We start from the raw sequence: 57,671 nt of genomic DNA on the forward strand, positions 1-57,671 counted from the left end.
GTGCTGACCGCGTTCATCTCGCCGTTCCGCGCCGAGCGCGAGATGGTCCGCAAGATGCTGCCCGAGGGCGAGTTCGTGGAGATCCACGTCGACACCCCGCTCGCCGTTGCGGAAAGCCGCGACGTCAAGGGCCTCTACAAGAAGGCGCGGGCCGGCGAGCTCAAGAACTTCACCGGGATCGACAGCCCCTACGAGCCGCCAGAAGCACCAGAGATCCGCGTCAACACTGCAGAGATGACGGCGGAAGAGGCCGCGGAGTTCATCATCCGCCAACTCATGCCGCTGAAGTGACCAAATGCCGCCGCTTCTTTCACCTACGAGCCGTCACCCCGAACTTGTTTCAGGGTCGAGCGTGGGTCCACTGAGGTGGTGTCGTGCAAAAGCACGCCGGCAGGTCACGCGCGCCTTCGACGGGCGACCGACACTGTCGGCGGGATGCTGAAACAAGGTCAGCATGACGAAGCTGAAATGGCGGTGTCCGGTTCGGATACGCCAAGTATATTCGAGGGGAACACCGCATGAGCATGACCGACGCCGAACTCGCCGCGCACTTGGCCGAGGTGGCCGGCCGCCTGCTGATCGAGGTACGCGAGAGCGGCATGCTCAGCCTCAAGAACCTCGGGGCGGCGGGGGATGCGACCGCCAACCAGTTCCTCGTCCACGCCCTGCGCGAGCAGCGCCCCGATGACGGGCTCCTTTCCGAAGAGGAGAAAGACAACGCCGAACGGCTGTCGAAGTCGCGGGTGTGGATCGTTGATCCGGTCGACGGCACGCGGGAGTACGGGGAGGCCAGGACCGACTGGGCGGTTCACGTCGCGCTGGCGGTGGACGGCGTGGCCACGCTGGGCGCGGTCGCGTTGCCGGGGCTGGGTGAAGTCATCCGTTCGGACAGGCCGATTGCAGTGCCCGATGCGCCGCACAAGCTGCGGATGCTGGTCAGCCGTACCCGTCCGGCCGCCGAAGCGGTCGCGGTGGCCGAGGCGATCGGCGCGGAGTTGATCGGGATGGGCTCCGCCGGGGCCAAGGCGATGGCGGTGGTGCGCGGGGAAGCCGACATCTACCTTCACACCGGCGGCCAGTACGAGTGGGACAACTGTGCCCCCGTCGCGGTCGCGCAGGCGCATGGCCTGCACTGCTCGCGCGTGGATGGCTCCCCGCTGATTTACAACAACGCCAATACCTACATGCCCGACCTGCTGATCTGCCGGAAGGACCACGCTGCCGAGGTGCTGGCGGAGGTCGCCAAGCTGGGCGCCTAGCGTCCGTCGCCGATCAGCGAGAACGGGGCCCAGGCGTTCGGGTGGGCCCAGCTCTGCTGCACCGCCTGGCCTTTCTCGTCGGTCACCAGCCCGTCGTGGCTGCGGTTCATGCGGATTTCGCGCATGGCCCGCTGCAGCGCTTCGGCGCGGGTCAGGTCGGGGTTGTCCCGCCGCGCCTCCACCGTGCGGACGGTGAGCCTCGCCGCGACATCGTCGCGCACTGGCCAGTGCGAGACCAGCAGCCCCCGCGCACCGGCCTCGAAGAAGCTTCGAGCGAGGCCCGACAGCCCGGGTGAACCCTGCCCGTCTGGCGCGGCGGTGTTGCAGGCCGACAGGATCACCCAGTCCGCGCCGATCTTGAGCCCGGCGATTTCGGGCGCGGTGAGCAGTCCGTCATCGATCGCAGTGCCCACGTCCGGCGGGGTCAGCACCAGCCCCGGCTGGCGCGCTCCGAATGACTGCCCGGCCGTCAGCGCGTGGGTGGCGAAGGCGAGGATGGCAGGCGAGCGCAGGTCCGCCTGCTTGACGCGGGCTTCGGTCGCCGCCGGGCCGAGCGCCAGTGCGCCGTCTCCGGCCGACAAGGCGCTTGCGATGCTGGTCAGCTCCTCGCCGGTGCCAGGCAGGGCGGCGAGCTTGCGCAGCTTTTCGACATCCACCACCGCTGTGCCGTTACCGCTATAGACCGCGCCGACTTCGCTCACGGCAGGCCCGCCGCGTGCGCCGCGGGGCGCTGGTGGGCCGGTCAATTCGGGGGCGCCGAAGCCCATGAACGCGTCATCCTTCGGGCCGGCCGCGACCCGCCCGTACTTCCGCAGCAAGGCCAGCGACTGGATCGACGGAATCTGCACCAGCGCGAACCTGTCAGCCAGCCAGGCGGTCTTGCGCAGGGCCTCGGGGTCGTCGTCATCGCCGGTTGGCGGTGCGGCGACGAGCACCGACAGGGGCAGGGACGTGAATGGACCCCCGGCGGCGACGAACAGCTTTGAGCGGCCCTGCAGTCGCTCCGCGAACGGCTCGACCAGTTTCTGGTACAGCGCGTAGGCGGTCGCGCGGTCGAAGCCGTTACGCCCGCCGCGTACGTCCTTGCTCCAGAGCGCCTGTTCGTCGGTGGTGGCCGGGACGTCGCCGCCGAGGAACCAGCGCAGGCGCTTCACCGTCGCTGCCGCTTCGACCAGCGTCAGCGGCGCCTCCTGCCAGTCGAGGGCATCGGCGGTGACCAGCATGACCTGGGTGCCGTAATTGCCCGGAGCGACCATCAGGATCGCTTCATCGGGGCCAAGCAGCTTCTGCGCCTCGGCCAGCGGCACGGGCAGGGAGGAAGTCAGGTCGGTAAACTGGGGTGCTTCCCGCGCCAGCTTCGCGTCGAGCTCGCTGATCCGGTTGAGGCGTGCGTCGAGGCCGCCCGGCGCGTACCCGTCGAGCTTCAGCGCGCTGTCGCCCATCCCGTTCGTCCCGATCGAGACATTGGCGCTGGGCAGCAGGGCCTGCGCCAGCTGTTCGCGCTCATCGAGCAGCGGAAGCAGGTCGGGGCGGTCGCGGGCGATGATCGCGCGGCCGGTCTGCGCGGCGATGGTCAGGTCGACCACGTCCATGATCGCGCGCTGCACGTGGAGGAACGCGTCGGCGTCCTGCACGGCGCCGGGCGTCTCGCTCCGCGCCCGCCATTCGAGCGCAGCGATATCGCCGAAGTACTGCGGCGCTTCCTTGACCGCATCGCGCTTGTACTGGTTGTCGAGCGCGCTGCCGTTGCCGAGCGCCCAGAGCCTTTCGAGTTCGCCTGACAGTTTTCGCGCATCGTCGAGACCTGCCGAGCGCCGCGCCGGATCGACGATGCCGAAGACCACGCCCGACCAGTTGACGAGTTGCTCGAGGATGTTGGGGCCGCCGGAGTTGACCTGCGGGATCATCTTCAGGCGTTCGAACCAGTAGCCCGCGCGTTCGGTGTTGCCTGCCTTGAGTGCCATCTGCGCGGTTGCGGCAAACAGGGTTCGGGCGCTCAGCAACAGGGTTGCGGTCTGGGGATCGGAGCGCATTTCGGCCTGGAGCTGCGCGGTATCTGCAAGCGCGGGCCGGATCTGCTCGAACAGGTAATCGAACAGCTTGAGCGACGGGTTCTCCTCGAGCAAGGCGAGAGCACCCTTGTAATCGCCCTCTTCGCCAAGGATGCCGACACGAACCCCGTTGAGGACGCCGTCGGGAAGGCCGGTGATCATGTCGGCGCGCGGATCGCCGGTCTTGTTGCGGTCCGGGGTGGCGGCGCGGTCCTTGCGGTTCTCCTCCAGGCCGAGGTCGATAGCCTTCTGTGCGGCGGCCTTGTCGCCCTTGGCCAGCATGAGGCGAGCGTAGAACGAAATCAGCGTGCTGCGCTCCACTGCAATGGCATCGGTGTAGCGCTGCTGCTGTTCCGGGTCTCCCGAGCCGCTGACCAGCCCCTTCTCGTCATAGACGTTGCTGTAGGGATTGAGGGTATCGAGCATCTTCCCGGCATTGTCGGTGTCACCCGATGCGAGGTAGAGTTCGAAGAGCATCTTGCGCAGGCCGACCTGCGCGCCGGGCTTCGCGAATTTTTCGGACTGGACCATCTGCAGCACCAGTGCCTGCAGCTTTTCCGTCCGTCCGGTGAACGCGTAGAACTGGATCAGTTCCTCGAAGATCTTCTCGCCGCCAAACGGGGGAAGTAGAGCGTCGGTGGTCAGGTACTTTCCGACCAGCTTCTGATAGCTCCGGTCGGCGCCGGCAAAGTCGCCGGCCGCACGCTGGGCCTGCGCGAGCGGGAGCAGCAGGTCGTAGCGGTCTTCGGTGGGATAACCCATCCGTTCCGCTTCGGCATCGGCCCACGCGCCGAAGCGCGCAGCGGACCTGGCGTCGCCCACCGCGAGGCACTGGTTCATGTACGCGGCGAAGCTCATGCCCGCCTTGTTCGTGATCGAATGATAGAAGATCCGCCGCGGGTCCTGCGGGCTGAGATAGCCGGAGTTGAAGTGGAAGTAGTTGGTCGCTTGCGGCGCGACGGAGACCGTGACTGGTGGCAGAAGCTCGTTGTCACCGCTCGTGACGGTCTTGACCGGCTCCGGCTCGTCCCACCGCCCGCACAGGCGCATCGCCTTCGGGATGTCGTAGAGCGGGAGGTCGTACCACATGTGGACCCCGTCGAAGATCCCCATGGCCATGCGATAGTAGCGCTCTTCCGGCTTGTAGCGTTTGCCGGCGAGTACGAGCAGCCGTTCGGATTTGTCCTGCGCGGACTTTTCCTTTCGCGCCTTGTATTCGGTCACGATCGCGTGGGGGAGGCGAAAGAACTCGGCGTCGGCCTTCTTGCCACGCTTTTCGAGCAGCGCGGCATATTCGTGCATGGCCAGCATCGCGCTTTCGCACGGCTCCGCGCGGTCCATGCGGTCGTCGCCCTCGTAGGCGGGGCCGAAGCCGCACTCCATTTCCTGGCGATAGATCGCCTCGGCATCGGTATCGCGCCCGGCAGCGATCATCTTGCGGGCGATGGCGAGTTCGATGTTGTCGCCGAGTTCCGGATCGCGCTCGCCGCGCGCGGCGGCGGCACGGAATTTCGCGACTTCGGCGTCGGCGGCGCGGCCCTGTTCAGCGTAGCTCGCGGAGGTCTTGTCCCATGCGTCCGCTGCCCGCGGCGATGTCTTGCCGAAGCGGGCTTCGGCCAGTTGCGCCTGGCGTTCGAGGTTCGAGGGGATTTCCGCAGCGCGGCCCAGTTCGCTCAGGATGCTGTTCTGGTCGAGCAGGATTTCGCGGTAGATTTCCTGTTCGGACAGGCAGGAATACCGGCAGGTCTTGGCAAGACGGGCGACGGCCTCTGAATAATCTGCGAGCGCAGCGGTGACGGCATCGTCGTTCTCCGCCCCATTGTAAGCGTCGCGGAGCCGGTCCGGCATCGTCAAATAAAGATCACGCGCCTCGGTCGTCTTGCCGGCCGCGACGTAGGCTTCGTACAGCACGTCCTTCTGCCGCTCGACGTCATAGTCCATGTCGAGATCGGGCAAGTCGGTCTTATCGGCAGTGTAGGGGTGGCGAGCCAGCGACGAGACCGCGCCGGACCGGCTGACAAACTCCGACGCGCGCGGGGCCAGCTCCGCGAGCCGTCCAGCGTCCGTGTAGGCATCCCGCGCGAGTTCGAGCAGTTCGGCGCGCAGTGCGTTGTCGTCGAGTGCGCCGTTCAGGCTGTCCAACCGCGGCTCGAGATCGGCGATGGCCTTGTCCGGCTGTCCCTGATCCACTCGAAGCGCGTTGAGGTCGATCACATTGCGCAGCAGGGTCGAGTCGTATTTTTGCCAGCCGAGCAGGTCATCCTTGCCCAGCACCGTCTCGCGCCGCGCCACCACGTCCTCGTAGAGCGAAAGGGCTAGCGCGGACTTCTTTTGAAACAGATAGCAAGCTGCGAGATTGCCCAGTGCCGTCAGCGTCGTCGGATCGTTGCGACCGAGGACCTTTTCGCCGACCGCGACCGCCTCCTTCAGTGCCGTTTCCGCTTCTGCATAGCGCTCCAGTTCGATGAGGATGGCGCCGTGCGAGTTGAGTGCACCCGGCAGCTTGGCGGCGAGCGCCTTGTCGGCGCGCAGGGCGGCAAGGCGGGCGAGCGACTTGGTCAGCGCCGCCTCGTAATCGCCGCTGCGGTAGAGCGCACTGATTTCCGCGCCGGTGTCGGCCGCCGCGCTGGGTGCCGGTTCGGCGGCCAAGGCCGGTGAAGTAACCGCAAACGCAGGCAGCGCTGTGGACAGCAGCAAGGCCAAGGCATGGCGCATCCGGCAAGTCATTGATTCCACCCCCAGACCTATGACGTGTCATGGGATGGAGCGGTTGGCGAGCGGATGCAAGAGCAACCGGTACCGCGATGGTCGCCGCGCGGTGTCGGCGTTGGGGCGACGGCGGAGTGCCAACGTAGGATAGGTGTTAAAACTATCGTAAGATAGTATCTCTTAGTCGAGTGCGGCAACGACCGGGAAGGCGCGCTGGGCGCGTCGGCCTCGGCAGGAACCGGTGCTGTCATGCTGCAATTTCTTTTGGTCCTCGCCCGCCGCCTGATGTCCAGCAGGAGCGGCAATGCGACTCTCCTGATGGCGCTCGGCATGCCGGTGCTGGTCGGCGGGTCCGGTCTCGCGGTCGATACCGCCATGTGGTACATGTGGAAGCGCGAGCTGCAGTTCGCAACCGACCAGGCCGCGCTCGCCGGGGCCTGGGCGCGGACGCAGAACGCGACCAAGGATAACTACGCGACCCGCGCCCGCCAGGAATTCGCCTCCGCGCTCCAGACCACCGACGACTTCGTTTCCGGGCCGCTCGACGTCCAGCTCGCCAACTATGCGGGCGGCTCGAACAATTCGGTGCGGACCGAGGCGACACTGAGCAAGGAGCTGCCGTTCTCCGGCTTCCTCACCGGACACGGCGCCACGATCACCGTCTATTCGCAGGCGGCCTTCACCCAGGGCGCGAGCTTCACTAGCTGCATCGTTGCGCTCGACGAGGACGATAGCGGCGCGGTGACCATCGGCGGCAGTTCGGTACTGACGGCCAGGTGCGGCATTGCCTCCCTGTCGACCTCTGCGCAGTCGATCGTCGTCAACGGCAATCCCCAGATAGATGCCGGATACGTGCTCGCGCGTGGGGGTATCGATGACTGGTTCAATGTCTATACCGACGATGAAGTCCATGAATACATGACAGGGCTGTATGATCCCTTCGCGACCTTGTCGCCGCCCACAAACACTACGCCACAGACCTACGCTTGCACCGGGGGAACCACCACGTACAGCGCCTCCGTGACCAACCGCACGCTGGTTCAGGACATCAAGTATTCCGGTTCGAAGTCCAACCAGATCAACACCGTAGTCTCGACCACGACGGTCAGCGACACGGGCAGCATCACGTCGACGGAAGCGGCGGACAAGAACACCAAGACCGGTACGCCGAACGGATACCCCGCGACCTCGACGGTGACCGGTTCGGTCACCTCGACGACTACCGGCTCCGGTAAGAGTGCTGTCACGACCTATTTCCGCACCGACCGGGTGACCACGACCTACAAGACCATAAACTCGGTTGGCTCCACCACCTCGGCCGTCATCGCGGCTGCCCAGCCGGGTACCTACAAGGGCGGCATCAAGGTCAGTTGCACGACCAACTTCGCGACCGGCATCTACGTCATCGACGGGGGCGGGATCGATATCGATGGCCAGTACTCCGTGGTCGGAAACGGCGTGATGTTCGTCCTCAAGAACGGCGCGTACATCAAGATCAACGGCGGCTCGAGCGTCAACCTCACCGCGATGCTGGCTTCTGATCTGGTCGCGAAGGGCATCAGCAACACTGAAGCCAACAAGCTTGCCGGGATGCTGGTGTTCGAGGACCGCGGCTCAACCGGCACGCTCAAGAACAACATCAACGGCAATTCTTCCACTGTCCTCAACGGCACGATCTACCTGCCCAAGAGCGGAGTGGATTTCACCGGGACGGCGAGCGTCACCAGCCAGTGCCTGATGATCGCGGCCAACACGGTGAAGATCAGCGGCAACGCCAACATGAGCACGTTCTGTCCATCCGGGATGACCGAGGACACCGTCGTCGCGACCGAGATCAGCAAGGTCAAGCTGGTCGCGTGACACGAGACCTTCGGCGCGTCGCCCCGCGGTGTGGTGCGGCACTGGACTTTTCGGCAAATCATTGATATAACACGATCATTGCCAGCCAGTTTCGCCTGTGCCGGGAGGAGAATTGCGCTTTGACAGCGTCTATCCGGCGCTCGGATCGGTGATCCGCTCGGAGCTGGCGATCGCGCTCGGCGCGAGAGCGAACGAGGAGGGGTGTCTGGAAGTCGACCGGCACCAGCGCACGTCGATCCCGGGGCTCTACGCCGCGGGCGACGTCACCAAGGGTCTCGACCACATCAGCCACGCCATGGGCGAGGCGGGCGTGGCGGCAGTCACCATCCGCAACGATCTGGCGGACGCCATGCCGCTGCGCCGCTGAAGCGTCAGAGGCACGCCTCGAGATAGGCCTGGTCGAAACCGAACTGCCGCGCCTTTTCCAGGGTGTAGGGGCGCAGGCCTGACGGGCGGAACTCGCCGATGATCTTGCCGTCCTCGGTCTCGTCCAGGTATTCGAACTTGAACAGCTCCTGGGTAACGATAACTTCGCCCTCCATCCCGATGACCTCGGTGATGTTGGTGGTGCGGCGCGAACCGTCGCGCAGGCGCTTGACCTGGACGATGAGATCGACCGATTCCGCGATCTGGCGGCTGATCGCCTCCTTCGGGATCTTGATGTCGCCCATCAGGATCATGTTTTCCATACGGCCGAGGCACTCGCGCGGGGAGTTCGCGTGGAGCGTGCACATCGAGCCGTCGTGACCGGTGTTCATCGCGGCGAGAAGGTCGAAGCACTCCGCGCCGCGAATTTCGCCCAGAATGATCCGGTCGGGACGCATACGCAGGGCGTTCTTGACGAGGTCGCCGATGGTGATCGCGCCTTGCCCCTCGAGGTTCGGCGGGCGCGTTTCCAGCGGCAGCCAGTGCGGCTGCTGGAGGCGGAGTTCCGCCGCGTCTTCGATGGTCAGCACGCGCTCGCCCGGGTCGATCATTTTCGACAGGGCGTTGAGCATGGTCGTCTTGCCCGAACCGGTACCGCCCGAGATGACCACGTTCATCCGGCATGCGCCGGCGATCTTCAGCGCGGTCGCCATCTTGTCGCTCATCGAACCGAAGTCGCGGAGCATGTCGATGGTGATCGGCTTTTCGGAAAACTTACGAATCGAGATCGCGGTGCCGCGCAGGGACAGCGGCGGGACGATCACGTTGACACGGCTGCCGTCCTTGAGGCGGGCGTCGGCCAGCGGCGTGGTTTGGTCGACGCGGCGGCCGACCTGGTTGACGATGCGCTGGGCGATCTGGAACAGGTGGCTCTCGTCGCGGAACCGGATCGGCGCGAGCTGGAGCTTGCCCTTCTTTTCGATGTAGGTCTGGTCGGGCCCGTTGACCATGATGTCCGACACGTCGGGGTCGTTGAGCAATTCTTCGAGCGGCCCGAAACCGAGCAGCTCGTCGATCAGCACCTTTTCCAGCGCGAACTGTTCGCGGCGGTTGAGGGTGACCTTGAGCTCCGCCAGCACCTCCATGATGATCGGGCGGAATTCCTCGGACAGCTCGTCCTTGGTCAGCGTGGCGGCGGCTTCCGGATCGACGCGTTCGAGCAGGCGCGGCAGCACCTGTTCCTTGATCTTGTGGACCGAGGCCTCGAACCCTTCCTGGGTGTACTGCCCTTCGACAACGCCGTTGGCGCGATCGGCAAGCCGGGTGAGGGCGTCGTTCTTTTGCGCCTGGACGTCGCTGACAACCTCGGGCGCGGGGGCGGGAAGGTCGACCCCGCCGGGGATCGGCGGGAACTGGTCGCCGCCCATCGGCATCGGCGGCGGAGCCGGCGCCTTGGCCGCCGCTTCACCGCCGCGCATCGGGCGGGCCACGCCGAAGGATGGGCGCGATCCGCCCGGAGCCCCGCTCATACCCGTCTTGCGGCCAAAAGCGCTCATTCGTGCAAGTCCCTGTTCTTCGCCTGCGCCGCCGCATGAGGGAAGCGCGCTGCGTCGAAGCTGTCTGCCCGACAATGGTGAACAACTTGCTAATCCGGCACTTGCGAGCCGCTCCGGGTGCGCCGCCGGGGTTGCAATCCGCGTGGCCCGCCGCGAAGGATTGCGGACGGGCGGAGACCTCACGCGACCATGAACCACCTTTTACAGAAGGCGCGCAATTTCGGGTTGCTCGGGACGGAGCAGGTCGTGCGCCTCGGCATCGGGTTCATCGTCACCACGGCGGTGGCGCGAAAGCTGGGGCCTGAAGGATTCGCCGCCTACAGCTACGTCTTTGCGCTCTTGGGGATCGCCATTCCCATCGCCCGCTATGGCTCCAACGTGATCGTTGTGCGCGAACTGGCGGCAGACCGGGCGCGCACGTCGGAGGTGCTCGGTTCGCTGCTGGCGGTGTGCGGGCTCGTGACACTCCTCGCGGGGGCGGGGTTGCTGGCATCGTTTCCGCTGCTTGGAGCTCCGCCCGGCGTGGACTGGAATGTCCTGTTGGTGGGCAGCCTGATCCTGCTGGCGACGCCGGGCGAGGTGTTCTTCAACTATGCCCGCGCGGTCGAGCGGTTCGGCAAGCTGGTGGGCCTGCGCATCGCCATCGCGGTGATCGCCGGCGCGCTGACCTTCTTGGCCGCATCACGCGGGGCAGGGGTCTGGGAGTTCGTTGCGCTGCGCGGCGGCGAGGCCATTGTTCTCGGCCTGTCGGCGTGGGTCGCCTTCCTGCTTTCGGCTGGCCCGTTCCACCGCCTGCGCTTCGAGCCCGCGCGCGCGGGAGAACTGCTGCGCGACGGTCTGCCGATCGCGCTGACCGGGCTGGCCTCGATGGTGCTGATGCGGATCGACCAAGTTATGCTCGGACAGCTCGGCCCGGCGGCGGACCTCGGCCGATACGGCGTGGCGGTGCGGGTCGCGGAAATCGCGACCTTCGTGCCGGTGGTCCTCTATTCGACGCTCTATCCCGCGATCGTCCGCAATCACGCCCGCGATCCGGGCGGATTCGACCGCTATGCCCAGCGCGTGTTCGATACCTTCGCGCTGGTCTCGTTGCCGGTGGCGGGCGGGCTGGCGCTGGCCAGCTGGCTGTTCCTCGTGCCGCTGTTCGGCGCGGACTATGCCGAAGCGGTGCCGATGACGCTGTGGATGCTGGCGGCGATGCCGTTCGTGTTCCTCCAGTCGGCGATGGGCGCGGTGATTACCGCGCGCGGCTGGCGGTGGACCGGGCCGGCGCTGGTCGGCGCGGCGGCGCTGTTCAACGTCGGGCTCAACCTCTGGCTGATTCCGGCCATGGGCGGCTTGGGCGCGGCGATCGCAACGGCGGTGACCTATGTGGTCCTTGCCCTGGTCCTGCCGCTGGCGGTTCCGGCACTGCGGCCGGCCGCCATGGCATCGCTGCGGGCAGTCGAGCCGGTCGGGGCATCGCTGCGGCTGTGGCGCGGCCTGGCGAAGGGCGAATATACTCCGCGTTAACCAGGTTGCTTCTACATCTGGCAGGAATTTGCAGCGTGCGAAACGGGGGTGAACATGGGGCGGCCGTGGGTTTTCCAGATGGGCAAGGTCGGATCCTCGGCAATGATCGAGGCAATCGACGGGATCCAGGTCCATCATCTCGACTGGGGCAATCTGCTCTACAGCTTTCGCGGGTCCTACAACCGTCACCAGCTCAACGCCCTGCTGATGCGCGCGATGCGGCCGCGCCGGATCATCACCGCGGTGCGCGAGCCGGTGGCGCGCAATCTTTCCGCGTTCATGCAGAACCATGTCACGCGGGGCTGGGCGCCGACGATCGAGTCGTTCATGGCCAACTTCCGCCACGAAGAGCCGCTCGACTGGTTCGACACCGAGATGAAGCCGTTCACCGGCATCGACGTGTTCGAGCACCCGTTTCCCCACGGGACCGGTTGGCAGCTGATCGACGACCGCCTGCTGGTGCTGCGCGCCGAAGCCCCCGATACGGCGAAAGAAGAGGCGGTGACCCGCTTCCTCGGCCGCGAGGTCAAGCTCGGCCGGGCCAACGTCGGCGAGGACAAGGCATATGCCGCGGCCTATGACGAGCTGCGCCGGTCGGTCCCGGCGAACTATGTCGATCGGATGCTGGGCAGCCGCTATGCCCGCCACTTCTACTCCGCCGAGGAGATCGAGCGCTTTCGCGCCAAGTGGCGCAGTCTCGCCCGCGGCGAGGCGGCGGCAAAGGCGGCCTGAGCGGCGCCTGATGAACCCGCCGCGCATCTCGGTCGTGACCGCCGCGTTCAACGCGCTCGATGCCTTGCGCGAGACCGCGGCGAGCGTTGCGGGGCAGGACCTTGCGAACGTGGAGCACGTGATCATCGATGGCGGGTCGACCGACGGAACCCGCAAGTTCCTGGAATCCCTGCCGCCCTCCGTTCGCTGGGTCAGCGAACCCGATGGCGGAATCGCGGACGCGATGAACAAGGGCTTCGCGATGGCGCGGGGCGATTATGTCGTCGTCATCCAGGCCGGTGACAGCTTCGCCGCGCCCGACAGCCTGTCTCGCGCCGCCTCGCTCCTCGAAAGCGAGCCCGATCTGGCGGCCTTTGCGGTCCGCCAGGTGCGAGGCCAGTCCGCGACCGTGCACACGCCCCGCGGCATGGGGGTGCTCTCCGGTCTGCAGATGACCATGCCGCATCAGGGCCAGTTGCTCCGGCGAGCGTTGTTCGAGCGCGTCGGGCCGTTCGACGCGAGCTTCCGCATTGCGATGGACTATGACTTGCTGCTGCGGCTTCGGGCGGCGGGTGCGCGGGTGGTGTGTTCGGACCAGGTGCTGTCGGTGATGCCGGCGGATGGCATCAGCTCGCGGCCCGACTGGCCGGGCGTGAGCCGCCGCCTCGCCGAGTTCCGCCGCGCCCAGCGCAGCAACCTGCGAGGGGCTGGGCAGCGATTGCTCCACGAGGCCTATTGGCTCGCCTACCTGCCGTACAAGCGGCTGCGCGTCGCGCTGGGGCAGTCATGACCGCGCCGCGCCTGACGCTCGTGCTGCCCTACTACAACGAGGCCGGCTATATCGCCGCAACGCTGGAAAGCCTGGCCGCGCAGAGCGACCGGCGATTCCGGGTCATTGCAGTCGACAACGCCTCAAGCGATGCCGGACCCGCGATCGCACGCGAGACCGCCGCGCGGTTTCCGTGGCTCGACGTCACCTTCCTCCACGAGCCGCGCGCCGGCAAGATCCACGCGCTGCGCCGGGGCACGGCGGCGGCGGAGACGGAGCTGGTCGGGACGCTCGACGCCGATACGATCTATCCGTCTGATTACGTTGCGCGGGTGTTCGCATCGTTCGAACGCCGCCCCGGTGCGGCCTGCGTCCTCGCCTTTGCGGCGGAAGGCCGTCCCGCACCCTCGCGGAGCCTGACCCTGCAGGCGCGGCTCTTGCCCGGCAAGTGCCACTCGGGCGGGTGCGGCCAGACTTTTCGGCGAGACGCGCTCGAGGCCGCGGGCGGGTTCGATGCGGATCGCTGGGGGTGGGTGCTGGAGGATCACGAAATCATCCACCGCGTCAGCCGCCACGGTGCGCTGGTCTACGATCCCCGGCACCTGTGCTACCCCTCCGACCGCCGCAGCGACCGCAGCGGCTGCAGCTGGACGCTGGCCGAGCGCGTGGCTTACAAACTCCTGCCGGGAGCGGCGATGGACTGGTTCTTCTACCGCTTCCTGGCCAGCCGGTTCGCGGCGCGGGGGCTGGGCAATGTCCGCCTGCGCGACCAGGCGTGGCAGGAAGCGGCTGCCTAATACGCGGCCAGCGTTTCGCTGGCGACGCGGCCCCAGGAATAGTGTTCGGCGGCCCGCGCCATTGCACCGGCGATGAACGCGCAGCGCCGGTCCCGCGACCAGCCTGCAACCTCAAGGATCCGCTCCGCCCACGCCGCCGCGTTGCCGGCGGGGACGAGCAACCCCGTCTCGCCGTCGATCACAGCATCGGTGAGCCCGCCGCTGGCCGCCGCAAGCACGACCCCTCCCGCCGCCGCGCCTTCGGGTGCAACGAGGCCGAAGCCTTCGTATTCGCCGTTCGGCAGGTCGATGTTGGGAACGACCACACACATGGCGGAGGTATAGGCTTCGACCAGCGCCTGTCCGCGCAGCGGGCCGAGGAATTCGACGCGGGGGTCGGATAGCGCGGCCTGTTCGGCCTCGTGCCAGCCGGTCCCGGCGACACGCAGGCGGATCGTTTCGGGGAGCAGCGGCAGGACTTCGCGCACGAACCAGCCGCAGCCCTTGCGCTCGACCAGTCGGCCGACAAACAGGATGGTCCCGTCATGCGAGCCGTCCGGCGCTTCGCCCGACACATCGGTGGCGAGCGGGACGACGGCGGACGATTTCCAGCCGGTCTCGGCGGCGACGGCGGCGGTTGCGCGGCTGTTGGCAATGACGCGGGCGCGGGTCAGCAGGCGTGATCCCAGCCGCAGGTATGCGCCATAGAGGCGACCTTTGAGCCCGCCCCGGCGATGATAGGCGACATCGGTGCCGTGCGCCGACAGCACGATGCGCGTCGTCCCCCGCGCCAGCAGGCCGAGTGGCCACAACGCCATGTCACCGAGGTGGACGACGTCGGGCCGCGCCTTGCGCCCCAGCCAGCGGCCCATGACGGTCAAGGGAAATGCCAGCAGCGCGAGCGGAGACGGGGGCGCGCCGTCGGCGCGGCCGGGCAGGGCGACGACCTCGACCTCCGCCAGCTTGTCCAGGCATTCGGTCAGGCGCAGGCAATAGGTTTCCATGCCGCCGATCGCCGGGGCCCACTTTCGCGTCAGGAACAGGACGTCGGGGCGTCCGCCGGGCATGGTCAGAACAGCGTCCAGAATGGCGCGCCGGACCACGGCTGTTCGGGTGCCTTCAGGTGATTGCCCCAGACCAGCCGGGCCGGCTTCGCTTCCGCCGCGACGGTGTGGAAGCCGCGGGCGATCTCCAGCGTCGCCCCGACGGCGTAGCGCACCCCGTCGATCACGATCGGCGCGCCCGTCACGGTGTAGGTGCCGGGGACGAGGAATTCGCTGCGCACCGGCGCGGTGGACGTCACGTCCTTGCCGGCGACCCAGTATGGCCCCCAGAACTGCACGTAGTTGCCGCGGAGCGCGGCGACGTCCTCCGGGCGGAAGATCGAGGTCGGCTGGCCGCCGAGGAGCTGCTCCCACATCGGATCGTCGTTGACGACCAGCGGCACGGCTTGCGCCTCCATCCGGTCGCGGTAGCTCGGTCCCTGGCCATTGCGGTAGCCGACGAGGCCCCACGGGGTCATGAAGCCGTTGACCTTCTCGAACCGGCCGAGGAAGCCGCAGAAGTCGAAGTAGGCGACCCCTTGCGGGAAGATCCGGTTGGCGGTGTCGACCAGCATCCGCTGCTCGCGGATCGGCGCGGAGTCCTCGCGCACCCACAGCATGCCGGTGTTGATCAGAAGCGCGGCGGCCGGGGCGATAATTCCCACGCGGTCCTTGAGGAAGGCAATGCCGAGCCCCACGCCGACCGAAACCGGGGCGAGCAGGAACACGTAAAAATAGGCCGAGGTGTTGTGGTAGAACCCCAGCACCGCCAGCGGCGCGATCAGCCCGGCGAGCGCCAGCCGCTCCGCCGCCGGCCGCGGCGTGCGGACCAGCAGGCCGATCGCGATGACCAGCATGAAGGCGAAGACAGGGGCGATCGCGACCTGCTTGACCATGAACCGCCAGTAGGGCGGCAGGCCGAGGAAAAACATGTTCTCGGCCGACGAGCTCATGGTCCGGCCGGCGGCCTGGCCGACTTGCCCGTGGAGCGTGCTCGAGTGCCACCAATAGAGCGCGCCGAGAACCGCCAGCGCGACCACGCCCATGGCGAAGAGGCGCAGCGCGAAGGCGCGGCTGCGGCCGGCCTCGTTCCAGGCGAGCCATGCGATCCCGGCGAAGGCCGGGGCGTAGAGGATCACCTTGATCGAATAGAGCGCGGCGGTGCCCAGCAGCGCTCCGCCAAGCGCAATGGCCCACGGGCGCAGGCCGGTCGCGAGGATCAGCCACAGTGAGCTCATCAGCAGGCCGGCGATGACCGCGTCGGCGCGGAACGAGGTGCCGTGCTGGAACACGAATCCCGCGCCGAGATAGGCGGCGGCGCACAGCACCGCGGTCGTCCGGTCGAAGAACCGGGCGGCGATCCCGGCGATGGCAAGCGCGGTCAGCAGCTCGAACCCGAACATCACGAAGCGCGCCGCGACGATGTGGTCGACGCTGTTGCCCGGCAGGTCCCAGATCCAGTTGAACGCCCGGACGTAGAACGTCTGCAGCGGCGCGGTCAGCGTGCCGTCGCGGAACCTGGTGATCTGGCTGTAGTGGAAGAACTCGTCCCAGTTGATCGCGCGTGACCACACCAGCGGGAACTGCAGCGCCGCGATCGCCAGCGCGACAAAGCCGGCGATAGCCGCCTCGACCTTCGCGGGAAGGGCGGGGGAGGTTGCCGCCGCAGGCTCACCTGCCACGGCAGCGGTCATGCGCGCTTCCTCGGCAGTGCCTCGACCGCTTCGGCGGCGGTTTCGCCCTTCTCGAGCCGGGCGACCTGCTCTTCCAAGTGGCGGACGTGCGTCAGGGTTTTCTCGATCAGCTTGCGGTTGGCCCCGACGAGGTCGGCCAGCACGCCCATCAGCGCGGTCACCGTGCCGAGCACCAGGAGCGCCCCGCCGATCACCAGCGACTGGATGTGGCCGTTGCCCTCGCCGACGATCCAGTAGGCCAGGAAGCGGACGATCGGCAGCAGCCCGACCAGCGCGATCAGCGCACCCGTGCCGACGAACGCGCGCAGCGGGTTGTAGGTGGTGTAGGCCCGGGCCATCGTCACCAGCTGGCGGCTGATGAACTGCGGGATCGACTTGAACAGCCGGCTTGGCCGCATGGTCTTGTTGGTGCGGATCGGCACGCTGGTCACGGCGAGCTTCTTGCGCCCCGCCTGGATCAGCATGTCGGTGGTATAGCTGAACTCGGTGGTGATCGTGATCCGCCGGGCCGCCTCGCGGCTGATCGCGCGGAAGCCGGACACGGCGTCGGTCACCCTGGTATTCGAAAGCGTCTGGACGACCGCACTTCCGAGCCGCTGGAGGCAGCGCTTGAACGGGCCGAAGTGCGCGTTGTCACCCACCCCGCGGTCGCCGACGACGATGTCGGCCTCCCCGCGCAGTACCGGCTGGACCAGCTTGGCGATGTCCTCGCCCGCATACTGGCCGTCGGCATCGGTGTTCACGATGATATCGGCCCCGGCGCGCAGGGCGGCGTCGATCCCGCTCTGGAACGCGGCGGCGAGCCCGCGGTTGCGGCGGTGGCGGACGACGTGATGGACGCCCCAGCGCCGCGCAACTTCGGCGGTGCCGTCGTGGCTGCCGTCGTCGATGATCAGGATCTCGATCTCGTCCACGCCGTCGATCCGGCGGGGGAGGGCGACCAGCGTGTCGGGCAGGCTCTCCGCCTCGTTGAAGCACGGAATCTGGATGATCAGCTTGGTCATTGGCCCCCCGGTGCGCTTACCTCCTGTTAAGCATGAAGGGTAAACGGGCGGTAAACCTTGGAGCGGGGCGGGCGGGTGACACAGGGTGACACCGTGTCACCCATATCCTGCCAGTCATTACAGCACGTTGCCCTGGCAAGGACGGGTTACACACCCGCGAGAGAACGCACGGCTGGGACGGACGACCTGGCGAACGACAATGTCAATGAGCGCGCGGGGAGATGGCACGTTTCGGGCCTTGTAGGACAGCGCAAACGCCGGCGGGCCTGACAAGCCGGTGCGAGCGCTGTAGGATCGGAGCAACGGAGGAAACAACGATGCGACTTGCCCGCCTGGCCGCTTTCGCGCTGATGCTCGCCGCGCCCGCCGTCGCTGGTCCGCCCGCCCGGCTCCCGGCCTGGATGAGCGGCACGTGGAGCGGCGGGAGCGGCGAGGTCTGGCTCGACGAAAGCTGGACGACCCCGCGCGGGGGCATGATGATGGGGGCGGCGCGGGTCGGCCACGGCGAGGCGCTCGACGTGTGGGAGGTGACGCGGATCGAGCAGCGGGGCGAGGGCCTGGTTTTCATCGCCCATCCCCGAGGACAGGCCGGAGGCGAATTCCCCATGGTCGGGCAGGGCGCAGACTGGATCGAGTTCGCCAACCCGGCGCACGATTATCCGCAGCGCATCCGGTACTGGCGCGAGGGCGAGCGGCTGCTCGCGGAAATCTCGAAGCTCGACGGGAGCGGCGCGGAGCGGTTCGAATACGCTCGCGCGGCACCCTGAAACGAAAACGCCCCGGACCGGCCGGGGCGCTCCGTGATCAGTCGGGGCGAGGTGTCAGCCGACGTGTTCGGCGAGCACGGTCAGGCCGCTTTCTCCGACTTCGGCAAACCCGCCCTGGACCTGGATTTCCTCAGGCTGGCCGCCTTCGCTGCGGTACACCTTGATCGCGCCGTCGCGGACGGTCGACATGAACGGCGCGTGGCCTTCGAGCACGCCGAACTCGCCTTCGGTGCCGGGGACGACAACCATGTAGACATCCTCGCTGCGAACCAGCGCGGCGGGGGTGACGAGTTCGAAGTGCAGTGCCATGTCATCGTTCTCCCCCCTCCCGCAGGCGGGAGGGGTCGGGGGTGGGAAGGGGTAGCGCCTTGCTCAGGCCCACCCCAAACCCCTCCCGCATGCGGGAGGGGCTTTCCAGGTATTACGCGCCTTCGGCCAGCTTCTTGGCCTTCTCGACCGCCTCGTCGATGCCGCCGACCATGTAGAAGGCGGCTTCGGGCAGGTGGTCGTACTCGCCGTCGACCACCGCCTTGAACGAGCGGACGGTGTCTTCGACCTGCACGAACTTGCCGGCGATGCCGGTGAAGACTTCGGCGACGTGGAACGGTTGGCTTAGGAAGCGCTGGATCTTGCGGGCGCGGGCGACGGTGAGCTTATCTTCTTCCGAAAGCTCGTCCATGCCCAGGATCGCGATGATGTCCTGCAGCGACTTGTACTTCTGCAGCGTCTCCTGGACGCGGCGGGCGGTGTCGTAGTGCTCCTGGCCGACGACGGCCGGGGTCAGAACGCGCGAGGTCGAGTCGAGCGGGTCGACCGCCGGGTAGATGCCCAGCTCCGAGATCGCGCGGTTCAGCGTGGTGGTCGCGTCCAAGTGGGCGAACGAGGTCGCCGGCGCCGGGTCGGTCAAGTCGTCCGCCGGCACGTAGATCGCCTGCACCGAGGTGATCGAGCCCTTGGTGGTCGACGTGATGCGTTCCTGCAGCGCGCCCATGTCGGTCGCGAGGGTCGGCTGGTAGCCCACCGCCGAAGGAATACGGCCGAGCAGCGCCGACACTTCCGACCCGGCTTGCGTGAAGCGGAAGATGTTGTCGACGAAGAACAGCACGTCCTGGCCTTCCTGGTCGCGGAAGTACTCGGCCATGGTCAGGCCCGAGAGCGCGACGCGGGCGCGGGCGCCCGGGGGCTCGTTCATCTGGCCGAACACGAGCGCGACCTTCGACCCGTCGGGGGTCGGATTACCGTCCGCGTCCTTGGCGATAACGCCGGCGTCGAGGAACTCGTGGTAGAGGTCGTTGCCCTCACGGGTGCGTTCGCCGACGCCCGCGAAGACCGAGACGCCGCCGTGGCCCTTGGCGATGTTGTTGATCAGTTCCTGGATGAGCACGGTCTTGCCCACGCCCGCGCCGCCGAACAGGCCGATCTTGCCGCCGCGCGCATAGGGGGCGAGAAGGTCGATGACCTTGATGCCGGTGACAAGGATCGCCGCTTCGGTCGACTGGTCGATGAATTCCGGGGCCTTGGCGTGGATCGGGGCGGTCATGTCGCTGCCGACCGGCCCGCGCTCGTCGATCGGCTCGCCGATGACGTTGACGATGCGGCCGAGGGTCTTCGGACCGACCGGCACGGAGATCTGCGAGCCGGTGTCGGACACCGGCTGGCCGCGGGTCAGGCCGTCGGTCGAGTCCATCGCGATGGTGCGGACGGTGTTCTCGCCGAGGTGCTGGGCGACTTCGAGGACAAGGCGGTTGCCGTTGTTGTCGGTCTCGAGCGCATTGAGAATCGCCGGGAGTTCGCCGTCGAACGCGACGTCGACGACGGCGCCGATGACCTGGCTGATCTTGCCGGTAGCTGCTGCGGTGGCCATTTTTCGTTCCTTGCCTTCGATTGCTTACAGCGCTTCCGCGCCAGCGATGATTTCGATGAGTTCGGTGGTGATCGCGGCCTGGCGGCTGCGGTTGTACTGGATGGTGAGCTTGTTGATCAGCTCGCCCGCATTGCGCGTCGCGTTGTCCATTGCGGTCATCGACGCGCCCTGTTCCGAAGCCTCGCGTTCGAGCAGCGCGCCGAACAGCTGGGTCTTGACGTAGCGGGGCAGCAGTTCCTCGAGGATTTCCTCCTCGCCCGGCTCATACTCCACGACCGCGTCGGTCGAGGCGGCGGCGGGGGCGGGAACCGGGAGGAGCTGAACCGTCTGCGGGTCCTGCGCCAGCGCCGACTTGAACACCGGCGAGACGAGGTGGGCGACGTCGAACTTGCCGACTTCGAACATCGCGACGAGTTCGTCGGCGATCGCGGCGGCTTCCTCGAAACCGGGGGTGCGCACCGTGCTGGTGTCGTATCCCGGCCCGACGCCGTTCGGGTACTCGCGCTTCAGCGGCGCGCGGCCCTTCTTGCCGACGAGGTAGAAGCTGACGTCCTTGCCCGCGGCGATCAGCGCGCGGGCCTGGGCCTTGGCTTCCTTGACGATGTTCGAGTTGAGGCCGCCGCACAGGCCCTTGTCGGTGTTGACCACGACGAGGAGGTGGCGCTGGTCCGAGCCGGTGCCGCGCAGCAGCTTGGGCGCGTTGTCCTGCCCCGCGACCTTGCCGGCGATCGAGCCCATGACCTTGGCGAGACGCTCGCCATAAGGGCGCGCGGCCTCGGCCGCGGCCTGCGCCTTGCGGAGCTTGGCGGCGGCGACCATCTGCTTGGCCTTGGTGATCTTCTGGGTCGACTTGACCGAGTTGATCCGACCTTTGAGTTCCTTGAGTGAAGCCACTCTATCGGTTCCTCTAATTCGTCACCCCGGACCGGATCCGGGGTCCCGCTTGCTTCCACCGCCGCCGAAGCGGGACCCCGGCTCGGAGGCCGGGGTGACGGCAGAAGATGTGCTTACGCGAACTGCTTGCCGAAGGCGTCGAGCGCCGCGACCAGCTTGCCCTTGGTCTCGTCGCCGAGATCCTTGGTATCGCGGATCGACGACAGGATGTCGGCGTGCTCGGCGTGGAGCCAGCTGAGAAGCTCGGCCTCGTATTCACCGACGCGGTCGACCGCGATGCCGTCGAGGTAGCCGTTGGTGCCGGCGAAGATCACGACCGTCTGCTCCTCGAAGCCGAGCGGCGAGAACTGGGCCTGCTTGAGCAACTCGGTCAGGCGCGCGCCGCGGTTCAGCAGCTTCTGGGTCGAAGCGTCGAGGTCCGAGCCGAACTGCGCGAAGGCCGCCATTTCGCGGTACTGCGCGAGCTCGAGCTTGATCGAGCCGGCGACCTTCTTCATCGCCTTGGTCTGCGCCGACGAGCCGACGCGCGACACCGAGAGGCCGACGTTGATGGCCGGGCGGATGCCCTGATAGAACAGGCCGGTCTCGAGGAAGATCTGGCCGTCGGTGATCGAGATGACGTTGGTCGGGATGTACGCCGAAACGTCGCCCGCCTGTGTCTCGATGATCGGCAGCGCGGTGAGGCTTCCGTTGCCGTTGGCGTCATTCATCTTCGCGGCGCGCTCGAGCAGGCGGCTGTGGAGATAGAACACGTCGCCCGGATAGGCTTCGCGGCCCGGCGGGCGGCGGAGCAGCAGCGACATCTGGCGATAGGCGACGGCCTGCTTGGAAAGGTCGTCGTACACGATGACGGCGTGCATGCCGTTGTCGCGGAAGAATTCGCCCATGGTCACGCCGGTGTAGGGCGCGAGGTACTGCAGCGGGGCCGGCTCGGAAGCGGTCGCGGCGACGACGATGGAGTATTCCATCGCGCCGTTCTCTTCGAGCTGGCGGACGATCTGCGCGACGGTCGAGCGCTTCTGGCCGACGGCGACGTAGATGCAGTAGAGCTTCTTGCCTTCGTCGGTCCCGGCGTTGACCGCCTTCTGGTTGATGAAGGTGTCGATCGCGACGGCGGTCTTGCCGGTCTGGCGGTCACCGATGATCAGTTCGCGCTGGCCGCGGCCGATCGGCACGAGGGCGTCGATCGCCTTGAGGCCGGTCTGCACCGGTTCGTGGACCGACTTGCGCGGGATGATGCCGGGGGCCTTGACCTCGACGCGCTTGCGCTCGGTGTATTCGATCGGGCCCTTGCCGTCGATCGGATTGCCGAGGCCGTCGACCACGCGGCCGAGCAGGCCCTTGCCGACGGGGACGTCGACGATGGTGCCGGTCCGCTTGACGACGTCGCCTTCCTTGATCTCGCTGTCCGAGCCGAAGATCACGACGCCGACGTTATCGGCTTCGAGGTTCAGGGCCATGCCCTTCACGCCGTTGGAGAATTCGACCATCTCACCGGCCTGGACCTTGTCCAGCCCGTGGATGCGGGCGATGCCGTCGCCGACCGACAGCACCGACCCGACTTCCGAGACTTGGGCCTCGGTGCCGAAGCTGGCGATCTGGTCCTTGATGACCTTCGAGATTTCAGCGGCGCGGATTTCCATGTTCAGTCCTTCCTGAAACTTTTGGGCCGGTCAGGCCTTCATCGCCTGGGCGAGAGAATTGAGGCGGGTGCGGATCGAGCTGTCGATCATCCGGCTGCCGATCTTGACGATCAGCCCGCCGAGAATTTCGGGATCGACCCGTGTCTTGAGCTTCACGTCGCGGCCTTCGCTTTCCTTGAGCCTGGCCGTGAGCGCGGCAAGCTGCGAATCGTCGAGTGGGTGCGCGGTGACGACTTCGGCCGTGACCTCGCCGCGGTGGGCGGCGGCGATCGCGGCGAACGCGCGGATCACGTCGGGCAGGGCCGAGAGGCGGCGGTTGTCGGCGAGCACGCCGAGAAACTTCTTGGTGAGTTCACCCGAGCCGAGCACCCCGGCGACGGCGTCCATCGCCTTGCCGGCGGTGTCGCGGGTGACCTGCGGGTTGCGGATCAGCGCGGCGAGATCGCCCGATTCGCGGATCGCCTGGCCGAACTTTTCGAGATCGCCTTCCACCGCGGTGACGAGATTCTGCTCGCGGGCGAGGTCGAACAACGCCGAAGCGTAGCGCCCTGCCAAGCTGGCCGTGATGCCGCCGGAATTCTCCACGCGCCTAGGGTCCCTTCATCAATGGTGAGCCGGTTCGAAAACCGGCAAGGCAAGGTGCTGCGCAAGCTGCGCAACGGCCCCGAACGGGGGCGCGCCTAGCAACGATTGTGCTGCGATGCAAGATGGGCGAAAGGCCTTCGGGTGCCGCGACCACGCGGGCAGGAGAGAGGATGGCAATGCAGGGCGAGACGATCCGCGTCGCGATGGCCGATGGCTATGAAATGCCGGTTTATCACGTCGTTCCCCAGGGACCGCGCAAAGGCGGGCTGGTGCTGGTCCAGGAAGTGTTCGGGGTGACCGACCATATCCGCGAACTTTGCGACGAATATGCCGCGGAAGGATTCGAGGTCCTCAGCCCCAACCTGTTCGACCGCGAGGAGCCCGGATTCGCCGCCGAGTATGCCGGACCCAGCTATGACCGGGCGATCAAGATCGCGCGCGAGGAGCACGACTTCGACCAGTCCATCGCCGACACCGCGGTCTGCGTGGAATGGCTGAAGGACAAGGGGCCGGTCTTCATCGTCGGTTACTGCTATGGCGGATCGGTCGCATGGCGGACCGCGCAGACCAACCCCGACCTGGCGGCGGCGTCCTGTTATTACGGCGGGTTCGTCGCCACCCGGTTCGCCGACGAGCCGCCGTTGTGCCCGACCATCGCCCACTTCGGCCGCTTCGATCCGCTGGTCGATTTCGCTCCGGTCGAGACGCTGATCGCGAAGGGCCACCCCACCGCGGCGATCTTTGCCTACGAGGCGGGCCACGGCTTCAACTCCGACCGCCGCAAGGATTATCACCCGGAAAGCGCGGACCTCGCGCTGAAGCGCACGCTGGAACTGTTCAGCGTCTGCGGGGCGGGGTGATCAGACCACGCCGAGTAATTGGAAGCTGACGCGCCCCCGCGCAGGCGGGGGCCCAGCTGGGCAAGCGAGGCGCTGACTGGGGACCCGCCTTCGCGGGTAGCCCAGACCCTTTACGTCTCAAGGCGCCGGCGAGCAGTGGTAGATCAGTCGCTCGTTGGGCTGGTCGCTCAGCAGCGCCTTGATCGCCGCCTGACTCTGGCCGAGCGCGCGCGCACCTTCTTCGCCGGCCGAGCACTGCGGCGGGCTGAACTTGCCGCGTTCGGCGCGGGCCTTTTCCATCGTGTCGAGCCCGACGAGGTAGCGCTCGACCTTGTAGGTGCGGCTCGCCGGGTCATAGCTGTTGACCGAGATCGCCTCTTCCTTGTTGGGCACGAGGATCCGCGACCAGCCGTCGCCGCCGAGGCCGTACTGGGTCTTGCCGTTGACGCAGCCGGTCTCGCTCCAATCGAGCGGGACGTCGGTTATCCCCGAGACAGTGACCCGGCTGCGCTCGGTGTCGATCACGCAGATCATCTTGCCGGTGCCCTTGTCGGCGATGTCCGTCGCGGTTGCGGAGACATCGGGCATCAGGTCATCGGTGCGGTCGTCGATCGAGGCGAGCGAGGGGCGCAGCAGCCAGGCGATGATCGCGGCGAGCAGCAGCGCGACGGCGATTCCGCCGGCGATCTTGAACTTGCGGTCGTCCTGCCGCTGCGAGAACATCAGCGAAGCGCCGCCGGCACCCAGCGCCGCGACCAGCAGCACCGCGGCCAGTGCCAGGAGGTTGTCGCGCTCGGTCAGCACCTGCCGCTCGGCCTCGGTCCGGGCCTTGTCGCGCGCGGCGGCGTCCGACTTCGCCTTGGCATCGCGCTGGGCGGCGAGGCGGGCCTGCTCTTCGGCGCTCAGCTTCGATTCGAGCTGGTTGAGATCGGCGATCGAGCGGCACGGCGTGCCGACGACCTGCGCCTTGATCCCTTGCGAGGAGAGGAACGGCAGCAGCTCGCGCATCGACACCGCGAAATAGAACGACGCGTCGGTGCCGTTGTCGGTGATCGTGCCCGAAGCGTTGATCCCGATCACCCGCCCGCAGCCGTCGAGCAGCGGCCCGCCCGAATTGCCCGAGCCGATCGACGCGGTGTGGAGCAGCGCGTCGTAAGGTCCTGCCTTCCGCCCGGTGAAGACATGGCCCACACCGGGCACGGCTGCGGTTGGCTGGATCAGCTGCTGCAGGCCAAGCCCCTGCGCCCGGTCGACGTTGCTGGGATAGCCTAGCGCGAAGACCTCGGCATTGTCGGTCACCGCGCCCGAAAACAGCGAGGCGGCGGGAATCTGCGAAGGCTCGGTCAGCTTGATCAGGGCGAGATCGTTGCGCTGCGAGACGGCGACGATGCGAGCCATGTAGGCGCGCTTGCCCTCGGACGGGACGACCGCGAGGGTCAGCGTGTCGTCCTCCACCGCGCCTTCGACCACGTGGGCGTTGGTGACGATCGTGTTGGGCGCGACGACGATGCCCGAGCCGTGGCCGACGTAGTAGAAGTAGTCGCCATCGGTCGACACCAGCACGATCCGCACGACCGAGCGCCCGGCGGCGGCGATGTCCCCGGGGTCGGCCATGGCAGGCGTGGCGGCGAACAGGGCGAGCAGGGCGAGGAGGAAGCGGAGCATCGCGGCCATGCTAGCGGCTGGGGCGCGCGGTTCAATCGCTTTGAGCGCAATCCGCGGGACGCGAGGCAGGAGAATCGACCGTAACGGAGGGGCCCGAAAACCGAAGGAGCTCTCTTATGACGTATCGCATCGCCGGGCTCGACCCGCAGCCGTTCCAGCCGCTGTTCGCACTTGGCGAGGATGCCCTCGCGGTCCGGGGCGCGCGCCGGGTCACCGCCAGCGCCGACCGGGGCTTTCCGTGCCGGATCAGTCTCGAAGATGCCCGCGCCGGTGATTCCCTGATCCTGCTCCACCATGTCAGCCATGACGTCGCGACGCCCTACCGCAGCGCCTATGCAATTTATGTCCGCGAAAGCGTGGACCCGGCGGAGTTCGTCGATACGGTCCCGCCGGTGTTCGAGGGCCGTCCGCTCGGCCTGCGCGGATTCGATGCGGCGGGCAATCTCGCGGATGCCCGGCTGGCGCTGCCGGGTGAGGCGGACGCGAAGATTCGCGACCTGTTCGCCAACCCGGCAATCGCCTATATCCACGCCCACAACGCCGCGCATGGCTGCTTCGCCGCGCGGATCGACCGCCACGGGGAGACGGACCAGTGATCGCCGATCCACTTGCCCCGCCACTCGCTCCGGACGAATGCTGGGAGGCGGTGCTGCGGCGCGACCGCAGCTTCGACGGCCGCTTCGTCACCGGCGTGCTGACCACCGGGATCTACTGCCGCCCCTCGTGCGCCGCGCGCCATCCCCGGCGCGAGAACGTGCGGTTCCTTGCCGATGGCGAGGCGGCGCGGGGCGAAGGCTTGCGGCCCTGCCTGCGCTGTTCGCCCGACACGGTCTCGCGCGACGAGAAGGCGGTCCTTGCAGCCATCGCCGCGATTCGCGCCGCCGGGCAACCGCTCGCGCTCGGAGGACTTGCCGCCGACGCCGGGTACAGCCCCGCTCATTTCCAGCGGGTATTCACCCGCCACACCGGCCTTTCTCCGGCAGCCTATGCCCGTGCCTTGCGCGAGGAGCGGGCGCGGGAGGCGCTGAGCGAAGGGGCGAGGGTGACCGACGCGATCTATGACGCGGGGTTCTCCGGACCCTCGCGGTTCTACGAGGCGACCGGCGGCAAGCTCGGCATGGCGCCTTCGGCCTGGGCCCATGGCGGGGCGGGCGTGACGATCCGCTGGGCAGTGGTCGCCACCAGCCTCGGCGACATGCTGGTCGCGGCGACCGACAAGGGCGTCTGCAGGCTTTCCTTCAACGAGGGCGTCGAGGCGCTGCGGCAGCGTTTCCCCCGGGCAACGCTGGTCGAGGGGGGCGAGGCGTTCTCCGCGCTGCTCTCTGAAGTCGTGTCGTTCGTCGAGGCACCGAAGGCGTCGGTCCACATTCCGCTCGACGTTCAGGGCACCGCCTTCCAGCAGGCGGTGTGGCGCGAGCTGCAGCGCATCCCGCCGGGCGAGACCCGCACTTACGCGCAGATCGCGGCGGCGGTGGGCAATCCAGGTGCGGTGCGCGCGGCGGGATCGGCCAACGGGGCGAACAACGTCGCGGTGTTGATCCCGTGCCACCGGGTGATCCGGTCCGACGGGAGCCTTGGCGGCTATGCCTATGGGCTCGAGATCAAGCGCAAGCTGCTCGACAAGGAACGGACCGAGGGGGAATAATGGACGCGATCACGCCAGTAGCGCAGCCGGGCAGGTTCCGGCGCTTCGTCACGCACCCGGCCAGCATGCTGGCGATCGGGTTCGTGCTGTTCGTCGTGCTCTATGGGCTGACGATGTTCGTGACCGGGCTGTCGAACAAGGTCGGCGCACCGCTGATGCCGGTCGTGGCCTTCGCCGGCGCGCTGGTCGGGTTCGGGGCGTGGCGGCTTTATCGCGACAAGCTCGAGGGCCCCGGACCGGAGCTCGCGCTGAACGGCGCGGCGGGCGAACTGGGGCGCGGCCTGCTGCTCGGCTTTGCACTGTTCAGTGCCGCCACTGCGGGGGTCGCCCTGCTCGGCGGGTTCCGGATCGAGGGCGTGCGCGGCATCGGCAACCTGTGGGAGATGCTGGCGATCGCGATCTTCTCCGGCTTCTATGAGGAAGTCATCTTCCGCGGGGTGGTCCTGCGCCACCTCGAGCCGCTGGTCGGCACTTTCGGCGCCTTGGCAGCGACCTCGGCGTTCTTCGGCCTTGCCCACATGGCCAATCCGGAGGCTACTCTTTTCGCGGCCTTCGCCATCGCGGTCGAGGCGGGCATCCTGCTCGGCGCGGCCTATCTGGTCACCCGCCGGTTGTGGCTGGCCATCGGCATCCACGCCGCGTGGAACTTCACGCAAGGGTGGGTCTATTCCATCCCGATTTCCGGGACCGGCGAGTCCAACGGCCTGCTCATCACCACCCGCAGCGGGTCAGACCTGCTGACCGGCGGCGCATTCGGGCTGGAGGCGTCGGTCGTGGCGATGGCGGTCACCACGGCGACCGGACTATTCCTCTTGCGCAAGGCGGCGAACATGGGCGAGATCCGCGCGCCGCGGTGGTGGAAGGCGAAACTCCCCCCGCAATAGGGAGATGACAGGCATGGCGGAGATTCCGGAAGGCGGCGCACGGACGCTGGGGGAGGCTTTTGCGCAGATCAACGGCACAACGTCTCCAAGCCTGGTCGATCTCAAGGTGATGGTGCTGGTCGAGGCGGCGGGGCTGGAGCTCTACCGCAAGATGGCCGAGGGGACGGACCATCCCGGCGTGATCGACCTCCTCCACCACAACGGCCGCGAGGAAATGGCGCACGCCCACCGTGTGTCGAAGGCCATCCTCGCGATCAGCGGCGAGGATTTCCCGCCACCGGCGGCCGAGGACAACCCGTTTCTGCAAGGCGGCCCGCTGCCGTCCACGGCGCTGTCCGCCGAGGCTCTGCGCAAGGTTGCCGAAAGCGAGTTCGGCGGCGAGAAGCTCTACGAGAGCTGGGCGGCGAGCATCGGCAATGCGGAAGCGGCGCGCCAGTTCACGCTCAACGGCAAGGAGGAAGCCGACCACGGCAACCGCCTGCTACAGGCGGCTGCCCTGCTCGAAGCCTGACCCTCAGCTGAGCATCGGCTCGGTCCCTGGCTCGGCCTTCGCCATCGCGCGGCGATAGGCCGGGCGTTCGCCGATGCGGGCGAGGTAGGCCTTCACCTTGGGCAGGTGGTCGATCGACATGTTGCGAAAAGCGCGGCTGGTGGTGAGGATATAGCCCATCATGATGTCGGCAGTGGTCAGGTTGCGCCCGCCGAAGAACGGGGTTTCGCCCAGCCGCTGCTCGACCATCTCCCAGCAGATCCGCGCCCGCTCGCCGACGAAGCCCGCCGCCGGGTCGCCCCCGGCGAAGGTCACCGCGAGCTGCATCATCAGCGTCGCCATGAACGTGCCGTTCGACCAGTGGAACCAGAACAGGTGGTCGGCGAAGTCGGGATCGTCGGCCGCCGGGACCAGCGCGCCGCCCGCGTACTTGGCGCAGACATAGTCGCAGATCGCCCCGCTCTCGCCGAGCACGAAGTCGCCGTCGGTTATGACCGGCGCGATGCCCATCGGGTGCAGCGCCTTGTACTCGTCGGGGGCCATGCGGTTGTCGGCGCGGCGATCGTAGAGCTTGAGGTCGTAGTCGATCCCCAGCTCCTCGCAGAGCCAGACGATCCGCTCGGACTGGGACACGCGCAGGTGGTGGACGGTGAGCATTGGCGATTCTCCTCTCGTTGGTGGAGGTGCTATCAGTCCTGCGAACCGGGGTCGACTGCGCGGGCCCAGCCCGGCGCCGCGGGTTCGAGCGTGGCAAGGAACGCCTCGGCGCTGGCGAGGTATTCCGACCGTTTGTCGGCGCTCATCCGCGCCCACGTCGCATAGGGATTGGCGAGCCGCCGGTTGCCTTTCAGCGTCTCCTGGTTGCGCGCCAGGAAGTGCCAGTAGAGCGCATTGAACGGACAGGCGTCCGGCCCGGTCTTGCGCTTGACGCTGTAGCGGCACGATCCGCAGTAATTGCTCATCCGGTCGATGTAGGCCCCGCTCGCGGCGTAGGGCTTCGACGCCAGCCGGCCCTTGTCGGCAAACAGCGCCATCCCGGCGACGTTGGGCAGTTCGACCCAGTCGTAGGCGTCGGCATAGACCACCAGGAACCAGGCGGCGACGTCCTGCGGCCGGATCCCGGCGAGGAGTGCGAAGTTCCCCAGTACCATGAGCCGCTGGATATGGTGGGCATAGGCATTGTCGCGCGTCGCCCGGACGCAATCGGCGAGACACGCCATGTCGGTCTCACCGGTCCAGTAGAACTCCGGCAGTGACCGCCTTGCGCCAAGGCCGTTGGCCTCGGCAAGGCCGGGCATCGTGAGCCAATAGACCCCGCGGACATACTCGCGCCAGCCGATGACCTGGCGGACGAACCCCTCGACGGCTGCAAGCGGGGCGTTGCCACGATGGTATTCGATCTCGGCGCGGCGGCATAGCGCCAGCGGATCGAGCAGGCCGAGGTTGATGGCCGGCGAAAGAAGGGCATGGAACAGCGAATCCTCGCCCCGGACCATTGCGTCCTGCCACTGGCCGAACGAGGGCAGGCGGTGGGTGAAGAAGTCCTCCGCGGCCAATTCCGCCTCCGCTGCGGTGACCGGCCAGTTGAAGTGCGCGAGCGATCCGAAGTGACCGCCGAAGCGCTGCTCGACCAGCTCGATCACCGTGCGGGTCGTCTCGTCGGGCGCGAACCGCGGCGTGCCTGGTCCGGCCAGGCCCTTGGCCGGACCGCTGCGGTTTTCGGCGTCGAAGTTCCAGCGGCCGCCCATCGGCTGGCCGCCCTCCATGAGCAGCCCCGTCTGGCGGCGCATTTCGCGGTAGAACCACTCCATCCGCCATTCGCGGCGGCCCTCGGCCCATCCCCGGAATGCCGCGACCGAACAGAGGAAGCGGTCGTCGTCGAGCATTTCGACCGGGCAGCCGAGCCGCTGCGGCCAGCCGGCGACGATCTGCGCCAGCCGCCATTCGCCGGGCTCGACCATCCGCACTCCGCGCGCACCATGGCGAGACAGGGCGCGCACGATCTCGCCTTCGAGCGAGCCGCTGTTGTCCGGCGCGTCGAGCGCGACGTAGTCGACCGTCCAGCCGCGTTCGCGAAGCTCGGCGGCGAAGTGGCGCATGGCCGAAAACACCAGCGCGATCTTCGCCTTGTGGTGGCGGACATAGGTCGCCTCTTCCCACACCTCCATCATCAGCACCACGCTGCCCGCGGGATCGCTGCTGGCGAGGCTGGCGAGGCCGTGGCTCAGCTGGTCGCCGAGGATGGGGATGAGCAGCGGTCCGGTCATACGAAGCTGTACGGGTCGATATCCACCCCGATGCGAACCCCTTGCGGGAACTTGAGCGGCTCCAGCCAGCGGGCGATGATCTTCTGCAGCTCGGTCGAGCGGCGGGCGTTGATCAGCAGGCGGTAGCGGTAGCGCCCGCGCAGCAGCGAGAGCGGGGCAGGGGCCGGGCCGAGCACCAGCACGTCCGGCAGGTTCGGCGCGGTGCCGCCGATGGCGCGGGCGGCGTCGCGCGCTTCGGCCTCGTCCTCGCTCGAGACGATGATCGCCGCCCAGCGCCCGAACGGCGGTGCGCCGATCTCGCGGCGGGCGTCGCCCTCGGCGGTGTAGAACGCCTCGCGGTCGCCGTTCGCCAGCGCCTCGATCACCGGGGCCGAGGGGTGGCGGGTCTGGATCAGGACCTCGCCGGGCTTCTCCCCGCGCCCGGCACGCCCGGCAACCTGGGCGATCTGCTGGTACGTGCGCTCGGCGGCGCGGAGGTCTCCGCCCTCCAGCCCCATGTCCGCATCGACGACGCCGACCAGGGTCAGTTCGGGGAAGTGGTAGCCCTTGGTGACGAGCTGGGTGCCGACGATCACGTCGATTGCCCCGGCACCCACCTGCTCGACGAACTCGGCGGCCTTCTCGGGACTTGTCAGCGTGTCCGAAGTCACCAGCGCAACCCGCGCTTCCGGAAGGATTTCTGCGACCTCGTCGGCGATCCGTTCGACGCCCGGGCCGCAGGCGACGAGGCAATCGCGCTCGCCGCATTCGGGGCACTTGCCGGGCGGCGGGGTCTCGTGCCCGCAGTGGTGGCAGGCGAGCCGGCGCGACAGGCGGTGCTCGACCAGCCAGGCCGAACAGTTCGGGCACTGGAAGCGGAAGCCGCAGTTGCGGCACAGGGTCAGCGGCGCATAGCCGCGGCGGTTGAGGAACAGCAGCGACTGCTCGCCCCGCGCCAGCCGCTCCTTGAGCGCGGCGACCACCGGCGGCGCGAGCCAGTGCCCGCGCGGCGGTTGCTGCTCGCGCAGGTCGACCACCGCGATCTCCGGCATCTCCGCCCCGCCGAAACGATCGGGCAGGACGACACGCTCATAGACCCCGGCTTCGGCCATCTGCAGGCTTTCGAGCGCCGGGGTGGCGCTGGCGAGGATCACCGGCACGCTTTCGAACCGGGCGCGCATCACCGCGACGTCGCGGGCGTTGTAGCGCACCCCGTCGTCCTGCTTGAACGAGATCTCGTGCGCCTCGTCGACCACGACCAGGCCGAGCTTCCGGAAGGGCAGGAACAGCGCCGAGCGCGCGCCGACCACCACTTTTGCCCCGCCAAAGGCGATGGCCCGCCACGCCCGCCGCCGCTCGGACTGCTTGAGCGAGGAGTGCCACTTGACCGGCGCGACCCCGAAACGCGCCTCGAACCGCTTGAGGAAGCTTTCGGTGAGCGCGATCTCGGGGAGCAGTACGAGCACCTGCCGGCCTTCGCGCAGCGCTTCCGCGATGCCCTCGCAATAGACCTCGGTCTTGCCCGAACCGGTCACCCCGTCGAGCAGGAACGGGGCAAAGGCGTGCGTGCGGACCGCGGCGACGAACTTGTCGGCAACCGCCTGCTGGGTGTCGTTCAGTTCCGCGTGGACATGGTCCGGGTCCGGTTCGGGATAGGGCCGGTCGCTGTCGACGCTCACGGGCTCGAGGATCCCGGCGTTGACCATCCCCCGCAGAACGCCTTCGGAAACCCCGGCGATATCGGCCAGCTCGCGGATCGTTGCCTGTTCGTGCTGCAGCAGGTCGATCGCCTGGAGCCGCTGCGGGGTGAGCCGTGCCGGCTCGTGCCCGGTCAGGCGGTATTCGGTGACCGTGCCACCGCCCCGGAGCGCCGCGCTGCTCGACAGCGCCATGCGGGCCACTGCGGCGAGCGGGGCGAGATAGTAGTCGGCGGTCCATTCGATCAGGCGGCGCAAGGGCGCGGGCAGGGCGGGCACCGGCAGCACGTCGAGAAGGGGGCGCAGGCGGCTGTCCGGAACCTCGGTTCCCGGCAGGCGTTCCGGCTCCCACACGACCCCGATCACTTGCCGTGGGCCCAGCGGCGCGACCACCACGCTGCCGAACTCGACCGACAGGTGCTCCGGAACGCGGTAATCCAGCGGCCCGAGTGCGGCGTTGAAGACAAGGCATCGGACGCGGTTCATCTTGCCCTGCCTATATGGCGCGGCGACGGCGCGGCGAAAGCCCCGCGATACGAGAAGAGGAGAATAACGCGATGACCGGGACCCCAGGCGCGCTGCCCACCCGTCGGCTTTTCCTTGGCGGGCTCGGCGCCGCCTCGATCCTCGCCTTGCCGGCCTGCGCCAGCTATGGCGGGTTCAGCTTCACCGAGGCGATCCGCCGCCTGCTCGTGTTGTCGAGCGAGCGCGCGTTCGACCGCCTGACCGCGCCGGGCGGATACTGGGACGACGCGATCGACCGGATCGGTCTCGCCAACCTGCTCGGCACGCGCGGCGACGTCCTCTCGCGGATCCTGACGTCGAACCTGTTCAAGAGCCGGCTGGAGGTGGCGCTCGCCGACGTCGCGGTGCGCGGATCGTACCGCGTCGCCCCGATCGTCGCCGACACGGTGCGCACCATCGGCATCGAGAACGCGGTCGCGCTGGTCCGCGGCGGGCCGACTGCGGCGACCGGGTTCCTGCGCGAAAACATGGGGATGAGCCTCATAGAGGCGATGTCACCTGAAGTGGGCGACGCCCTGCGCACCGCGCAGGACCCGCTGGTCGGCCAGGTGCTCGCCGCGCTGACGGGGGTCGACATCGGCCAGGCGTCGCGCAATTTCTCGACGGGCGTGAACGATGCGATCTGGAGCGAGATCGGCATTGAGGAAGCGGCAATCCGCGCCGATCCGCGCGCGACCCGCGATCCCGTGCTGATCGGCGTGTTCGGCGCGGCCTCGGCGCTCTGACAAGGCGCGTCGGCGCGTTTGCCACGGCTTGCGGCTGTTCCTATAGGCAGCAGGGAATCGTCCTGCTCGCACGGAAAGCCGCAGCCCCATGAAGTTCTTCGCCGACACCGCCGAAATCGCCGACATCCAGGAGCTCGCCGCCACCGGCCTGCTCGACGGGGTGACCACCAACCCCTCGCTGATCGCCAAGTCGGGCCGCGACTTCATCGAGGTGACCCGCGAAATCTGCGCGCTGGTCGACGGGCCGGTCTCGGCCGAGGTCGTCGCGCTCGATCACGAAGGGATGATGCGCGAGGCGGAAATCCTGCGGAAGATCGCGGACAACGTCTGCATCAAGGTGCCGCTGACGATCGACGGGCTCAAGACCTGCAAGGCGCTGACCGGCGACGGCTCGATGGTCAACGTCACGCTGTGCTTCTCGGCCAACCAGGCGCTGCTCGCGGCCAAGGCGGGGGCGACCTTCATCTCGCCGTTCGTCGGCCGCCACGACGACAACGGCTTCGACGGGATGGAACTGATCCGCGACATCCGCCTGATCTACGACAACTATGCGTTCCAGACCGAAATCCTCGTCGCTTCGGTCCGCCACGTGGTCCACGTGCTCGAAGCCGCAAAGATCGGCGCCGACGTGATGACCGCGCCGCCCTCCGTCATCAAGGCGATGTTCAAGCACGTCCTCACCGACAAGGGTATCGAGGGCTTCCTCGCCGACTGGGCGAAGACCGGGCAGAGCATCGGATAATCACGGACTTCCATGGCTGAAGAGACCCCCCTCGACCGCTTCCGCTCGGTGCTGGCCGGCACCGCTCGCGCCGTGTCCGGCGAACCGGAAATCGAGGTGGCGTGGACGGCCGACGCCCCGGCGCAGTCGGGCGGCAACTTCCGCGTGCCGATGCCGGGTCGCAACCTGCCCGCGGGGCAGGTCGCCGAAGCGCGCGGGTTTGCCGATTCGATGGCGCTGCGGCTGCGCCATCACAATCCCGATCTCCACGCAAAAGGCCTTCCTTCCGAAGCGGTTGCACGGGCTTGTTACGACGCGGTCGAGCAAGTGCGGTTCGAGGCGCTGGGCGCCAACAGCTATGCCGGGATGCGCGAGAACCTCGACGCCTCGCTGCAGATGCGCACGCTGTCCGATCCCATCGCGCGGGCCGAGCGCGCGGAGGACGTGCCGGTCCAGACCGCGCTGTCCCTGCTCCTGCGCGAGAAGCTGACCGGGCAGCCGGTGCCCGAGGCGGCCAGGGCCGGCACGCAGATGCTGCGAAACTGGATCGAGGATCGCGCCGGCGAGGACTTCGCCGCACTGGCCGGTTCGCTCGACGACCAGAAGGCATTCCAGTCGGTCACGCTCGACCTGCTGCGTCACCTCGACCTCACCCGGACCGAGGATCTCGACCAGCCGGAAACCGACCCCGACGAAAACGCCTCGGACGAGGACGAGAACGAGGACCAGGACAGCTCCGAATCGAGCGCCGAGGACCAGCCCACAGAAGTTGCCGCCGACGCCACCGAAGGCGACGAGGACAGCGACAGCGAGGCGCAGGTCGAACGGCCCGACGATTCCGACGACGCCGACATGTCGGAAGAGGGCGAGGACGGGATGCTTCCCACCCGCCCCCGCAGCAACTGGGCCGACATCCCCGACGGCTTCGATTACCGCGCCTATACCGAGGAATACGACGAGATCGTCGGTGCGACCGAGCTGTGTGACGAGGACGAGCTGACCCGACTGCGCGCCTATCTCGACACCCAGCTCAAGGGTCTGCAGGGCGTGGTCACCCGGCTCGCCAACCGCTTGCAGCGCAAGCTGATGGCGCAGCAGAACCGCAGCTGGGACTTCGACCAGGAAGAGGGCCTGCTCGACGCCGCCCGGCTCGCCCGCGTGGTGATCTCGCCGGGTCACTCGCTGTCCTACAAGGTCGAACGCGACATCGAGTTCAAGGACACCGTCGTCACCCTGCTGATCGACAACTCCGGTTCGATGCGCGGCCGCCCGATCTCGATCGCGGCGATCAGTGCCGACATCATGGCCCGCACGCTGGAACGCTGCGGGGTCAAGACCGAGATCCTCGGCTTCACCACCCGGGCGTGGAAGGGCGGGCAGTCGCGGGAGAAATGGCTGGCCAATGGGAAGCCGGGACAACCGGGCCGTCTCAACGACTTGCGCCACATTGTTTACAAAAAAGCTGACGAACCCTGGCGCCGCGCGCGGCGCAACCTCGGGCTGATGATGCGCGAGGGCCTGCTCAAGGAAAACATCGACGGCGAGGCGCTGCTGTGGGCCCACGCCCGCCTGCTCGCCCGCCCCGAGGACCGCCGCATCCTCATGGTCATCTCAGACGGCGCGCCGGTCGACGATTCGACGCTGTCGGTGAACAGCGCCGGCTACCTCGAGCAGCACTTGAGGAAAGTGATCGAATGGATTGAAAAGCAATCCCCGGTCCAGCTCGTCGCCATCGGCATCGGCCACGACGTCACCCGCTATTACCGCCGCGCGGTGACGATCATGGACGCCGAACAGCTCGGCGGAACGATGGTCGAGCAGCTGGCCGGGCTGTTCGACGACGATTGAGGTGGCGCGGCCTAGCCGACCAGATTTTCGAATTGGTCAGCTAGAGGCACGATGATCTGCGCTAGAAACTCTGTAGTCTGAAGCTTTCGACCAACAGTTTTGGTGTCCACCAACACGGATTGGTCCGTCTCGACCAACGACATTCCGTCTCTTCTGACTGTCCAATGGAAAAGAAACCTAACATGGCCTTTTACGCTGGATTTATCGCCGAGTCCCCATGATGGGGCGCAAATAGACGCGTCGATTCCGATTAATTGAACGCTAACTGAGACCGGACTGCTCTTGGCGGCTTCGCGTGTCACTTTGTAGCCGCGATTGGCTAGGAGGTCTGCGAGTGGCGTAGCGAACTCATCCGCGACCCGGACAAAGTCTACCGCCGATACGGATCCGTTAGGCAAGCACGCCAGTCCGGCCTTTTTCGGACCTACTTTTCCGAGTGCGGGAGTTGGCATTAAGGCTAGCAATCCAACGCTTTTCTCGGGCGTCGCACTTGCAGGCACAATCGCTAAGGTGGGCGACAGGCTTATCAATAAGGCATTGGAAAATTTGCCCATTCGAAGCTTCCTTGCGTCATATTGCGACTTTCAAGGAAACTTCGAATGGCGGGATTGTCTAGAAGGACTGCTTTCATTTCGGAGAGAACGAATCAGTTGGTCGCTGTTTTTGACGTGCCTGCTTCGACAGTCGCGTCGCCCGCTTTGTTTTCGATAGGCGCTGGCTGTGAAGAGGATGACTGCGGAGCAACAGAAGGCTCCATCGCACCAAACACGAATAGAGCTTCATCGATTTTGTCCCAAGCATTGCGATACACAACCGCATCGAGGATCGGCTTATCCTGTTGTGAAGCCTGACCGTATAGTCCCTGCGACGTTTTACTATACATAAAGTTGAGTCGGACGCGAGACATGCCGTTCGGAAGGTTCTGGATGTACGCGGTCATGCGAGTAATAGCGCTCGAGCGACCACCCCCCAGTGCCTCGAAAAAACTTGTTTTCTGTTCAACCGCACTAGTTGCCGTAATCAGACCGGTCTGCACATCTGCCGATTGGACCTGATAGCCAAGGTCCTGCACAACGGTCATCACGGCGCCGAAAAGGTTTTCCTTGCTGACTTCAAATTCTCGCGACTGCAATGCCTGCAATTCGAGCGGCGTCAGTTCCGGCTGTTTTTTCTTCGCGAAGGCAGGAGCGTGGGATGCTGCGAAGCCAAGAGCTGCGATAGCAATCAATAGGTTTCGGAAAAAAATCTTCATCAGAAATCACTCGTGCGGCTGCGGAAGTCGGTTACGACATCATCCGAGTTAAACTTAATAATCAGTGTCATTGTTCTGCTCGTTTGCGAGAACCCGCTGGCCTTGCTGCTCCCGCCGACGAGTAGGATAGTCCAAAAGCTATCCTTCTCCTTTGATTTGGAAACGGTAGCATGGCGCTGATAGGACCAGACTTCTTGTCCGCTTCCATCTCGCGTCGTGATGTTCGGGGCACCGAAAACTTCAAGCACATCGGCCTTTGTCGTTTGGCCAACGCGCATATTAAGTTGAACATTGCCTTGGGTGAGTTCGCTGTTCTTGCCGTCAAGCGAAACCTGAGCGCTTGCAGGCACGGCAATATAAAAAGCCGAAGCCAAAATCGAAATCGCTAAGTGGCGCATAGTACCCCCTGTTGATATCGAATGCCCTATCACGGCGTGTGGTGGCTGGTCCAGCTTGCGATCGCCGACAGGCTTGACGCCAGTGGTTTAACTGACCAATTAAACCGCCCATGGATACCGCCAGCACCGTCACCGAAGCCGTCCTCTCGCGCCGTTCGATCCGGCTGTTCAAGGACACGCCCGTTCCGCTCGAAACCATCCGCCGGGTGCTCGACAAGGCGCGGTGGGCGCCGTCGGGGTGCAATTTCCAGCCGTGGGAGGCGACGGTGGTCTCCGGGGAGCCGCTGAAGAAGCTGCAGGAAATCCTCCTCGTCACCCCTCCGCAAGACCCGATCGAGTACAGCTTCAGCGATCCCGAGGTGATCCCGGAGTGCAAGGCGCGGCTCCAGCAGGTCGGCGCGTCGATGTACACGGCCATGGGGATCGGCCGTGCCAACGCTGATGCCCGGGCGGACTTCGTGAAGAACAACGCGCTGTCGTTCGGCGCGCCGGCGCTGCTGCTGGTCTATTTCGACCGGCGGATGGGGCCGCCGCAGTGGTCGGACGTGGGCATGTGGCTGCAGACGATCATGCTGCTCTTCCGCGAAGAGGGTCTGGACACCTGCCCGCAGGAATTCATGTCGCTCTACGCCCGGGTCATCAAGGACTTCATCGGCGTGTCGGACGAGAGCCACATCTTCTTCTGCGGCATCGCCATCGGCGAGGGCGACCGCGCCGCGCCGGTTAACCAGTTCGAGCGCGAGCGCGTGCCGCTCGACGGCCACGTCCGTTTCCTTGGCTTCTGATTAGATGGACGTCAGCGAAGCCGTCGCCACGCGCCGTTCGGTCCGCCTGTTCACCGACCAGCCGGTCGAACGCGCGGTGATCGAGCGCGTGCTGGAGAAAGCCCAGCGCGCGCCCTCTGGCGGCAACACCCAGCCGTGGAACGCGATCGTCGCCACCGGCGAGCCGCTGCAGCGCCTGTTTGCCGATTGCGAGAAGGCCTTTGCGCTGGGCCGTGCGGGGCACCAGCCCGAATACCACGTCTATCCGCCGGAACTGTCCGGAGCTTACGAGACCCGCCGATTCGGCGTGGGCGAGGCGATGTACGCGGCGCTCGGCATTGGCCGCGAGGACAAGAAGGGCCGGCTCGCGCAGTTTTCCGCCAACTTCCGCGCGTTCGGCGCGCCGGTGCTGATGCTGGTCCACACGCCGCGCTACATGGGCCCGCCACAGTGGTCGGACATAGGGATGTGGCTGCAGACCGTGATGCTGCTGCTGCGCGAGGAGGGGCTCGACAGCTGCGCGCAGGAGGCGTGGGCGGTCTACAGCCCGCAGATCCGCGCGAATTTCGGGATTCCCGGCGACCACATTTTCTTCTGCGGGCTCGCCATCGGCCACCGCGACGCCGCTGCGCCGGTCAACTGCTTCCCTGTCCCCCGCGCCCCTGTGTCGGAAAGCATTACATGGGAAGGCTTCCCCGGATAGATCGCGGCCGCGCTGGCTGATCTGGGCTCAGTTCTAACCCTTGGCAGCGGGCGCGGATTGGGCCTATGAAGCTTCCCAATCCATAAACATGGCTGCCGGGTCGCATCGGTACATCGCAGGCGGGGGCTGGTCTCCGTCGCGGCACTGGGGAGCGTGAGATGCGACATCGTCCTTTGAGGGCGCTATTGACGCTGGGTACCGCCCTTGCGGCGGGTGCGGCCACGTTCGGGCTGGCGGCACCGGCCGCGGCGCAGGACCTGCCGCTCCTCCTGCGCGACAGCTTCCCGCTCGGCAGCGGTGGCGGCAACGCCCTGTGCCAGGTGCAGAGCCGGGCCGACGATGTGGCCAACAAGACCCCGTTCGACCGGACCTGGGCGGTCGTCTGCCGCGATTCGGCGCTGCCGGTGGGTTACATCTTTGCGCTGCGCAATTCGGGCGAGGATCCGGTCCGCCGCCTGATCGACCGGCGCGGCACCAACGTCGCCTGCTCGGCCGGGTTGTCCGACGTCGGCTACAAGGAAGCGCCGACCGGGCAGAAATGCCGCTGGCAGAATCCCGACCTCGCGTATGAACTGGCCCGGGCCGATCGCGGCAAGACCAGCTATTTCGTCGAGGGTTTCACCGCGTATCACGGCGCGCTCGACCTCGCGATGCGTTCGATCATGGCGGGCAAGCTGATCGAGGAGCCGATCGAGGTGGCGACCACCTCGATCGACGACAGCGAGGCTTACGCCCGCATCCAGGCGCTGACGCTCGATCCGGCGACCGCGCTGGCGGAAGGGTATCGCCGCAACAACTCGGGCGACTACGCCGACGCCGCCGCCTATTTCGAAACACTCGACCAGCGGCTGGCCGGCGACGCGGCGGGGATCGACCGGGTCGAGTTTCTCGTCAACGCCGCGCTCCAGCGCTCGAACCTCGGCCAGTTCGCCGAGGCCGACCGCCTGTTTGCCAGCGCCGATGCGCTCCCGGCCGGCTCGGGCGTCGTGGAGCGCCTGCGCCGCAATTACGAGACGATCCACCTGCTCAACCAGGACAAGTTCGAGGAGGCGCTGGCCCGTCTCGGCCAGCCGCTCAAGGCGACGGCGGCGATGGGCGCGGACACGCTGCGCCAGACCGGCGAACTGACCCCGGCGCTGGTCAAGCGGATCAACCTGGCCGACACCGGGACCAACGCGCTCGGCCTGATCGACGACCTCAAGCTCACCGACGACGAGCGTGCGGCGATCCTCGATGCGCAGGCCCAGCACCTGCGCGGCTCGGCGCTGCGCCTTCTCGGCCGCAACGACGAGGCACGCCAGGCGCTCGGCGCCGGCCTCACCTCGGCCATCGCCGTGCGCAACGGCCGGGTCGTCTCGATCGTCAAGATGCGCTCGCAGATGATTACCGAGCTCGCCGAGATCGACGAGAGCGAGGGCAAGATCGACAGCGCCGAAGGGCTGCTGCGCTCAGCGCTCGAGATCGTCGGCGTGCAGTATCCGGAATCGCGCAGCTATGCCGCCGGGCAGGCGCGCCTTGCCGCGTTCCTCACTCGCCACGGCAAGGGCGACGAGGCGCTGGCGCTGTACCGCGATGTCGTCTCGCGGTCGGTCGAGCGGCGCAATGCGCTGTCCGGGCTGTCGCGGCAGATGGCGCCGTATTTCGACCTACTGATCGCGCGCGCAGGAACGGACCAGTCGGCCAATGCGGACTTCTTCGCCGCCTCGCAGATCCTCGTCCGCCCCGGCGTTGCCGAGACGCAGGCGGTGCTCTCGCGCGAGCTTTCGGGCGGCAGCGACGAGGCGGCGCGCCTGTTCCGCCAGTCGATAAGCCTGACCCGCTCGATCGAGAAGGCGCGGATGCAGCTCGCGGCGTTGTCGCGGCTGGAGGACGCCGGCTCGCGCAAGGACGAGATCGCCGGGCTCACCCAGCAGATCCAGGGGCTCGAGCAGCAGGAGCAGGCGACGGTCATCAACCTCGCCAACTATGCCCGGTACCGGGTCGTCTCGCAGCGTGCGATCCCTCAGGACGAACTCCAGCAGGGCCTTGCCGCGGGCGAGGGCTATGCCAAGATGGCGGTGCTCGGGCCCGATGTGTTCGTTTACTTCGCCACCAAGGACAAGGCGGTCGGCTACCGCGCCGCGATCACCGGGCCGGAGCTCGAAGCCGCGGTCGACAAGATGCGCGATTCGATTTCGAAGTACGACGGCAAGCAGTACATCACCTCGGCCTTCGACATCGAAAGCGCGCGGGCGGTCTATGTCGCGCTGTTCGGGCCGGTGGCCTCCGACCTCGCGGGCGTGCGCCACCTGATCTTCGAGCCCGACGGGGCGATGCTCAAGCTGCCGGTCAACCTGCTGGTCGCCGACGACGCCTCGATGCAGGCGTACATCAAGCAGGCCGACAGCCCCGAAGGCGATCCCTTCGACATGACGATGGTGAACTGGCTGGGCAAGGACAAGCTGGTCTCGACCTCGGTTTCGGCGCGCTCGTTCATGGATGCGCGCAAGCAGCCGCTGAGCCAGGCCAAGGAGGCCTACCTCGGTCTCGGCCATAACGCGGTGGTGACCAAGGCGCAGGCCTCGTCCGGCTCGCGCGGCGCGGGCGGCGCGGCGGCCTCGGGCTGCGATTGGCCGCTGGCGGCGTGGGACCGGCCGATTTCCGATGAAGAACTGCTCAAGGCGCGCACGCTGCTGACCGGCGAGGGGACCGACCTGATGACCGGGTCTGCGTTCACCGACAGCGCGATCAAGGGCCGCCGCGACCTCGACACCTTCCGCATCCTTCACTTCGCCACCCACGGCCTCGTCACCCCGCCGCAGCCGGCGTGTCCCACGCGGCCGGCGCTGCTGACTTCGTTCGGCACCGGGGATTCGGACGGGCTGCTGACCTTTGCCGAAATCTTCGACCTCCACCTCGATGCCGACATGGTGATCCTCTCGGCCTGCGACACGGCGGGTCAGGCGGACGTCGTGGCGACCCGCGAGGCGGGCGTGGCGACCGGCGGCGGCGCGGCGCTCGAAGGGCTGGTGCGCGCGTTCATCGGCGCGGGCGGGCGCTCGGTGCTGGCGAGCCACTGGCCCGCGCCGGACGACTTCAACGCCACCGGCCGCCTGATCAACGGCCTGTTCGCGGCGCCCGCAGGCACCAGCACGGGTGAGGCGCTGCTGGCGGCGGAGCAGCAACTGATGGCCGATCCGAACACCTCGCATCCCTATTACTGGTCGGGTTTCGCGGTGATCGGCGATGCGGCCAAGCCGCTGCTGCGGCCGATGACGAATATGGCGACCGCGCCGGCTGCGGCCGCGGCGGCGCCGCAGGGGGGAGTACGCTAGGGGATGCCGGAACGGCGCAGGGAAGCCCGCAACCGCCAGGCCGAGCTTGGCCGTTCGGCAAAGCGGGGGCTGAGGCAGCTTGGCTGGCAGCGCGTCGCCGTGGCGGCGGTGCTGCTGGTCGTCGCGTTGTTCGTCGCCGCGCGGAGCTGGGAGCTGCCGCTGCTGTCGGACGCCGAGCACGCGCTCTATGACCTGCGCGCCACCAATGTCGCCCCGGCGACCGACCAGGACCCGCGCGTGGCGCTGGTCGTCTATACCGCCGACACCAACCGCGCGACCGGCCAGATCTCGCCGGTCGACCGGACGATCCTCGCCAACGCGCTCGCCAACATCGACAAGATGGGCGCGAAGGGCGTCGCGATCGATATTCTCTTCGACAGCCCGCAGGACGATGACCCGCTGCTGCAATCCACCCTGAAGGCGATGCAGACCCCGGTGTTCCTCGCCTATGCCAACAACAAGACCAATCCCGAGGCGATCACTTACGAGCAGGAACAGGATCTTACCGGGTACATCAAGGCGGTCACGACGCAGAAGGTCGGGCCGACCTCGATCCTGCTGGAGACCGACAACGACGGCGTTGCCCGGCGCTGGCCGAACCAGTACCCCGGCCTGCCGCCGCTGCTCGCCATCGCGTTGACCAGGAACGTCGCCGGCGATGCCGATCCGAGGTTCGAGACCTATACCGGCCCGATCCGCTACCGCGTGCCGAGCGCGTCGGACCGCCCGGTGTTCTTCAAGACCCCGATCGACATCCTCGCCGATCCCGAAACCGCGCCGTTCCTCGAGGAACAGATCAAGGGCCGCTACGTCCTGATCGGCGGCGACTTTTCGGACTTCGACCAATTCGACACGCCGTTCACCCGCACCGGCAACCCGGTGACGGGGGAGACCCGCACCATCGGGGTCGAGGTCCACGCGCACATGCTCGCGCAGCTGCTCGACCATGCCCTGCCGACCGAAATTCCCGGCTGGGCGAAGTGGCTGGCGGCGCTCGCGGTGGTCGCGGTGGGCGCGGTTTCGGCGCTGACCCAGGCGCGGACCTGGGTGCTGGCGCTGGCCATCATCGTCCAGTTCGCTGCCTTCCTCGCGGGACCGTTCCTGCTGGCCAAAAGCAATGTCGATACGCTGGAGCTGCCCTCGTTCGGGTGGATCGTCGGCTGGCTGGTGGCCTATACCGCGGTCAGCTCGGCGCTTCGGGCGATCAACGCCGCGCAGCGCGAGTTTGCGCAAGGCGCGCTCGGCAAGTACCTGCCGCGTTCGGTCGCGAGCGAGATCATGAAGAACCCGGAGCGGCTGATGCTCCACGGCGAGAAGCGCGAGATCTTCTGCCTGTTCTCCGACCTCGAGGGCTTCACCAAGCTGACTCACGCGGTCGAGCCGGAAATGATCGCGCGCCTGCTCAATGATTATCTCGACCGGCTGAGCGCGGTCGTGCTCGAATACGGCGGGACGCTCGACAAGTTCGTGGGCGACGCGGTCGTGGCGTTCTGGGGCGCGCCGATCGCTTACCCGGACGACGGCGAGCGCGCGGTCAAGGCGGCCTGGGCGATGTACCTGGCCGGCGAGGAGTTCCGCAAGAACGTGCCCGAAGGCGTGCCGAAGATCGGCCGTACCCGCGTCGGCCTGCACTACGGCGAGGCAATCGTCGGCAACTTCGGCGGCGAGGGGCGCATCCAGTACACCGCGCTCGGCGATGCGATGAACACCGCCGCCCGCCTCGAAGGCGCCAACAAGCCGCTCGACACCAAGGTGCTGGTCAGCCGTGAGGCGGCGGAGCGCTCGGGGCTCGACTGGTTCCGCCCGATGGGCACGATCACCCTGCGCGGGCGGGCCACGCCGGTCGACGTGTTCGAGCCGATGCCCGAGGTCAGCGCCGAGGATCGCGCGCTGACCGGGCAGATTATTGCGGCGCACGAAGCCGGCGATTCAGCCCTTGTGCATCGACTCACAGACAAGGTCGCCGAATCGGGGCAAGACGAGGCCATGGCCAATCTGGTCCAGAGATTGCGGCAGACGCAAAAAGGAGAGAGTTATGTTCTCGGCTGATCGGAAGACGCTGAAGGCGCTTCTGGCGGGGGTAGCGGTTTCGGGTGCGCTGGCGGTGGCCGGTCTCGCCCATGCGCAGGCGGTGGTGGTGAACTCCACCGGTCCCTCGGCGGCGACCTATCCCAAGGGCAAGAAGATCGCGGCCAACTCGACGGTGACGCTGCGCGGCGGCGACCGCGTGACGATCGTCGACAAGGCGGGGTCGCGGGTGCTGTCGGGGCCGGGCTCGTTCCCGATCACCGGCGCGGTCAACCGCGACGGCGGCAGCTCGCTCGCCGGCATGTTCAAGAGCAGCGGCAGCGCCCGCAGCCGCACCGGGGCCGTGCGCGGCGCGCCCGGCGCAGCGCCCGCGCCGACCCCGGCCATCGCGAGCCCGGACTCGGTCTGGTACGTCGACGTCAGCAAGGGCGGTACCTACTGCGTGGCCGATCCCGCCGCGCTGGTGCTGTGGCGACCCAACAAGGAAGAAGAGGGCACCGGCCGCCTGCTCGCGCAGGACGGCACGCTCGCCGACGTGACCTGGAAGCGCGGCAACGCGCTCAAGCTGTGGCCTTCGGCGACGCTGCCGGTGGTCGACGGACAGAGCTACACCTTCAGCCACCCGGTCGGGCCGTCGGTCAAGATCACCACCCGCCTGCTTGCCGAGGTGCCGAGCGACGAAGTCGAGGTGACCGCGCTGCTCGCCGAAAAGGGCTGCGACGCCCAGCTCGACCTGCTCGCCGCGAGCGCCACCACCGAAGCGAGCGGAGGCTGACGATGCGGAGGGGGACGTTCATGCGCACGGCGCTGGCCGGCGCGGCCGCGCTCGCGGCGCTCGGCGTGTCGGGCGCGGCGCTGGCCCAGGCGGTCGTGGTCAGTTCGACCGGCCCGTCGAAGGCCAGCTATCCGGCGGGCAAGCGTTTCAAGGCGGGCGACCAGATCGTGCTCAAGGCGGGCGATCAGGTCACGATCCTCGACAAGGCCGGTAGCCGGGTTCTGTCGCAGCCGAGGACCTACACGGTCGACGGTGCCGTCAACCGCGACACCACCGCGGTCGCCCAGCTCGGGCGCTCGCTGGCCAAGCCCGGACCGGTGCGGCGTGCGGGGGCGGTGCGCGGTCCCGGTGACCCGCCCAAGGCAGAGCCGCTGCCGCCGTCGGTGTGGCTGGCAGACGCATCCGTGGGCGGGCGGGTCTGCGTGCTCGAGGGAAGCGACCTCTACCTGTGGCGCGACAATTCGGACAAGCGGCGGTTCTCGTGGCTCGGCGACGAGGGCGGCGGCGGCATGGTCCGCCTGCAGTTCCCGCAGGAAGTGGCGGGCGTGGCCTGGCCGTCGGCGATGGTCCCGCTGGTCGATGGCCGCACCTATCGCCTGACCGAAGAGTCGAATCCCGACAATTACAAGGATTTCGAAGTCGTTATGCTGTCGCCCGACTCGGTGCCGGTGGATGCTGCGGGCCTCGCGGTAACGCTGCTCGACAACGGCTGCCGGGCGCAGTTCGAATGGCTCGCCAAGTCGGCGCCGGTGGTGACGGACAGCGGGGAAAAGACAGACAACAGCAGCTAGCAGACTGCTGACATACGGGTCGCACAGGGTGGAGAAGAGATCGAATGACCGACCTGTGCACAGCGCGGCTCCGCAAGGGGCCGCCAGGCGTTTCCAGTCCGCCCGTTCCGGCGCGGGCTGGCTTGCGTCTGGCGCTGGGGCTTGCCTTGACCGCCGTGGCGCTTCCCGCCGCGGCCCAATCCGTGCCGCCGCCTGCGCCCACGGTGCAGCCGCCGACCCGCGAGGAATTACAGCGCGGCGTCGCTGAAGGGACGCTGAACATGGCCGGCCCGCCGGCGGCGGTCGACACCAGCGAGGTCGAGCGCGCGCCGTGCCCGCTTGCCGCGCCGGAGTTCGCCAACCTCAAGCTGACCCTGCGCTCGGTCACCTTCACCGGGGCCGATGCGGTGCCCGAGATGGACCTTGGCAGCACCTGGAGCGACCTGGCCGGCACCGAGCAGCCGGTTTCGGTGATCTGCGAGATCCGCGACCGCGCCGCGACCAGGTTGCGCAACGCAGGCTACCTCGCCGCCGTCCAGGTCCCGCCGCAGAAGATCGAGGGCGGCAACGTCCGGCTCGACGTGCTGCTGGCGCAGATGACGCGGGTGCAGGTCAAGGGCGACGCCGGTGCGTCGGAGGGCGTGCTGGTCCGCTACCTCAACAAGCTGACCGAGGACCCGGTGTTCAACACCAACCGGGCCGAGCGCTACCTGCTGCTCGCCCGCGACGTGCCGGGGCTCGACGTGCGCCTGGCGCTGCGGCCGATCGAAGGTTCGCCGGGTGAGGTGGTGGGCGAAGTCTCGGTCCGCCAGATCCCGTTCTTCGCCGACCTGACGCTCCAGAACTATGGCTCCAAGGCGATCGGGCGCGAGTCCGGGCTGATCCGGGTCCAGGCCAACGGACTGACGGGGCTCGGCGACTCCACCAGCATCAGCTTCTTCTCGACCGCCGACTTCCACGAGCAGAAGGTCGCCCAGATCGGCCACGAAATGCGGCTGGGCGGGGAAGGCTTCGTCCTGCGCGGCAACTTCACCTATGGCTGGAGCCGGCCGACGGTGACCGGCAACGCGCCGTTCAAGTCGAACACGCTCGTCGCCACGCTGGAGGGTGCCTATCCCTTCATCCGCCGCCAGGCGATGAACCTCTACGGCGCGATCGGCATGGACCTGATCAACCAGGACATCGATTTCGGCGCGATCCCCCTCAACCGCGACCGCATCCGCGTCGCCTATGCCCGGCTCGACATGAACGGCGTGTCGAAGCGCTCGATCACCGGCCAGGACGGCTACACCCCGCTCGAGCCGCCCTGGCGCTGGGGTGCGAGCCTCGAGCTGCGCAAGGGCCTCGGCCTGTTCGATGCGACGGAAAGCTGCGCCGGGCGGATCGGTGCGTGCCTGACGCAGGGCACGGTCACCCCGACCCGGATCGAAGGCACCGCGCAGGGCTTCGTCATTCGCGCCGACGGCATCTTCGAATATCGGCCCAAGCGCGAGGTGACGTTCTCGCTCGAACCGCGGGTGCAGTATTCGCCCGACGCGCTGCTCAGCTACGAAGAGTATTCGGCCGGCAACTACACCGTCGGGCGCGGTTATGATCCGGGTGCGATCATCGGCGACAGCGGGGTCGGCTTCCGCACCGAGGTCAGGATCGGCTCGCTGATCCCCAAGACTCCGGGTGCGAGCGCGTGGCAACCCTATGCGTTCTTCGACGCCGGCTGGGTGTGGAACCACGACAGCGTCTTCGACGGGTTCAATCCGCAGAAGCTCTATTCGGCGGGTGCGGGCATTCGCGGCATGATCCGCGAGGCGATCCGCGTCGATGGCACGGTGGCGGTGCCGTTGCGCGACGTGCCGGGCCAGCCGGTCAAGGGCGACGTCCGGTTCCTGATCAATCTTTCGGTCCAGCTCGCGCCTTGGCGCTTCTGAGGACCGTGAACATGCAATACCTGGTGGAAGGCTGAGATGATGGGCAAGCTCGAAACGACCGTGCGGAACCGCACCGGCAGCTCGAAGCGGGACCTCTTGGCCGGCGTTTCGACCGGCGCGGCGGCGCTGGCGATCGCGCTCGCTCCCCAGGCAGTGCGCGCCCAGGCGGTCAACGGCACGCCGACGGTGGTGTTCGGGGCACCGTTCCAGACCGATGGTGTCGGGACCACGGTTTTCGATATCCAGGCCAACGAGACGCTGATCGACTGGGCGGTTACCAACCAGACCTTCCTGCCTAACGGCAACACCCTCACGTACCAGCGCGACGTGGCCAATCCCTATACCGTGCTCAATCGCGTGACGAGCGCGACCGATCCGGTGAGCGGCAACCCGATTACGGCCGGGCTCGTCATCGCCGGTCGGGTCAATGCCGACAGTTATGGCAACATCTGGTTCTACAACCCCAACGGCTGGGTCGTCTCCGGCACCGGCGTGATCAACGTCGGGGGGCTGCTGATGACCTCGTCGCCGGTCACGGTCGATTCCGATCCCAGCGACAAGAACCGCTTCCTCGGCCCCAACGGCGAGATCCGCCTGGGGCAGACGCCCAACACCGCATCGACCATCACCAACAACGGGCTCATCCTTGGCACGGGTGCGAGCAATTATGTCGCGCTGGTCGCGCCGCGCGTGCAGGTGGGCGGGGTGGTCGCCAGCAACAGCTCGATCGCCTATGTCGGGGCTGAGGCGGCGACGCTCAACATCAACAACGGCCTGTTCGACATCACCGTCGATTCCGGCACGAGCGATGCGATCGGCGTGGCCCACGCGGGCCTTACCACCGGCTCGGCGAGCTCGGCGAGCAGTCCGAACCACGGTATCTACATGGTTGCCGTGCCGAAGAACCAGGCGATGACCATGCTGGTTTCGGGCACGGTCGGCTATGCCGCGGCCAACACCGCGATCGGGCAGACCGACGGCTCGATCATCCTTGCTGCGGGCTATAACGTCAGCAACGGAACGGTCGATTTCAGCGCTCCGGCCTCGACCGAAGGTTCGATCGCGACCGGTTTCCTGCTCGGGCCTCTCACCACGTCCCGGGGCGGCGGGAGCCCGATCTCGTCGGACCTGACCGCCTACGCCGCCAACACCATCGGCATGGTCGCCGATGGCACCACCACTACGCTCAAGAACTTCACCGGCAATGCCCGGGGCGGCATCGGCGTGTTCGTCGGCCCGGCGACCGATGCCGGAACGAACAGCGCGATCCAGGTCGGCGGCAACCTCACCCTCAACGCCAACGCCGGGGCGATCGGCAAGGACATCAGCGTCCTTGTGCGCAATACCGGCACCGGCGGGCTGAGCGTCGGCGGCAGCTTCACCGCAAACGCCAGCGGCATCGGCCGCGTCCAGATCGATCCCGCCACAGGGCTGCTCCAGACCGGCACCACCGGCGAGGATGCGGTCGGCGGCAATATCTCGGTGCTGCTCGACAACGGCGCGATGCTCGTCGGGCGCGACACCATCATCCGCGCCAATGCGGTGAGCGGTGTCGGCGAACTGAGCGCGGGCAAGGCGACGGCCGGCACCCTCCAGTTCATCCAGACCAACGGCGGCGGCAGCATCTTCGGGCTGCTCGAGGGTGCCAACACCTTCGAATTCGCATCCAACGCATTTTCGGGCGCCAGCCTGCTCCCGGCGACGTTCCAGCCGGTGTCCACCAGCGACGTCAGTTCGGGCAACTCGACCTTCAGCGTCTCGGGCGACGGGATTTTCCGGGTCGAAGACCTGCTGATCACCAACTCCGCCGTCACCCGTGCAGGGACCGATGGGGTAGCGGCCAACGCGGGCAACGGAGACACCCTGATCAGCTTTACGGGCACGGCGACGGCGGACTATCAGGTCGGGCGCCTGTCCGCGACCTCGGCCGCGCTGGCGAGCCGGGGCGCGATCACCCCGGGCGACCTCTCGCTGTCGGTGACGGGCGCAACGCTGCAGGTGAACGGGGTTTCCGCAAGCCCCAACGGGATCGAGCTCAAGAACCTGAATTCCGGCACGGCCGCAGCCGCGCCGAAGCTCGATCTCGCAGTGTCGGGCGGCGGGGCGATCCAGTCGACCAATTACGGCATCGACATGCAAGGCATCGCCCTCAATGCGGCGAGCGGGACCAACGTCGCGCCGGCCGTCGGCGTGACGATCGACGGCGGGACCGTCAATGCCCGGAACCTGTCGATCGACTCGAGCGCCGCCGGGAACGCAGCGGCCCGCGATGCGACGGGCGGCGACATCACGGTCAGCCTGCTCAACGGCGGGACGCTGACGACCAGTGCCTTCGACGGCATCGCGCTGACCTCGTCCGGCATCGGCGGGGCAGGGACGGCCGATGGCGGCACCGGCAAGGGCGGCGCGGTTCTGATCGACGTCGGCGACGGCACCATCCTGCAGAGCGGCGGTGGCGGTCTCACCGCGCAGAGCAACGGCTTCGCCGGCTCGCGCCCGACCGAAACCGGCGTGTCCGGCGCGAGCGTGGGCGGCAGCGTCACCCTCAACATGACGAGCGCCAACTCGTCGGTGACGACGGGCAACCTCTCGCTCATTGCCGATGGCCGCGCCAACAATGCGCAGGCTGGCTCCGGCACCAGCGGCACGGGCGGCACGGTCAACCTCAGCGCGGCCAACGGCTCGCTCGATGCGTTCAACATCTACCTGACCGCGCGCGGGAGCGGCGGGACCGGTATCACGACCGCGACCGCTGCCGGCACCGGCGGGACCGGCACCGGCGGCACGGTGGGCATGAGTATCGTCCGCGCGACGGTCGATACGTTCCAGCTGTTCCTGACGGCAGAGGGGCGAGGCGGGTTCGGCGCGAACTATGATGCGGCGAACAAGCTGGCCGCGGGGCGGGGTGGCTCGGCCATCGGCGGGACTGCGAATTTCGCAATTTCGGGCGGGTCGCTGACGGTCGGAGAACTGTCCGTCTCGGCGGACGCCAACCGGCCAGTCCCGAACGATGGCGGCACGGACTATTTCGGCACGGGCGGGCTGGTCACGGCCGATGGGGGCACTTCGGGGGCAGGCGGGAACGCGCGCGGCGGATCGGCGAATTTCGACCAATTCGGGGGAAGCATCATCGTCCCCATCGACGCATCGACGTCGATTTCGGTCACGGCCGACGGCTATGGCGGCAACAGCGGCGACTCCAATTCCTCGACCGCGACCGCTGCGATGGCGCGTGGCAATGGCGGATCCGGGACCGGCGGCGCGGTCCGGTACCGCTACCTGACCGGCCGGAACGACGCGTCAGACAGCTTCTTCTCGTCTTCGGGCATCGGCGGGGCGAGCGGGACGGACTTTTTCGACGACCTCCTGACCAGCGGCGGTTCGGGGGGGCGCGGCGACGGCGGATCGATCGGGGCGACGTTCGGCGGCACCTACAATGGCACCGGGACGTTCGTTATAGCGACAGACGGCATCGGCGGTGACGGCGGCGATGGCCTGGTCGGCGGCGATGGCGGTGTGGGTGTCGGCGGCCGTCTCGATACCTTCGTGACCGCGACAAACACGTTCGCGGCGCCGGTGTTCCGTGCCGAGGGATCGGGCGGCCTTGGCGGCGAAAGCAGCGAAGGCAACACCGGCGGCGCCGGCGGCGGGGCCGGTGGCGGTCTGGTCACATTCCAAGGGTCAGTCGGAAGCATCACGCTCGACGGGGCGACGATCTCGGCTGGCGCGACTGCCGGAACGGGCGGTGCCGGCGGCAGCGGCAACCTCAACGGGCTGAGCGTGGCGGGCAATGGCGGGGTCGGCGGCTTGGCCATCGGCGGTTCCGTGCTGGTCACGATCGACGACGATGGCGCGTCGCTGAGCTTCATCCAGGCCGCGGGCACGACCGATGTCCACGCGCGAGCCTCGGGCGGCGACGGTGGTTTGGGGGGCGATTCCTCGGTCAACGGCGGGATCGCGGTCGGCGACGGCGGCAATGGCGGCAACGCCCGGGCCGGCAGCGTCACGCTGCGGGGTGGCGAGGGTTCGACGATGAACCTCGGGGCCATGAGCCTGACGAACACCGGGACCGGCGGCATGGGCGGCGGGCGGAAACCCAGCTTCATCGACGGCCCGGCCTATGGTTCGGATGGCGGTGACGGCGGCCGTGGCACCGGCGGCAGCGTTTCCATCGAGGCGCTCGGCACATTCCTGGGCGGGAACGCCTCGACGGTGAACGCCAGTTCGCTGGTCATCGACGCGAGCGGCCAGGGCGGCGCGGGTGCCGCCGGGACCGGCTTCGACGAAGTCGGCCGCCATGGCGCAAGCGGCGGCGACGGCGGTGCCGGGCAGGGCGGCACCATTCGCCTCGACGTGCAGCGGGGCAGCAACATCGCCATCAGCGCCAACGGCGCGCTTACCCTGACGGCGAATGGAGTCGGCGCTGCGGGCGGTCTGGCCGAGAACGGCCTGTTCCTGCGCGGCGCGAACGGTGGCAACGGCGGATCGGGCGGGAACGGCACCGGCGGCAGCGTAACCCTGTCGACCACGACCGGCGGGTCGATCGGCATGTCCGGCTTCAGTTCCGCGAGCCTGTCCGCGTCGGCCACGAGCGGCGCGGGGGCGGACGGTGGCAACGGTTCGGACAGCGGCGCAACCAGCGGCACCGGAGGCAAGGGCGGGAACGGAGGTTCGAGCGGGCTCGGGCAGGGTGGATCGCTTCTGCTCGACGCCAATGGTGGGTCGATCGCGCTGACCTCGACCACGCTCAGGGCCGACGCCACGGCCGGGACGGCGGGCCTGGGTGGAGCGGGCGGCGCGGGCGGTCCGGCTCCGGTGGGCGGCTCGGCGGGGGCCAACGGCACCGCGGGAGCGGACGGGCTTACCCAAGGCGTCACCGGAGGGTCGGCGACCATTCAGGTGCTCGCTGCCGGCGGCGTGCAGGGTACGCTGGACCTTGGCAACACGAACATCGACGTCGAAAACCAGGGGGCCTCGCTTTCGGCCAAGACCGGAGGGACCGTGACGATCACCGATGCGGTCGCTCCGACGACCGTGGCGAGCGTACTCACCGGAGACGTCCACTTCCGGTCGCTGTCGATCTCGGCAGGAGGTATAGCCCCGACCGGCAATTCGGCGACGATCTCGAGCAGCAGCGGCGCGATCCGGGTGGATGGCAGCGTGACCATCAACGCCGGCGGCAATGTCTTCCTCACGGCCGACGGCGGCGGGATCACCGCCGGCAACGCCATCGACATCGGGGCGGCCGGCAACCTCGATTACGAGGTCAGCAACGGCGGGCTGTTCAGTTCGAATACCGCAACCAATTTCGTCAATGGCAGCATCGGCCTGACGGCGAACAATTGCCCGGCCGCGACGTGCACGGTCGTGCGCACCGCGCTCAGCTATTCCGCCTTTGCCGGCGGAACATTCGACCTTTCGGACGGCGCTCGGCTCGAAGGCCTGCAGTCGATTTCGGTCAGCACTCGCTCGGGCATCAGCGGCGGGACGGGCAGCACATACAAGTCGAACGGAGCGATCGCCCTCAGGTCGGGTGGGGACGTCACGGTCCGCAACATCGACGCGCGTTTCAGCAGCGTCACGATCGACGCCGGTTTGCTGGGTTATCCCACGTTCACCCCGGGCAACACGTTTGATGCGGCCACCCTCACCCTGGGCGATGCCGGCGGCACGATCGACGTGTTTTCGCTCATCGGCCGCAGCGGCGGGACGATCGTTCTGGCTGACGGTTCCTCGCATGCCACGCAGCTCGGCTTCGACCTGTCCAGCGGCGACGACATCAGGGTCGGGTCCAATGTCTCGATCAACACCAACCTGCAGAACGACGGTGTGGGCGACACCCGCTTTGCCGCCGGCGCGATCACTCCGGCGACCGCGCTTGCGCCCGGCAACATCGCCAGCCTGACGTTCGGGGCGGGCACCTCCGTCAACTCCGGGATCGGCGACACCATCCTGTCCGGTGCGGCGATCGACGCGCGGCTGGCGAGCTTCAGCGGCAATGCGTTCTACGCGGATGTCACCGGCACGCCGGGCGGGACGCCGAGCGATGACGGAGGCACGCTCGCCATCGATTGCGCCGAGGGAGACATCTGCGTCGGCCAGGTCTCGGTCGACGGCACTATCCAGATCGGCTTTGGCGGCCCGCGCCCGGTCCACGTTCGGGTGCACGGCAGCCTGCTCGCGGGCAGCGGAGTGTCCATCGGTGCCACCGACGCAGTCGAGCTCGGCACGCTGGAGGGTTCCGGCTCGATTTCGAGCAACGGCGCGGTGTCGCTGCTGTCGACCGGCGGCGACGTCAGCCTGCTCGGCGGGTCGACGATCACCGCGGGCAGCATCGACATCAATGCCGGCGGTTCGATCGTCGGCGACGGCAGCCTGACCTCGACCATCGACGATATCGGCCTCACCGCCGGCGGGGACATCACGCTGGGCAGTCTGAGCGCCCAGCGCCAGCTCACGGTTTCGGGTTCGACCGGTGGTCAGCTCGAGCCGACGTCCTTCACCACCTCGGGCGATTTCACCGTCGGCTCGCTCTCGGTCGGCACGGATTCGCTGATCAGCGCCAACGGCAGCATCGACATCGGCAGCGTCACGCTTTCCGGAAATAACGTGAACTATGCCGCGGGCGGCACGCTCACCGTCGGCAGCGTCTCGGGCGTCAACGATTTCACCGGCAGCGGCAGCGACATCGCGCTGGGCGGCCTGAACGTCGGCGGCGGGATCGACCTGACCGCAACCAATGGCATTACCGTCGATACCGGCCTCACCGCCAACGGCGCGATCACCGCGACCGCCGACAGCTTCAAGAGCCTGTCGCTCGACGCCGGGACCAACATCGACCTGACGATCACCACGCTGGCCGACCTCGGCACGGTGAGTGCGGGCGGCAACATCACGATCGATCCGATCGACTTGATATTCACCGACATGACCGCGTCGGGGGCGATCTCGCTGACCGGCGGGAACGTCACCGGCAACAGCCTCCTGGCAGGTTCGACGCTCGACATCGCGGCGACGGGCGACGTCTCGTTCGCCACCGCGCAAAGCGGATTCACCATGACCATCGGCGGGGCAACGCTCGACGCGACTACGCTGACGGCGGACAACGGCAACATCGCGCTGACCACCAGCGGTGCGACCACGCTCGGCTCGGCGACGACTGCCAACGGCTCGATTTCGGTTGATGCAGGCACGCTCGGCTTCACCGCGCTGGATTCGGCGGGTTCGGTAACCCTGCGCGGCGGCGCGGTGACCGGCGGGACGATCGACGCGGTATTCCAGATCGACGCCGTCAACACCGGCCAGGTCGCGCTCGACCGGGCAACCTCGGGCAGCTCGATCCAGATCACCGGGACGGGGATCGCCGTGCCGGTGCTCGACGCGGGCGGCGCGATCAGCCTGACCACCGCCGGCACCGCCACGCTCGGCACCGCGGATGCGGCCAATGGCGCAATCACAATCGACGCGGCGACGTTGACCTTCGACGGGCTGACCTCCTCGCTCGGCACCTCGATCACCGGCGGCACCGCGACCGGCGGGACGATCTCGGCCGGCACCACGCTCGACATCGACAACACCGGCGCGGTTTCGTTCACCTCCTCGACCAGCAACGGCAACACGACGATCGCCGGGGCGAGCATCGGTGCCGATTCCATCCAGTCGGGCGCGGACATCTCGCTGACCAGCACCAATGCGACCACGCTGGGCACCGCCAACGCCAACGGCGCGATCGACATCACCGCCGGCAGCCTGTCGTTCACCGGGCTGACGTCGGGCGGGTCGACCACGCTTTCGGGCGGCAGCACCGACGGCGGCACCATCGATGCCTCGCTGGTGAGCGTGACCGACACGGGCGCGGTCCAGCTCGACCGGGTGACCACCACTTCCGGCGGGATGACGATCGGCGGCGCGACCATCGATGCGACGACGCTGGGCTCAGCGGCGGGCATCGGCCTGACCAGCAGCGGGGCGACGACGCTCGGCACCGCCAACGCCGCCAACGGGGCGATCACCATCGGCGCCGGCAGCACCGCGTTCGACGGCCTGACCTCCAGCGGGCTGACCTCGATCAGCGGCGGCGCGGTGAACGGCGGGACGATCGCTGCCGGCACCAGCCTGACGATCAACTCGACCGGCAACGTCGGCCTGACCAGCGGCAGCGCGGGCACGTTCATCGACGTGACTGCGGCCGGCCTGACCGTCCCGACGCTCACCAGCGGCGGCGATACGACGCTGACCGTCACCAACACGGCGGCGCTTGGCACCGTCGATGCCGGTGGCAACATCCTGATCGACCCGGCGCTGACCACGTTCACGACGCTGACTTCGGCGGGTTCGACCACGATCATCGGAGGCGACGTCACCGGCGGCAGCATCGATGCGGGCACCAGCATTGCGGTCACCGGGACCGGCGCGGTTTCGCTCGATGCCGCGACCAGCGGGACGACGCTTTCGCTGTCGGGCGCGACGCTGGCCGCGACGACGCTGGATGCTGGAACCGACCTTTCGCTGACCAGCACCGGTGCGACCACGCTGGGGACGGCGACCGCCGGTGGCACGGTCACCGGGAGCACCGGCTCGCTCGGCTTCACCAGCCTGGCCTCGGGCGGCGATACGACGCTGACCACGGGCACGCTGACCGGCACCACGCTGCAGGTCGGCGGGGCGCTGCAGCTGGACGCGACCGGCGCGGTCGCGCTCGGCAATGCGACCGTCACCGGCAACGCGGTCGTGAACGGCGGAACGCTCGACGTCACCGGGACCTTCAGCGGCGGCAACGTCACCATCACCAACGACAGCGTGAGCGGCGGCGATTATGTTGCGGGTGGCGCGCTGCAGATCACCGCGAACGGCGCGGTCGATGCGGCGTCGCTGGTTGGCACCGGCTCGGTCACGATCGACGCGGCGAGCATCGCGGCGCCAACGGTTTCGTCCGACGGTAATGTCAGCCTGACGGCGGCGGGCCTTGCCGATCTCGGCACGGTGACGGCGGCCAACGGCGCGCTCGACATCTCGGCCGATACCCTGCTGTTCGACAGCCTGAACTCCGGCCTGTCGACGACCATCGACGTCGCCACGCTGACCGGCGGGACGATCCAGGCGGGGCTGCAGACCGGCAACCTCAAGATCACCGCGAGCGGCGATGCCGGCCTCGACACCGCGAGCGCCAGCGGCAGCATCGACATTTCGGCGGCGAATCTCACCTTCAACGCGCTGACCTCGGGCAGCTCGACGACGCTTTCGGGCGGGACCACCACCGGCGGGACGATCGACGCCCTGCTGGTCGGCATTACCGACACCGGCGCGGTCAGGCTCGACCGCGTGACCACGACGGGCGGCCAGATCTCGATTGCCGGTAGCACCATCGCTGCGACCACCCTGGCTTCCGGCGGCG

41 protein-coding genes and 1 pseudogene (1 of these 42 running past the window's edge) are annotated in these 57,671 nt (G+C 67.7%); 25 read left to right on the forward strand and 17 right to left on the reverse strand.

The genetic code is table 11. From position 1 onward, the window contains the following. Together AC3WLD_RS08440 and AC3WLD_RS08445 are read left to right on the forward strand one after the other, a co-directional pair. On the forward strand, positions 1 to 291 hold a 291-nt coding region (locus AC3WLD_RS08440; protein ID WP_492556506.1), incomplete at its 5' end, for an adenylyl-sulfate kinase. Positions 292 to 524: 233 nt separating this feature from the next. Continuing rightward, positions 525 to 1,259 carry a 3'(2'),5'-bisphosphate nucleotidase CysQ gene (locus tag AC3WLD_RS08445; RefSeq protein ID WP_492556738.1) on the forward strand — a complete coding sequence of 245 codons (735 nt, stop codon included), beginning with the start codon at positions 525 to 527 and terminating at the stop codon, positions 1,257 to 1,259. Here AC3WLD_RS08445 and AC3WLD_RS08450 read toward each other — a convergent pair. Beyond that, the gene (locus AC3WLD_RS08450) at positions 1,256 to 5,959 is read right to left on the reverse strand and encodes a CHAT domain-containing tetratricopeptide repeat protein (protein WP_492556507.1); all 4,704 of its coding nucleotides are present in this window, start codon (positions 5,957 to 5,959) and stop codon (positions 1,256 to 1,258) included. The genes AC3WLD_RS08445 and AC3WLD_RS08450 overlap by 4 nt on opposite strands. Before the next feature lie 345 nt (positions 5,960 to 6,304). Between AC3WLD_RS08450 and AC3WLD_RS08455 the strand changes: the two genes are divergently transcribed. Together AC3WLD_RS08455 and AC3WLD_RS08460 are read left to right on the forward strand one after the other, a co-directional pair. After that, positions 6,305 to 7,879 (forward strand): pilus assembly protein TadG-related protein, encoded by a 1,575-nt coding sequence (locus tag AC3WLD_RS08455; protein WP_492556508.1) that lies wholly within the window; start codon positions 6,305 to 6,307, stop codon positions 7,877 to 7,879. Positions 7,880 to 7,979: 100 nt separating this feature from the next. Next, positions 7,980 to 8,246 (forward strand): annotated as a pseudogene (locus AC3WLD_RS08460) (FAD-dependent oxidoreductase); the annotation flags it as partial. A 4-nt stretch (positions 8,247 to 8,250) separates the two neighbouring features. Here AC3WLD_RS08460 and AC3WLD_RS08465 read toward each other — a convergent pair. After that, positions 8,251 to 9,801: a TadA family conjugal transfer-associated ATPase gene (locus AC3WLD_RS08465; protein ID WP_492556509.1), complete on the reverse strand. Its 1,551-nt coding sequence runs from the start codon at positions 9,799 to 9,801 to the stop codon at positions 8,251 to 8,253. 189 nt (positions 9,802 to 9,990) lie between these two features. On the opposite strand from AC3WLD_RS08465, the gene AC3WLD_RS08470 reads away from it, so the two are divergent. Genes AC3WLD_RS08470 through AC3WLD_RS08485 form a run of 4 tightly spaced genes read left to right on the forward strand, consistent with a single transcriptional unit; the run spans position 9,991 to position 13,590 of the window. After that, the gene (locus AC3WLD_RS08470; RefSeq protein ID WP_492556510.1) at positions 9,991 to 11,313 is read left to right on the forward strand and encodes a flippase; all 1,323 of its coding nucleotides are present in this window, start codon (positions 9,991 to 9,993) and stop codon (positions 11,311 to 11,313) included. Positions 11,314 to 11,367: 54 nt separating this feature from the next. After that, positions 11,368 to 12,045 (forward strand): putative capsular polysaccharide synthesis family protein, encoded by a 678-nt coding sequence (locus AC3WLD_RS08475; RefSeq protein ID WP_492556511.1) that lies wholly within the window; start codon positions 11,368 to 11,370, stop codon positions 12,043 to 12,045. Positions 12,046 to 12,055: 10 nt separating this feature from the next. Further along, positions 12,056 to 12,814 (forward strand): glycosyltransferase family 2 protein, encoded by a 759-nt coding sequence (locus tag AC3WLD_RS08480; RefSeq protein ID WP_492556512.1) that lies wholly within the window; start codon positions 12,056 to 12,058, stop codon positions 12,812 to 12,814. Continuing rightward, a complete protein-coding gene (locus tag AC3WLD_RS08485; protein ID WP_492556513.1) occupies positions 12,811 to 13,590 on the forward strand; it encodes a glycosyltransferase family 2 protein in 780 nt (259 codons plus the stop codon). The genes AC3WLD_RS08480 and AC3WLD_RS08485 overlap by 4 nt, the downstream gene beginning before the upstream one ends. On the opposite strand, the gene AC3WLD_RS08490 is transcribed toward AC3WLD_RS08485, so the two are convergent. Genes AC3WLD_RS08490 through AC3WLD_RS08500 form a run of 3 tightly spaced genes read right to left on the reverse strand, consistent with a single transcriptional unit; the run spans position 13,587 to position 17,310 of the window. Then, a complete protein-coding gene (locus AC3WLD_RS08490; RefSeq protein ID WP_492556514.1) occupies positions 13,587 to 14,636 on the reverse strand; it encodes a glycosyltransferase family 4 protein in 1,050 nt (349 codons plus the stop codon). The genes AC3WLD_RS08485 and AC3WLD_RS08490 overlap by 4 nt on opposite strands. A gap of 2 nt (positions 14,637 to 14,638) precedes the next feature. Continuing rightward, entirely contained in the window at positions 14,639 to 16,306 is a 1,668-nt protein-coding gene (locus AC3WLD_RS08495; protein WP_492556515.1) for an ArnT family glycosyltransferase, read from the reverse strand. Next, positions 16,303 to 17,310, reverse strand: a complete 1,008-nt coding sequence (locus AC3WLD_RS08500; RefSeq protein ID WP_492556516.1) for a glycosyltransferase family 2 protein — start codon at positions 17,308 to 17,310, stop codon at positions 16,303 to 16,305. The genes AC3WLD_RS08495 and AC3WLD_RS08500 overlap by 4 nt, the downstream gene beginning before the upstream one ends. Positions 17,311 to 17,627: 317 nt before the next feature. Here AC3WLD_RS08500 and AC3WLD_RS08505 point away from each other — a divergent pair, with 317 nt between their 5' ends. Beyond that, entirely contained in the window at positions 17,628 to 18,077 is a 450-nt protein-coding gene (locus AC3WLD_RS08505; RefSeq protein ID WP_492556517.1) for a DUF6265 family protein, read from the forward strand. Between the two features lie 54 nt (positions 18,078 to 18,131). Here AC3WLD_RS08505 and AC3WLD_RS08510 read toward each other — a convergent pair whose 3' ends face one another. From AC3WLD_RS08510 to AC3WLD_RS08530, 5 genes are all read right to left on the reverse strand, one after another. Beyond that, positions 18,132 to 18,386, reverse strand: coding sequence for an ATP synthase F1 subunit epsilon (locus tag AC3WLD_RS08510; protein ID WP_492556518.1), 255 nt, complete (start codon positions 18,384 to 18,386; stop codon positions 18,132 to 18,134). Positions 18,387 to 18,498: 112 nt separating this feature from the next. After that, positions 18,499 to 19,941: a F0F1 ATP synthase subunit beta gene (atpD, locus tag AC3WLD_RS08515; protein ID WP_492556519.1), complete on the reverse strand. Its 1,443-nt coding sequence runs from the start codon at positions 19,939 to 19,941 to the stop codon at positions 18,499 to 18,501. Between the two features lie 24 nt (positions 19,942 to 19,965). Beyond that, the gene (locus AC3WLD_RS08520) at positions 19,966 to 20,835 is read right to left on the reverse strand and encodes a F0F1 ATP synthase subunit gamma (RefSeq protein WP_492556520.1); all 870 of its coding nucleotides are present in this window, start codon (positions 20,833 to 20,835) and stop codon (positions 19,966 to 19,968) included. Positions 20,836 to 20,948: 113 nt separating this feature from the next. Further along, positions 20,949 to 22,478: a F0F1 ATP synthase subunit alpha gene (gene atpA, locus AC3WLD_RS08525; protein ID WP_492556521.1), complete on the reverse strand. Its 1,530-nt coding sequence runs from the start codon at positions 22,476 to 22,478 to the stop codon at positions 20,949 to 20,951. A gap of 30 nt (positions 22,479 to 22,508) precedes the next feature. Then, positions 22,509 to 23,063: a F0F1 ATP synthase subunit delta gene (locus tag AC3WLD_RS08530; RefSeq protein ID WP_492556522.1), complete on the reverse strand. Its 555-nt coding sequence runs from the start codon at positions 23,061 to 23,063 to the stop codon at positions 22,509 to 22,511. Between the two features lie 170 nt (positions 23,064 to 23,233). On the opposite strand from AC3WLD_RS08530, the gene AC3WLD_RS08535 reads away from it, so the two are divergent. Continuing rightward, the gene (locus AC3WLD_RS08535) at positions 23,234 to 23,923 is read left to right on the forward strand and encodes a dienelactone hydrolase family protein (RefSeq protein WP_492556523.1); all 690 of its coding nucleotides are present in this window, start codon (positions 23,234 to 23,236) and stop codon (positions 23,921 to 23,923) included. Between the two features lie 117 nt (positions 23,924 to 24,040). On the opposite strand, the gene AC3WLD_RS08540 is transcribed toward AC3WLD_RS08535, so the two are convergent. Then, entirely contained in the window at positions 24,041 to 25,567 is a 1,527-nt protein-coding gene (locus AC3WLD_RS08540; protein ID WP_492556524.1) for a S1C family serine protease, read from the reverse strand. 116 nt (positions 25,568 to 25,683) lie between these two features. Between AC3WLD_RS08540 and AC3WLD_RS08545 the strand changes: the two genes are divergently transcribed. Genes AC3WLD_RS08545 through AC3WLD_RS08560 form a run of 4 tightly spaced genes read left to right on the forward strand, consistent with a single transcriptional unit; the run spans position 25,684 to position 28,607 of the window. Further along, positions 25,684 to 26,163 (forward strand): DUF1203 domain-containing protein, encoded by a 480-nt coding sequence (locus AC3WLD_RS08545; protein WP_492556525.1) that lies wholly within the window; start codon positions 25,684 to 25,686, stop codon positions 26,161 to 26,163. After that, complete coding sequence (ada, locus tag AC3WLD_RS08550) at positions 26,160 to 27,212, forward strand: bifunctional DNA-binding transcriptional regulator/O6-methylguanine-DNA methyltransferase Ada (protein WP_492556526.1); 1,053 nt, start codon at positions 26,160 to 26,162, stop codon at positions 27,210 to 27,212. Before AC3WLD_RS08545 ends, ada begins: the two co-directional genes overlap by 4 nt. Further along, positions 27,212 to 28,096, forward strand: coding sequence for a CPBP family intramembrane glutamic endopeptidase (locus AC3WLD_RS08555; RefSeq protein WP_492556527.1), 885 nt, complete (start codon positions 27,212 to 27,214; stop codon positions 28,094 to 28,096). The genes ada and AC3WLD_RS08555 overlap by 1 nt, the downstream gene beginning before the upstream one ends. Positions 28,097 to 28,109: 13 nt before the next feature. After that, on the forward strand, positions 28,110 to 28,607 hold the full coding sequence (locus AC3WLD_RS08560) for a hypothetical protein (protein ID WP_492556528.1): 498 nt from the start codon (positions 28,110 to 28,112) through the stop codon (positions 28,605 to 28,607). Between the two features lie 3 nt (positions 28,608 to 28,610). On the opposite strand, the gene AC3WLD_RS08565 is transcribed toward AC3WLD_RS08560, so the two are convergent. Genes AC3WLD_RS08565 through AC3WLD_RS08575 form a run of 3 tightly spaced genes read right to left on the reverse strand, consistent with a single transcriptional unit; the run spans position 28,611 to position 33,015 of the window. Beyond that, entirely contained in the window at positions 28,611 to 29,243 is a 633-nt protein-coding gene (locus AC3WLD_RS08565; RefSeq protein ID WP_492556529.1) for a glutathione S-transferase family protein, read from the reverse strand. 32 nt (positions 29,244 to 29,275) lie between these two features. Continuing rightward, positions 29,276 to 30,853: a cryptochrome/photolyase family protein gene (locus AC3WLD_RS08570; RefSeq protein ID WP_492556530.1), complete on the reverse strand. Its 1,578-nt coding sequence runs from the start codon at positions 30,851 to 30,853 to the stop codon at positions 29,276 to 29,278. After that, positions 30,850 to 33,015, reverse strand: a complete 2,166-nt coding sequence (locus tag AC3WLD_RS08575) for a primosomal protein N' (RefSeq protein ID WP_492556531.1) — start codon at positions 33,013 to 33,015, stop codon at positions 30,850 to 30,852. The genes AC3WLD_RS08570 and AC3WLD_RS08575 overlap by 4 nt, the downstream gene beginning before the upstream one ends. A 71-nt stretch (positions 33,016 to 33,086) precedes the next feature. On the opposite strand from AC3WLD_RS08575, the gene AC3WLD_RS08580 reads away from it, so the two are divergent. From AC3WLD_RS08580 to cobT, 3 genes are all read left to right on the forward strand, one after another. Beyond that, entirely contained in the window at positions 33,087 to 33,779 is a 693-nt protein-coding gene (locus AC3WLD_RS08580; RefSeq protein WP_492556532.1) for a DUF4197 domain-containing protein, read from the forward strand. An 88-nt stretch (positions 33,780 to 33,867) separates the two neighbouring features. After that, positions 33,868 to 34,521: a fructose-6-phosphate aldolase gene (gene fsa, locus AC3WLD_RS08585; protein ID WP_492556533.1), complete on the forward strand. Its 654-nt coding sequence runs from the start codon at positions 33,868 to 33,870 to the stop codon at positions 34,519 to 34,521. Positions 34,522 to 34,533: 12 nt separating this feature from the next. After that, entirely contained in the window at positions 34,534 to 36,348 is a 1,815-nt protein-coding gene (cobT, locus tag AC3WLD_RS08590; protein WP_492556534.1) for a cobaltochelatase subunit CobT, read from the forward strand. Between the two features lie 11 nt (positions 36,349 to 36,359). On the opposite strand, the gene AC3WLD_RS08595 is transcribed toward cobT, so the two are convergent. The 3 genes from AC3WLD_RS08595 to AC3WLD_RS08605 all read right to left on the reverse strand — a co-directional run bounded on the left by AC3WLD_RS08595 (position 36,360) and on the right by AC3WLD_RS08605 (position 37,998). After that, positions 36,360 to 36,902 carry a hypothetical protein gene (locus tag AC3WLD_RS08595; protein WP_492556535.1) on the reverse strand — a complete coding sequence of 181 codons (543 nt, stop codon included), beginning with the start codon at positions 36,900 to 36,902 and terminating at the stop codon, positions 36,360 to 36,362. 92 nt (positions 36,903 to 36,994) lie between these two features. Beyond that, entirely contained in the window at positions 36,995 to 37,600 is a 606-nt protein-coding gene (locus AC3WLD_RS08600; RefSeq protein ID WP_492556536.1) for a hypothetical protein, read from the reverse strand. Next, complete coding sequence (locus tag AC3WLD_RS08605; protein WP_492556537.1) at positions 37,600 to 37,998, reverse strand: hypothetical protein; 399 nt, start codon at positions 37,996 to 37,998, stop codon at positions 37,600 to 37,602. The genes AC3WLD_RS08600 and AC3WLD_RS08605 overlap by 1 nt, the downstream gene beginning before the upstream one ends. 110 nt (positions 37,999 to 38,108) lie before the next feature. On the opposite strand from AC3WLD_RS08605, the gene AC3WLD_RS08610 reads away from it, so the two are divergent. The 8 genes from AC3WLD_RS08610 to AC3WLD_RS08645 all read left to right on the forward strand — a co-directional run. Then, on the forward strand, positions 38,109 to 38,783 hold the full coding sequence (locus AC3WLD_RS08610; protein ID WP_492556538.1) for a nitroreductase: 675 nt from the start codon (positions 38,109 to 38,111) through the stop codon (positions 38,781 to 38,783). Between the two features lie 4 nt (positions 38,784 to 38,787). Then, complete coding sequence (locus AC3WLD_RS08615) at positions 38,788 to 39,465, forward strand: nitroreductase (protein ID WP_492556539.1); 678 nt, start codon at positions 38,788 to 38,790, stop codon at positions 39,463 to 39,465. A gap of 158 nt (positions 39,466 to 39,623) precedes the next feature. Beyond that, positions 39,624 to 42,779 carry a CHAT domain-containing protein gene (locus AC3WLD_RS08620; RefSeq protein WP_492556540.1) on the forward strand — a complete coding sequence of 1,052 codons (3,156 nt, stop codon included), beginning with the start codon at positions 39,624 to 39,626 and terminating at the stop codon, positions 42,777 to 42,779. A gap of 3 nt (positions 42,780 to 42,782) precedes the next feature. Further along, positions 42,783 to 44,828, forward strand: a complete 2,046-nt coding sequence (locus AC3WLD_RS08625; RefSeq protein ID WP_492556541.1) for a CHASE2 domain-containing protein — start codon at positions 42,783 to 42,785, stop codon at positions 44,826 to 44,828. Next, the gene (locus tag AC3WLD_RS08630) at positions 44,815 to 45,582 is read left to right on the forward strand and encodes a hypothetical protein (RefSeq protein WP_492556542.1); all 768 of its coding nucleotides are present in this window, start codon (positions 44,815 to 44,817) and stop codon (positions 45,580 to 45,582) included. The genes AC3WLD_RS08625 and AC3WLD_RS08630 overlap by 14 nt, the downstream gene beginning before the upstream one ends. A gap of 2 nt (positions 45,583 to 45,584) precedes the next feature. Continuing rightward, on the forward strand, positions 45,585 to 46,373 hold the full coding sequence (locus AC3WLD_RS08635) for a hypothetical protein (RefSeq protein WP_492556543.1): 789 nt from the start codon (positions 45,585 to 45,587) through the stop codon (positions 46,371 to 46,373). A 44-nt stretch (positions 46,374 to 46,417) separates the two neighbouring features. Beyond that, complete coding sequence (locus tag AC3WLD_RS08640; RefSeq protein ID WP_492556544.1) at positions 46,418 to 48,277, forward strand: ShlB/FhaC/HecB family hemolysin secretion/activation protein; 1,860 nt, start codon at positions 46,418 to 46,420, stop codon at positions 48,275 to 48,277. Positions 48,278 to 48,313: 36 nt separating this feature from the next. Next, on the forward strand, positions 48,314 to 57,671 hold the 5' portion of the coding sequence (locus AC3WLD_RS08645) for a hypothetical protein (protein WP_492556545.1). The gene runs 7,493 nt beyond the window's last position; only the first 9,358 of its 16,851 coding nucleotides appear in the window; it begins with the start codon at positions 48,314 to 48,316; the stop codon falls past the right edge of the window.

It is taken from the genome of Novosphingobium sp. FW305-C-111 (genome assembly GCF_058783565.1).

Coding starts and splice junctions, on each gene's coding strand:
- atpD (WP_492556519.1), bottom strand. CDS start 19,941: ATGGCCACCGCAGCAGCTACCGGCAAGATCAGCCAGGTCATCGGCGCC.
- AC3WLD_RS08455 (WP_492556508.1), top strand. CDS start 6,305: ATGTCCAGCAGGAGCGGCAATGCGACTCTCCTGATGGCGCTCGGCATG.
- AC3WLD_RS08640 (WP_492556544.1), top strand. CDS start 46,418: ATGACCGACCTGTGCACAGCGCGGCTCCGCAAGGGGCCGCCAGGCGTT.
- AC3WLD_RS08535 (WP_492556523.1), top strand. CDS start 23,234: ATGGCAATGCAGGGCGAGACGATCCGCGTCGCGATGGCCGATGGCTAT.
- AC3WLD_RS08595 (WP_492556535.1), bottom strand. CDS start 36,902: ATGGGCAAATTTTCCAATGCCTTATTGATAAGCCTGTCGCCCACCTTA.
- AC3WLD_RS08470 (WP_492556510.1), top strand. CDS start 9,991: ATGAACCACCTTTTACAGAAGGCGCGCAATTTCGGGTTGCTCGGGACG.
- AC3WLD_RS08635 (WP_492556543.1), top strand. CDS start 45,585: ATGCGGAGGGGGACGTTCATGCGCACGGCGCTGGCCGGCGCGGCCGCG.
- AC3WLD_RS08540 (WP_492556524.1), bottom strand. CDS start 25,567: ATGCTCCGCTTCCTCCTCGCCCTGCTCGCCCTGTTCGCCGCCACGCCT.
- AC3WLD_RS08475 (WP_492556511.1), top strand. CDS start 11,368: ATGGGGCGGCCGTGGGTTTTCCAGATGGGCAAGGTCGGATCCTCGGCA.
- AC3WLD_RS08485 (WP_492556513.1), top strand. CDS start 12,811: ATGACCGCGCCGCGCCTGACGCTCGTGCTGCCCTACTACAACGAGGCC.
- atpA (WP_492556521.1), bottom strand. CDS start 22,478: ATGGAAATCCGCGCCGCTGAAATCTCGAAGGTCATCAAGGACCAGATC.
- AC3WLD_RS08615 (WP_492556539.1), top strand. CDS start 38,788: ATGGACGTCAGCGAAGCCGTCGCCACGCGCCGTTCGGTCCGCCTGTTC.
- AC3WLD_RS08510 (WP_492556518.1), bottom strand. CDS start 18,386: ATGGCACTGCACTTCGAACTCGTCACCCCCGCCGCGCTGGTTCGCAGC.
- AC3WLD_RS08580 (WP_492556532.1), top strand. CDS start 33,087: ATGACCGGGACCCCAGGCGCGCTGCCCACCCGTCGGCTTTTCCTTGGC.
- AC3WLD_RS08605 (WP_492556537.1), bottom strand. CDS start 37,998: ATGCGCCACTTAGCGATTTCGATTTTGGCTTCGGCTTTTTATATTGCC.
- cobT (WP_492556534.1), top strand. CDS start 34,534: ATGGCTGAAGAGACCCCCCTCGACCGCTTCCGCTCGGTGCTGGCCGGC.
- AC3WLD_RS08565 (WP_492556529.1), bottom strand. CDS start 29,243: ATGCTCACCGTCCACCACCTGCGCGTGTCCCAGTCCGAGCGGATCGTC.
- AC3WLD_RS08625 (WP_492556541.1), top strand. CDS start 42,783: ATGCCGGAACGGCGCAGGGAAGCCCGCAACCGCCAGGCCGAGCTTGGC.
- AC3WLD_RS08610 (WP_492556538.1), top strand. CDS start 38,109: ATGGATACCGCCAGCACCGTCACCGAAGCCGTCCTCTCGCGCCGTTCG.
- AC3WLD_RS08545 (WP_492556525.1), top strand. CDS start 25,684: ATGACGTATCGCATCGCCGGGCTCGACCCGCAGCCGTTCCAGCCGCTG.
- AC3WLD_RS08495 (WP_492556515.1), bottom strand. CDS start 16,306: ATGACCGCTGCCGTGGCAGGTGAGCCTGCGGCGGCAACCTCCCCCGCC.
- AC3WLD_RS08620 (WP_492556540.1), top strand. CDS start 39,624: ATGCGACATCGTCCTTTGAGGGCGCTATTGACGCTGGGTACCGCCCTT.
- AC3WLD_RS08575 (WP_492556531.1), bottom strand. CDS start 33,015: ATGAACCGCGTCCGATGCCTTGTCTTCAACGCCGCACTCGGGCCGCTG.
- AC3WLD_RS08480 (WP_492556512.1), top strand. CDS start 12,056: ATGAACCCGCCGCGCATCTCGGTCGTGACCGCCGCGTTCAACGCGCTC.
- AC3WLD_RS08490 (WP_492556514.1), bottom strand. CDS start 14,636: ATGCCCGGCGGACGCCCCGACGTCCTGTTCCTGACGCGAAAGTGGGCC.
- AC3WLD_RS08445 (WP_492556738.1), top strand. CDS start 525: ATGACCGACGCCGAACTCGCCGCGCACTTGGCCGAGGTGGCCGGCCGC.
- AC3WLD_RS08465 (WP_492556509.1), bottom strand. CDS start 9,801: ATGAGCGCTTTTGGCCGCAAGACGGGTATGAGCGGGGCTCCGGGCGGA.
- fsa (WP_492556533.1), top strand. CDS start 33,868: ATGAAGTTCTTCGCCGACACCGCCGAAATCGCCGACATCCAGGAGCTC.
- AC3WLD_RS08570 (WP_492556530.1), bottom strand. CDS start 30,853: ATGACCGGACCGCTGCTCATCCCCATCCTCGGCGACCAGCTGAGCCAC.
- AC3WLD_RS08505 (WP_492556517.1), top strand. CDS start 17,628: ATGCGACTTGCCCGCCTGGCCGCTTTCGCGCTGATGCTCGCCGCGCCC.
- AC3WLD_RS08500 (WP_492556516.1), bottom strand. CDS start 17,310: ATGACCAAGCTGATCATCCAGATTCCGTGCTTCAACGAGGCGGAGAGC.
- AC3WLD_RS08630 (WP_492556542.1), top strand. CDS start 44,815: ATGTTCTCGGCTGATCGGAAGACGCTGAAGGCGCTTCTGGCGGGGGTA.
- AC3WLD_RS08555 (WP_492556527.1), top strand. CDS start 27,212: ATGGACGCGATCACGCCAGTAGCGCAGCCGGGCAGGTTCCGGCGCTTC.
- AC3WLD_RS08600 (WP_492556536.1), bottom strand. CDS start 37,600: ATGAAGATTTTTTTCCGAAACCTATTGATTGCTATCGCAGCTCTTGGC.
- AC3WLD_RS08560 (WP_492556528.1), top strand. CDS start 28,110: ATGGCGGAGATTCCGGAAGGCGGCGCACGGACGCTGGGGGAGGCTTTT.